Source organism: Blautia sp. Sow4_E7, assembly GCF_052116245.1.
Taxonomy (GTDB): domain Bacteria; phylum Bacillota; class Clostridia; order Lachnospirales; family Lachnospiraceae; genus Blautia_A.
This window is the reverse complement of record NZ_JBQKLL010000010.1, coordinates 56,847-103,787: the sequence shown is the minus strand read 5'-3', so window position 1 is coordinate 103,787 and position 46,941 is coordinate 56,847. Positions and strand designations below refer to the sequence as shown.

Here is a 46,941-nt window from a genome sequence, read left to right as displayed (position 1 = left end):
AACGAAAGAGATGACCGATGATCAGCTCGCAGAACTTGCACCCTGGAGTGAAAAACTCCAATCTATCAAAAATCGCATGTGAATTATAGTGAATTACTCCAACTCGCAAAGGGCTGGGGTAATTTTATATCTGACCGCATTATTATTTGGCGGTTACATATGATCCATATTCTTCTGGTTGAGGATGATAAAGATCTAAATAAGGCTGTCTGCCGATACTTAAATACCCACAAGTACCATACCGTCGGGGTCCTGCAAGCAGCAGATGCCTTTGAACAGCTTTATGTTCAGCATTTCGACATGATTATCTCTGATATTATGCTACCGGAAATTGATGGATTTGAGTTTGCCGAGATGCTGCGCAGACAGGATCGTGATATCCCTATTCTATTTATGACGGCGAGAGATGACTTTTCTGCCAAAGAGAAAGGATATCATTTGGGAATCGATGACTATATGGTCAAGCCAATCAATCTGGATGAACTGCTGTTGCATATTGAGGCTCTTTTCCGCAGAGCGAATATTGCCGCCCAGAAAAAACTGACCGTGGGCAGCCTGATTATGGACGAGGATGAAATAAGCGCTACGGTGGACGGAGAGCCGGTAGTGCTGACCTTGCGCGAATTTCAGATCTTATTTAAACTGCTATCTTATCCCAAGCGTACTTTTACCCGAAGCCAACTGATGGAGGAATTCAGCGGGATAGAAAACGAAAGCGGATTGCGGGCTGTGGATGTACATATTACAAATCTGCGCGCCAAGTTTGCTCACTGTGATGCTTTTCAGATCGTAACGGTGCGGGGACTGGGGTATAAGGCGGTGATTCAATGAAAAAGGATCCGAGAATCAATGCCAAGAGCATGACATTTAAAAACTATCTTACTATATTCGGCATTATGCTGTTTCTATGTGGAAGCTATGCCGGGTTGTATTTCCTGCAGGTTGATTATAACGGGCTGATTTATATTATTCTGTCTATGTTTGCATACATTCTCCTGCTCAGTGTTGCTGTCTGCGCTTTTTTTTGCTTTTTTCAGGCGCCGGCTGGTTATGAGACCGATTTACCGGATTTGCGAAGCGGCGAGGAGGGTTGCACAGGGTGACTTTACTGTCCGGCTGTCTCCCATGAGAAAAGACGGGAAAAAGGATGAGTTTGAAGTCTTGTTTGAAGATTTTAATACCATGACAGAAGAACTTGCGAGTACAGAGATGCTGAAAAATGATTTTATCTCTAATGTTTCCCATGAATTAAAAACACCGTTGGCTGTTATACAGAATTACGCAACCATTCTTCAGAGCGGTGTTTTGACACAAGCGGAAAGGATCGAATATTCTGGACGGATTGCGGAGGCGTCTCAGCGTCTGTCTGTTCTTGTGACAAACATCCTACAGGTAAATAGGTTGGAAAATCAGAAAATAAAGCCAACCATGCGACCGTTCAATTTAAGTGAAGCATTGAGTCGTTGCATTCTGAATTATGATACGCTGATGGAAGAAAAAGAGATTGAGCTCGATGTGCAAATGGATCAGAACCTGATTCTGGACAGTGATGAAAATTTGCTGGATATGGTTTGGAATAATCTCATTTCCAATGCAGTGAAGTTTACACCGGAAAAGGGACATATCCGGGTTAAAATTGTTCTGGATGGGGATTATGTCATTGTTACGGTGGCTGATGACGGGCTGGGTATGAATAAAGAGACAATCCGACATATTTTCGATAAATTTTATCAGGCGGATACTTCACGCGCTACACAGGGAAACGGATTGGGCCTTGCATTGGCAAAGCGAATTATCAATCTTCTGGACGGAGAAATCAGTGTAGAAAGTGCCCCTGGAAAAGGAAGCATATTTACCGTAAAATTGTAAAGTTTTTGGGTGCAGATTTCAGAGGCTTGATTAATTATGACAGCCGTATTAATATTACACTTACCCTGGAACTTGATGGAAACGGAAACTATGAATTAAGTAGTGACTGCTTTGTTATCGAAGCAGGAAAACGTCAGGAAGTTGGTGGAGACTCCGGACTCGGACAGACCTGGATCATGACAGCCGAGGGCACTTATACAGACAATGGCGATGGTACGATCACAACAAGTGATGCCACAACTGCAGCACTTACCGTGGCAACTGATACTTATTCTTCCCAGATGAAGGATTCAGTAAAATTCTCAATCGCAGGTTCCTCAGAGGATGGAGAATGGACCAGTGCAGATACACCGGAATTATTAAGCTATGTTCCGGAAACAATCTTTACCGTAAAGGGTGATGCAATTGTTTCTTATGAGAACCCAAATGCAGCAGCTGCAGAGGAAGCAACAGAAACAGCAGAGGAAACTGAAGCAGTAGCAGACGCAGCTCTTGTGATTCCAAGTGATGACCAGGAAACCGAATTTAAGCTTTATGCAGACGGAACTTACGCATTCTACTTTGAATCTTATGATATTACAGATGAAGGAACTTACACTTATGCAGATGGAGTTCTTACTATTACTGATAAGAATGGCACTGTGACAACATCAGAGACTGATGGCGATAACGTGAAATTCCATTATGCATATAGTGACAGTGATCAGCTGACAGGTGACTATACCGTAGCAAGTTCAGATCTTGATGCTGCATTAAACTAAAAGGTAAAAAGAACGGGCTCCTGTGGGTTTCCATACAGGAGCCTATTTTTGATAACAGAAAGGAAATGTCATGAAACAGATAATTGGTTCAAATTTGGGAAACTGGCTCGTTTTAGAAAAATGGATGCAGGAAGACATTTTTAAAGAAACAGATACGGAAGATGAAGTCTGGCTGAACAGAAAATCAGATCCTGAAAAACTTGCAAAGGTGATGAAACAACATAGGGACACCTATGTGACAGAAGAAGACTTTAAAATCATTGCTTCCCATGGAATCAATATGGTTCGCATACCGGTTCCTTATTTTATTTTTGGAGATGTTGCACCATTTTGTGGATGTATTGAGTATCTTGATAAAGCATTTGACTGGGCAGAAAAATATGGCCTGCAGATTTTAGTGGATCTTCATACAGTGCCAGACAGTCAGAATGGATATGACAATGGAGGGATCACCGGAGTATGTAAATGGTGTAAACAGCCAGAAAAAGTTGAATTTTGCCTTCAGATATTGGAGAGACTGGCTAAGAGGTATGGAAGCAGAAAAGGATTATTTGGAATAGAGGTTTTAAATGAACCAATCAGCTTCCCTGTCTATATGACATCGCCATCAAGAGGAAAAGCAGCGGATAAGGAAGAGGCCAAAGGTTCCGGTTATGTACCGATGAAATTTTTAAAATCCTTTTATCTGGAAGCATATGAAAGACTCAGAAAGATTCTTCTAGAGGAGAAAGTAATCTGTTTTCATGATGGATTCCGGCTTACAAAGTGGAATCGATTCTTTCAGAAAAATCAAATGAAAAATGTCCTTCTGGATACCCATATTTATATTTTTGCAATGGAAGGCTTTCTGCCATTTAAAGCAATGTGGCTGTATAAAATGTATCTGGCAGTCGAAAAAATGAAAATAAAGAAAGCACAGAAACAAATTCCGGTTGTCATAGGAGAATGGTGTATCTGTAACAAATATGCAGAAAAAATGGCAAAAAGCGTGATGTTAGAACAGGAGGTAGAAACTTGCAGAAGAGAGCGTTATCTGCAGGTCGCCGGACTGGAGCTTGATACATGGAAGGAGACAGCCGGATATTTTTACTGGAACTATCAGCTTGTTCGTGATATGGAAAATGAGATACCGGAATCCTGGAAAAACAGCTGGGATTTAAGAAGATGCTGGAAACATGGATGGATTCCGGATCGATTAGACAAATAGAAAGAGGAATACAATTGTGAGTGGATATAATTGTAAAAAGAAGAAAACAATATGGAATTTACCGATATTAAATTCCAGGACACAGAAAGAAAAAGTTGGATTTCCAGAGATGATCTTTGGCTACTTTTTAGGACCACTTGGTGTTTTAGCAATGACTTCTGTCATCAGTTCTTATTATCTGACTTTTTACAGAACGTATGATGATATTGTGGTTCAAAGAAGCTTTCTGACCTTGTTACCGCTGATTTCTATTATTCCAATGGCAATCTCTAACATTATTGTCGGAATTGTGGTAGGAAAAACGAAAACGAAGCAGGGAAAGGCCAGACCTTATATTTTAATGGCAGCTCCGCTTCTTTTGGTTTCCGGTATCCTGGTATTTTGTATTCCATATTTTAGTCTTGGATTTCGTATGCTCTGGATGGCAGTCAGTTACAACTTATTCGCTGCAATCGCAAATTCTATTTATGGAACTTCACACTATCTGATGGTATCACTTTCTACAAGAGATATTAAGCAGCGTGGAAAACTGTCAGTAGTTGCCAATATCCCTGCGGTAGCCGGAAATGGTCTTGTGAGCAGTATCCTGATGCCACTGGCCTTGGGATGGATCAACAGTGCAGAAAATACCGCCGGGGTACAGAACCGCTGGCAGACATTAATGACAGTGCTTTCAGTAGTTGCCTTTATAGGATGTATGATCGAATATTTCTATACGAGGGAACGTATTACCGAAGAGGATATTATAGCAGAGGATGCAGAAAAAACGGTTTCCCGGGAAGAAACAGATCAGACCGTGCCTGCACTTACCCAGTTAAAATGTGCTGTAAAAGACCGTTTCTGGTGGATTGTCATGATTTTTTATACCTTGTATCAGGCAGGAGTCATGTTTAAGGGAGGATATGTATTTAATATATACTGTCATACTTTCTTCACAGATGCGACACTGTTTGGAATGCAGCTTTCAGCTGATATGATCCAGTCCGTCCTGGCATTGATCAGCGGTATTCCGCTTGCTGTAGGAATGGTATTCATATGGCCTCTTGCAAATAAGTTTGGAAAGAAAAATATGATCATTGCAGGATGTGTCATTTCTATCATCGGAAGCCTGATCTGTATCAGCAATCCTTCAGATTTCACGGTGATGCTGATCGGCCAGATTTTTAAAGGATTTTCAAGTATCCCGGGCTCTTATCTTATGATGGCACTGTTTGCCGATGTATTGGATCATCTGGAAGCAAGGTTTGGATTCCGCGTAGATGGAGTCAGCATGTCAGTGTATACTACAATCCTTACGGTCGTGAATGGTCTTGCAGTGGCAGTTTTTAATTTCTTCTATGACAGTGTACAGTTTTCTGCCTCCGGTGTGGCTGAGTTTTTCTTTTTGGAATTTGAAGTGATTGCGCATGCAGTTTTGATCATTGTGATGCTTTTCCTTACGGTTGAGAAAAATATCGAGCAGGAGCAAGCTGTTATCAGAGAAAGAAAAAAGATGGACAGATAAGAGGGAAAAGATGGAAAACGTAAATACATATTGGTTTAAACCGGCGGAATATCAAAAAAATGAGACGGAACTCTTTTATTTCCGAAAAGAGATAGAAGGGGAAAAGAGCAGCTATGTAGTACATATAACTGCAGATTCACGTTATAAACTTTTTGTCAATGGTACTTTGGTAGAAAACGGGCCAGCAAAAGGAAATCATATGGTCTGGTATTATGATGAAATTGATCTTGCACCTTATCTAAACAGGAAAAGAAATGTGATCGCGATCGAAGTATTGCATTATCCGGCAGAACATTGGAAAGGAAACTGTGGGATATTCAGAACGGAAATGCCGGGACTTTATTTTCGTGAGCCGGAAACGGAATTGGGAGACTATGGCAATGCATCAGAGTGGATGTGTAAGAAGGTAAAAGAATTTCAGGTTGTGCAGGAAAATCCCTATTTTTCACCGCTTTTGATTTATGAAAAGAGAATGGGACAGAAGGAGGATGTTGTCTGGAAACTCCCTGAGGAAGCCTTAGAGGGCTGTGAAAGTTTAAATTGGCCGGAAATGGGCTGGAAAAAAGCAGTTTCCTGTAGTTTGGATGAACTTTCCGAACTGCTTCATCCTAAGAACCTTATCCTGCGAGGGATTCCCTTTCTAAAACGGACCGGAAGATGTTTTGAAAAATCTGATTTCCCTAAAAAGGTTCCGGCAAATGAAACAGCAGTCTTGGAATTTGATGCAGGAGAACTGACAACAGGATTTTTACGGCTTTTTTTTGCTGGCGGAAAAGATGCAAAAATCACCATCCTTCAATCAGAATGTTATGCAGGACCGGTACAGGAACATAAAAATCCATTTAAAGCAATGCCTGTGAAAGGAGACCGCGCAGACAAGACATTGCAATTATATGGATATTCCGATTGCTACGAGTTGATGGGAAATGGGACAAAAGACAGACCGGAAATTTATGAGCCATTTTGGTTTCGGACATTCCGTTATATCCGTGTCACGATAGAAACAGGGCGGGAGGAACTTTGTTTTTTAAATTTTGACTATGAGGAAGTGGGATATCCGCTTGAGATAAAAAGTCATGTGGAAACATCAGATCCATCCCTGTCAGCTATCTGGGATATCTGTGAACGGAGTTTGAGACGCTGCATGCACGAAACCTATGAAGACTGTCCTTTTTATGAGCAGCTGCAATATGCGATGGATGCAAGAAGCCAGATGCTTTATACGTATGCAATTTCCATGGATGACCGTCTTGCGAGAAACTGCATGGAGGATTTTAGGTATTCTGCATTATATATCCAGAAAATGGCGGAAGCATATGAAAAATGTCAGAAATCCGATACTGTGAGAAAAAATGCATTAAAAAGATTTGCGGGAAAAGCGGGATTGATCAACAGCTGTTATCCGAATTATGAAATGAATATCATTCCAGGATTTTCTATTTATTATATCGGTATGCTTTATGACCATATGATGTATTTTGGTGATAAGGACTTTTTAAGAAGACACATGGAGACGGTCGATGGCATTTTGCACTTTTTTGAACGGAATCTGGATGAGCGTGGGCTCGTTGGAAAAATCGGTGATATCAATCAGAATGGAAATGACTGGTCCTTTATTGACTGGGCACCGGAATGGGACGATACAGACGGAGTTCCTCCCTGCACGAAGCAGGGACCGGTCACAATGGAGAGCTTTCTGTATCTTCTTGGACTTCAGTATGCAGAAAAACTTGCAGAATATCTGTGCCAGAAGAAGAGGGAGCAGGAATATCGGGAGCATGCAGGAAAAATACAAGAGTCAATCAAACGTTACTGTACCGGCAGAAATGGGATGTATCAGGATGGTCCCGGAATAGAAAGCTACAGCCAGCATTGTCAGGTGTTTGCCATTCTGACCGATACCGTTTCTATTGAAACAGGAAAAAACCTGCTAAGGGAAACGCTAGAGCAGAAGGAAGATTATCCGCAGTGTACGATTGCAATGATGTTTTATTTGTTCCGTGCATTGGAAAAATGTGATCTGTATGATAAGACAGAGGAACTTTGGGATATCTGGAGAATGATGGTAAAAAATCACATGACAACCTGTGCGGAGGATCCGGTCCGAAGCAGAAGTGACTGCCATGCCTGGGGAGCTCTTGCTCTTTATGAACTGCCGGTGGTCGTGCTTGGAGTAAGACCGAAAAAACCAGGATTTACGGAATATGAGATCAGGCCACATGCCGGCAGATTGAAATGGGCAAGGGGAGAAGCCGCCACCAGGGAAGGAATGATTGGGGTATCATGGGAGAAAAATGCAGATGGAAAAATTACATTATTAACTCATAAGGAGTAAAGGAATACAGAGAATGTGCCAGAAACCGTCTTTTAGATCGGAATTCCAGAATAGACACAAGCCCGTCTTCCGAAAGCCAGCTTTAAGACCGGCTGCCTTTTGGGATAGCCGGTCCTTTTGCATGTTTCTAAGATAAATTAATCAAAGATGATCAGAGCCATAAATACAACCGGCTCATTGACAATTGGTTTTAAAGCGTGTCCGCATCCGTCTGGTGTATAAGTTACATCTCCGGCTTTTACAGTGCGTGTGGTTCTGTTATCGTTATATTCTGCGGTACCGGAAAGAATGTAATACGTCTCACTTTCGTTTTTATGTTCGTGATAACCAAGGGAAGATCCCGGCTGAATGGTTACCTGCGCATACAGACCACATTTTCCATTTAATTCTTTTTCTCCGAGGATGTGTTTGTAACCAACAAGAAACACAGAGGAGAATAATTCATGCTAAGGTTACGGGAAATGGTGTGCTAGAGGGATTTGGTACAGCCAATCCTTCAAGCGAAGAAGACTATTTGTTTTTCATAGAGTGACGGAAGAACTGAAGATGTAGGATCAGATGGCATGGGTTGGGAAAATGAATAATATCCGGGCTTGTGCGGAGGAGATTGTAGTGCATGACTGGTGAAGGCTCTGAATTTACAGTGACCCTTCCTTTTGAAATCGCAACCGAAGAAGCGGTGAAGCCGAAAAATGAAATTGATGTTCCCCAAGGGGAGGACGCCAGAACGATCCCGATCATTGCATTAACGGCCAATGCGTTTTTCGAAGATGTAGAGAAATGCCAGCAGGCTGGAATGAATGCGCATGTGGCGAAGCCTATTGATTTTGAAAAGTTGGCGAAGACCATAGATGGACTGCTGCGGCATAAGGAAAAATCATCTTTGTGATCGGCTCGCTTCGCAAAGATTTTTAACTGGATTTGGTTAATGGAAAGTGGACCGAATGATTTATTTGGGAAAACGTTCCTGAACTGTAAAAAAATTACCCGCTGATTATGATAGAAAGATATATCATAACCAACGGGTAATTTATTTACACAAGCAGCGAGCCAAACTCGCAGAGCGTGTTTTGTTTATCTTTGTATGTAGTGAGACCCAGCATTAATCCTCATCCATCCATACTTTGATGGTCTTCAGCAGCTTCTGCTTCTCTGGAATCTCCATTTTATGTACCTGCTCGGAAATCTCGCGGTCCAGGGCAGTTTCACGATATTCGGAATCAATTCTGCCGATCAGGGAATCCAGGGAGATGTTCAGCAGTCTTGCGTAATAGATCAGGATACGCAGGGACATTGCAGTACGGTTGTTCTCCACATTGCTGATGTAACCTGGAGTTACATTCAGAGCCTTGGCAACTTCAGCCTGGGTAAGTTTCATTTTGATTCTCAGTTCTTTCATTCGGGATCCTAAGTTTTCGTAATCAATCTGGTTCATATTCGTTCTCCAATCTTTTTAATAGGTGCCAGAGGGCTGTCCTGTAATTTTACACGCTTTTAAGATGCCGTCCGCAGTTGGAACAACAGCTTCTTTATCCATAATATTAAGTATATAGAAAATGTATGAAAAATGTAAGCCGTAAATTGTATGCTATTTATTTTATAGCTATATATCTGTTGGCGATAGTTGTTGATATTTTGACATTTATCTCGAATATCCATATAATAAAAACGAAGAGCGAAAATGAAACGGAAGTGCAACTGTTTGGCCGGCGGTCTTTGGGAAAATGGTGAAACAGTTTTGAGGGAATTACTTTATGCAGGATACATTTGAAATGTTGGAAGAACTACTGGAACAGGAGCAGTTTGAGCTGCTGTTTCCTAAGGAAGAGATAGAACAAGATGGATACAGTAGAGGCGAGCTTGCTTCAGGTAATGAAGAAGAGCAAGCGGAAAAGAAGAATTCAGCGAAAGCTGTGGGCAAACCAGGTTCGAGCGAGATCCGGCTGGTGTATTTGATGAACGACGCAGTAGAAAGCTTCCTAATTTTTCGAAATGCCAGGCTTACCGGTTCTTATATAAGTGATTATGAAGGCCCTTTGAAATCCTCCTTAAACCGGGAAGGGGACGAATATATCCTGGTAGTCTGGCAGGGGGAGAACGTAGTTACCCTGTTTTTCCAGAACCTGGATCTGGAAGTGCATCTCTATAATTATGGAGAGATCGGACACTTCTGGGTGCCGGAATACGAATATCTGCGCCAGCTGGAATACCGGATCGCCATTGCAAGGGACAAGCTGGAATATCTGGGGCAGGAGTTTTGCACCGAAGAAGAGCAGTCACTGGTACAGCTGGCAGATTTTCCACCGCTGAATTACTGCTGTTATCCGGCTGTACCCAGGCAGTACATTGTGCCAAAAGAGGATCCCTGGATCCCAAGTGCCCAGGCCTTTCAGGTGATGGAGGAGCTGATCGAAGAAGCGCAGGATTCCTCTCTGCTTGGCCTGCTGCATCTGTATGAGAAATTTCCAAAACCGTTTGTGGCAAGGATTTTTGCCAGAGCGCTGCACAAGACCAGACACGCGGCAGTGGTGGCCCTACTTACTTCGAAAATAAAAAAGGAGGCAGGAAATTATCCCAACCGGTCCTTTGGAGAAAAAGCAGATCAGCAGTTGAACAGCCTCCTGTCAAAAGCAAGGAAACTGCAGGAAAAATTAACCCAGGATGGAATCCAGGCAGAAGTATTAAGAGAAGAACCCTTCACCACAGCCAGAGACAGCCTGGACTTCCAGGTGTTCCTGATGGTGTGGGAAAAAGGGTGGCGAAATTGCAAGGTAGAGATAAGGAAACTGACGGAGGCGCCAAGAGGTGATAAACAAGTACTATAATATTTAGGATTCGTTGATAGAGTTAGAAGTCTGGTTAATATAAAATATATTATAAAAGCTGACCTTGAATTGTGAAAAAATTTACAATTCATAGTCAGCTTTTTCTAAGGATAAATGAATTCAATAAGAATGATGACGTAAGAGGGGCAAGTGCCTTATCTGCTCTTAACACTTCGTAAGAAGTAGCAGATCGCCCACGCAATACTCATTCCCGCCGCAATCCCAAAGGCGAAGAGGAAGGTATCCCGTCCATATTCCAGCGCCTGTATGGTATTTCCCTCCACAATGCTGCTCATGCAGTAATAGAGGGTGCTTCCGGGAATCAGCGGGATCACGGATGTAACGAAAAAGGAAGTGGAAGTTTCCTTGCAGACTCTTGCAAGGATTTCCGCATACACATCTACAATAAATCCAGCCAGCAGCGCCGGAAGAAAAACATTTCCCCACAGCCCCTTTCCGAAAAGAAAGACCAGCCAGCTAAGGAATCCGCCGGCAGCAGCCAGAGGCAGATATTTGGCTTTCATGTGAAAGAGAAGACCGAAAGCCACTGAACCAACGGCTCCGGTAATCAGCTGTATAACAGTTGTAGTTATCAAAGTCCCAGCCTCCCAAACAGAATAATAGCGCCCATAAATCCAAGGGCCAGCGCCGCAGCAAGGAGCAAAGCGGCGATCAGACGGATGATACCGGAAAGTGTATCACCAATAAGCACATCCCGGATGGCGTTTGTAGACATAAGCCCAGGGATCAGAAGCATAATATCGCCGATCATGATCTTGTCCATGTGAAGAAAAGGACAGAGCAAAGCGAATCCACAGATGGCGCAGCCGGTGAGAAAAGAGGCCACAAACTGAAAGGTCACTTCATTCATACACACTGGCCGTAGATATTTCTGCAAGCCCCAGATCAGGATTCCGGCAATCCCGGCGGCAATGGCGTCAGGAATGGTGCCTCCATAGAAAAGGGCGAAACTGCTGGCGGCGAGCACGCTTCCAAGCAGCTTCCAGAGAGGCTTCGGTTTCTCAGTGTTGATCCTTTCAAATTCTTTTCGCAGCTCCCCCACAGAAACCGGATGACTGCAGAAGCGGCGGCTCAGATCATTGAGCTGCTCCAGCTTGGTGAAATCATTTCCACCGCCTTCGTGAATACGCCGTGTCTGTGTCCGCGCCCCGTCCCCGGGAAATTCCATGGTAATCACAATACTGGACGTTATGACGAAAACATTCATATGGGTAGCGCCACAGGCATAGCCCATGCGGTTCAGGGTGTCCTCCACCCGGAAAATTTCCGCCCCGCTGTTTAACAGCGCGTCGCCCATATCAAGAAAAATGTGCAAATAATCTTTTGCGGTCTGCATAGGAAGTGCTCCTTTAACTGAGGAAAAAGCCCTGGGAAAAAATCAGGAACTTTTTCGTTGACATTATTTCAAGAATGATTTAAGTATAAGGCTTAATTGCAGGTAATACAACTGATAAAAATGGGATTTATGAGAATATTTTACCTATAACAGAATCCTATATTCCCTAAACTGCAAGTTTGTGCTAACATAGGCTACAGAGTGTATTTGCAACAATAACAGAAATTCAGGAGGAAATTCAAAATGGGTTGTACTACAATTTTAGTTGGAAAAAAGGCGTCCTACGATGGCTCCACCATGATCGCCAGAAACGATGATTCCGGTTCCGGACATTATATGCCGAAAAAATTCCTGGTGGTCCATCCAGAGGAACAGCCGCGAAAATATAAATCTGTGATCTCCCATGTGGAGATCGATCTCCCAGAGAATCCCATGCGTTACACTGCAGTTCCAAACGCGGTAGATGGCGAGGGCATCTGGGCTGCAAGCGGTGTCAATGAGGCAAATGTAGGAATGACCGCTACCGAGACTATCACCTCCAATCCCCGTGTACTTGGAGCAGATCCGCTGGTGGTATATCAGCCAGCAGCAGAGGGAAGAGAGGAAATCGCCGGCGGAATCGGAGAGGAAGATATTGTTTCCATCGTTCTTCCCTACATCCACAGCGCCCGTGAAGGCGTAACCCGCCTTGGAAGCATTCTGGAAAAATACGGAACCTACGAGATGAACGGAATCGCATTCCAGGACCAGGACGAGATCTGGTGGCTGGAGACCATCGGCGGACATCACTGGATGGCAAGAAAGGTTCCGGATGATGTGTATGTAGTAATGCCAAATCAGCTTGGAATCGACCAGTTTGATCTGGAAAAAGCCTTGAAAGATCAGGATAAATATCAGTGCACACGCCAGGAATATGAGGAACTGGAGTATATGTGCTCCGCCGACTTAAAAGAATTTATTAGCAAAAACCACCTGGATCTTTCCCTGGACGGCGTGCTGAATCCAAGAGATGCATTCGGAAGCCATGACGATTCCGATCATGTTTACAACACCCCTCGTGCATGGCATATGCTTCGCACCCTGAGTCCAAAGTCCAAAATATGGGACGGTGCCAATGCAGAATTTACCCCATATTCTGATGATCTGCCCTGGTGCATGGTTCCGGAAAAGAAGGTGACCGTGGAGGATGTGAAATATGTTCTGTCTGCCCATTACCAGGGAACTCCTTATGATCCATACGCTTCCTATGGGGAAAAGAGCCAGCGGGGCGCATTCCGTTCTATCGGTGTAAACCGTACCGATTTCCTGTCCGTGATCCAGATGAGACCAGGCATGGAAAAGGACTGCAATATTCTGGAGTGGGTAGCTTTTGCATCAAATGCCTTTAATGTTCTGGTGCCGTTCTATGCCACGGTCGATACCACACCAGACTATCTTTCCAGTACCACAAAGGAAGTAACCACTGACAACTTCTACTGGGTAAGCCGTATGATCGGAGCTATGGCAGATGCTTCTTACAAGAGCTCTATTTTCCATATCGAGCGCTATCAGGAAAGCGTGATGTCCAAAGGCCACCAGCTGATTAACCAGTATGATGCCTTTCTGGAAAAAGAGTCCGACGCAGCGAAGCGGATGGCTCTTCGCCAGGAAGCAAACCAGGCCATTGCCGATATGCTGAAAAAAGAGGCTTCCGACACCCTGGACAAGGTACTCTATGAGCTGAGCAACCAGATGAAAAATGCATATTCCAGATCGGATGCTTAAGGTGAGCCCTGTAATCCAACGTTCATGCGTCACCTAATGCCAGGCAACACATAACGACAAATCCCCTTTGATTTACTATAATAAAATGCATAAATGGAAATTTGTCCCTGTAAGACTTTGGCAATTTTGCCGATATAGAGGGAATCGGAGCAAAAGATTAAGGAGGCTGGAATGACAGTAAAAGAATGTTATGACAAAGTCGGCTCAGATTACGATGGAGTTCTGAAAAGACTTGGAAGCGAAGCGCTTGTGAAAAGATTTGCAGTGAAATTTCTCAATGATCCAAGTTTTCAGGATCTGACAGATGGTCTTGCCGCACAGGACGGAGAGAAAGCTTTCCGCGCAGCACATACACTGAAGGGCGTATGTCTGAACCTTGGCTTCACAGGCCTGTATAAAGTAAGCGCAGAGCTTACAGAGGTACTCAGAGGCAGAGAGACAGCAGAAAGTGACGCACTTTACCAGCAGGTAAAGGAGCAGTACACCATTCTGACAGACGCAATCAAGGAACTGGCACAGTAAAGTGAATGCTTGCTGTATTAGAGCTGAGGGGAAACCTTCAGCTCTTTGCTGTGGAAGGAAGCTGAAATGCTTCCTGCTCAGAGTTTGACTTATCAGAGGCTTTGACATGAAGAAAAAAGCATTTAAGGCAGCATTGCCCCATACTCTTCCCATCTGCGTGGGATTTTTATTTCTGGGAATGTCCTATGGATTTATGATGCGAAGCAAGGGCTTTTCCTTTGTTTACCCTTTATTTATGAGTATGTTTATTTTTGCAGGTTCCATGGAGTTTGTTACTGCGAACCTGCTTTTGTCTGCATTTAACCCGCTGTACGCATTTCTGCTGGCGCTGATGGTAAATGCCAGACATTTATTCTATGGAATTTCCATGCTGGAAAAGTACAAAAATACAGGTTTCAAGAAGTTTTACCTGATCTATGGAATGTGTGATGAAACCTTTTCCGTCAACTGTACGGTGGATCAGCCAGAAGGCGTTGACCGGGGCTGGTTTATGTTCTTTGTCACACTGCTGAACCAGATCTACTGGGTAGCAGGCGCCACAGCCGGAGCCCTTCTTGGATACGTCATTCACTTTGACACAACCGGCATTGAGTTTGTGATGACTGCACTTTTCGTAGTAATGTTCATAAATCAATGGGAAGAAGCCCAGGATCATCGCCCGGCTCTTGTAGGGCTTGGCTGTTCTGTGGTCTGCCTGCTCTTATTTGGCAGCAGCTATTTCATCATTCCAGCAATGGTATCTATTATCCTGTGTTTTGAACTTCAGAGAAGAATGGAAAAGAGAAAGGAGACCGTGAAATCATGACAATGACAACCACACAGAGCATTATCATCATCGTCTGCGTAGTTCTGGGAACTATGGTCACCCGTTTCCTCCCCTTTCTCATTTTCCCCGAAGGAAAAGAGCCCCCGGAGTTCATCCTCCATCTTGGAAAGGTGCTCCCCTACGCAGTGATCGGTCTCCTGATCATATACTGCCTGAAAGACATCCCCACCAGTGGAATCTACGGCCTCCCCGAAGCCATCGCGATTCTGTTTATCGTATTCTTACACAAATGGAAAAAACACACCCTCCTAAGCATCGGCGGCGGAACAGTGTTGTATATGCTTCTTGTACAGATGGTGTTCTAAATTTGCTATTTAGCGCACTGAAAGAATTTCTTTTGGTGCGCTAGCAGCCATAATTCAAATCTAACATATCTGATCAGATATAGCCATTTTCTATAACGAACTCAAGGTAAAATGAATTATACAAAATCTCCCCATCTTGTTATGATAAGACCAGACAAAAACGAGAGCGGTGTCTCTATGACCATATCATACGGACTTGGAGGAAAAATCATGGCAAGAGGAATCAATACAAAATGTTTACACTTAGAAGAAGAGGAAGGCTGTTGTAACAACTACGGAGCTATCAGCTTTCCAATCTATCAGACTGCAACCTACGAACACCCGGCAGTAGGCCATAGTACAGGCTTCGACTACAGCAGACTGCAGAATCCAACCAGAGAACACCTGGAAAAAATCGTAGCCAGTCTGGAAAATGGAATCGACGCACTGGCTTTTTCCACAGGAATGGCAGCTATCACCCTGGTAATGGAACTGTTTGGGCCAGGCGACCACCTGATCGTAGACGCTGACCTGTACGGCGGCAGCATCCGTCTCTTCGACAATGTTTCTTCGAAAAACGGAATTCAGTTTTCCCGCATCGACTGCTGGAAAGAAGATGTAGAAAGTTATGTAAACGAAAACACAAAAGCTATATATATTGAAACTCCTACCAATCCCATGATGAACGTCACAGACATTGCTGCACTTGCAGAAATTGCAAAGAGACACAATCTTTTTCTCATTGTAGATAATACCTTTTTATCCCCCTACTTCCAGAATCCCCTGGATCTGGGCGCTGACATTGTAGTACACAGTGGGACTAAATTCCTGGGTGGACACAATGACACATTGGCAGGTTTCCTGGTCACAAACCGGGAAGACATCAGCGAGAAGCTGCGTTTCCTGATCAAAACTACAGGCTCCGGCCTGGCGCCTTTTGACAGCTGGCTGATCCTCCGCGGCATCAAAACCCTCGGGATCCGCATGGAGCAGGCCCAGCGGAACGCCTTTAAGATCGCGGAATGGCTGAAGACCAAGAGCGCCGTAACCAGAGTGATCTACCCGGGACTTCCAGAGCACCCGGGCCATGAGATCATGAAAAAACAGGCCAGAGGCTTCGGCTCCATGCTGACCTTCCAGCTGGAAAGTAAAGAATTTGCCCTTTCCATCCTGGAAAAAGTGCGGATGATCAAATTTGCAGAAAGTCTTGGCGGTGTAGAGACTTTGATCACCTACCCAACCACCCAGACACATGCAGATGTTCCGAAAGAGATTCGGGAACGCAATGGAATCACAGAAGCAACCCTTCGTTTGTCCGTGGGAATTGAGGACCAAAAGGACCTCCTAAATGAATTTGAAAAAGTATTTGCAGAAACAGAGGAAGAATTACATGGCGGAAAGAAATCTTGATTTTGACAAAGTGATCAATAGAAAAAATACCAGATGTCTGAAATATGATTTTGCAGTAAAAAGAGGAAAACCAGCAGATGTGCTGCCACTCTGGGTTGCGGATATGGATTTCGAGACCTCTTCTTACGTGGAAGATGCACTGGTAGAGCGGGCGAAAGAGGGCATCTTCGGATACAGTGAGGTGCAGACGCCCTACTTTGAAATTGTGGCAAACTGGATGAAAACTCACCACAACTGGGAACCCCAGGAAGACTGGCTGATCAAAACACCAGGCGTTGTATTTGCCCTGGCTATGGCAGTAAAAGCATACACACAGCCAGGAGACAGCGTGCTGATCCAGCTCCCGGTTTATTATCCTTTCGCTGAGGTGATCCAGGACAATGGCAGAAAAGTGGTGAGCAATACCCTCTATCAGGGTGAGGACAACCGTTACCACATTGATTTCCAGGATTTTGAGAAGAAAATAGTAGAGGAAAATGTAAAGCTGTTTTTCCTGTGCAATCCTCACAATCCGGTGGGAAGAGTGTGGAGTGCAGAAGAACTGGAAAAATTAGGGGATATCTGCGTGAAACATGGTGTGACCGTGGTCAGCGATGAGATCCATGAGGACTTTGTTTTCAAAGGAAAACATCAGGTGTTTGCCGGGCTGAAAAAAGAGTTTCAGGAGATTTCCATTACCTGTACTTCTCCAAGCAAGACTTTTAACCTTGCAAGTATGATGATTTCCAATATTTTTATCCCAAATCCAGAGCTTCGCCGGAAATTCCAGAAACAGCTGGATGCAGCTGGAATCAGCCAGCTGGGTGTAATGGGACTGGTGGCTGTGGAGGCTGCTTATTCCAAAGGGGAAGAGTGGTATCAGGCAATGCATGCTTATGTGGAGGCGAATATCGCTTACACGAAAGAGTATGTGGAAGAGAACCTGCCTGGTGTGAAGATGACGGAACTGGAAGGTACTTATCTGGTATGGCTTGATTTCCGGGAGACGGGACTTGGCGTGGATGAGCTGGAGGACCTGATCATCAACAAGGCCGGGCTTTGGCTGGACAGCGGAAAAATCTTTGGAAAAGCAGGCGAGGGCTTCCAGAGGATTAATGTGGCATGCCCGAGGGCGACGCTGACGGAGGCGCTGGAGAGAATCAGAAAGGCGCTTTAGACTTTAGATTGCACAGACAAGATTTTTCAAGATACTGCTGCTTACAATCTGAGCAGTAACTGTACATTCAATGCAGAACGTCGTAAATCTTTCTTTTTAGTTGTGTGTAGCGTATAGGAATGGTAAAATATAAAAAATTACAGCTGCTGTACACGAAAGCGGACAGTAGTAAATTATGCATGCACAGGAGAATGCCATGACCAACAAGATCAACCGTGAAGATATGCTGGCACTGACCAGGAGGATGAACGTTGCACGAAGCTCTTTTACAAGGATTGCGGGATGTTATGTGGATAAAGATGGAGACTTTGACGGAAGCTTCAATGTGAATTTTCTCAAGCTGTCAGCAGGGGAAAAGAAGAAAAACATTGAGCTTGCCAAAGCAGTTCCCTTCGCGGCAACCAATGTGAATCTGAAACGCTATGAATTTTCAGATGAAAACAGAAGACCGGGAACGGTTTGGCAGCTTCTGATGGCTCTTCGGGAATGCGGACTGAAAAACGATGCCCTCATGGACAGCTTTTATGATCTTGTGATGGAGCATTACAAAAGCCGCCGGCCTTATGCCGTCTATGTGTTTCACGACAGATACGATATTCCTGCGAAAGCAGCGGATAAGGAAAGGCTGTGGGAGTCAGAATCTGTTTTTGAGTATCTGATCTGTGTGATCTGTCCCCTTGCAGACGAGTACGAGCCAGGTGCACCAGAGTGCGGTTTCCTTTTCCCGGCGTACACAGACGGAGGAGCAGACCTGAACCATGTGGCTGTGTTCCAGGCAGATGCGGACAGACCGCATCAGGAGATGGTGACAGAGATTTTGCGGGTAAAATAATAGAAATTTAACATAGGCTTTTGCAAAATATAAAAAAGGTACCTTAATATATTAGTAGCGAAAATGCTGATATAGTAAGGTACCTTTTTGAATTTACGCGAGCGACGAGCCAAAGCCCGTGCTTGCACAAGATCCTGGCGGCGGCTGCGAGAACGAGCAAAACTCGCAGAGCGTGTTTACGTGAGTAATGAGCCAATGTGTGGAGATTGTACTGACTTATTACTTATAAAATTTCCTCATATTCCCTTATGATTTCCTTCGCTGCCGCATATTTGGTACGCCAGTGTGCAAGCTGCGCCGGATCCGGCGTAACAGAAGAAAGCCTTGTCTCATCAGAATTATGGGCAAGATCCGCAATCTTCACCTTCCGCGCCAGGCGATTTTTGCAAAGCCGGCGCACATATTCCAGGTAGTCCTCGGAAGAATCATGGGTGAGCAGCTGAACGGCCTCTGTAATTTCTGCTGGAAATTCCGCTTCCAGCTCTGGAAGAGTCAGGGAAGTGTCCTCCAGCACATCATGAAGAAGGGCAATACAGGTGGTGACCTCGTCTGTCATCTGTTCTGCCAGATGGACCGGATGGAAAATATAAGGAACCCCACTCTGGTCGCATTGTCCCATATGTGCTTCATATGCTATTTTCATCGCCCTTATGGTTAAAGGAGTATAGACCATATTTTATTCTGCAGGTGCAGCCTCCGTGTCAGTATTTAATGGAGTAAAAGCTGCCAGGATTTCATCTGCTTCGGCTGTCGTATCTGTGGTGTAGGACAAAATAATGGAGACAAACTTTCCTCCCTGTTTGCGGGTACAGTATTTCTGAAGAACTTCATAATCATTAATCGTCACGCTTGTTTCCATAACCTGGAAATCCTGTCCGGCGATCTGCGTATCTGTAACATCTGAATAAGTGTAACCCATTCCGGTAGCATCCAGCATCTGCTGCGCAGCCAGGAAATACTGCTCCACAGTCATATTCTCCAGCACCGCGTCCTCCACGACTACCGAAACATTAGGAAAACCGGAGATAGAAGAAGCCATCATCTCATAAACCGTACCAGATAAAGCATCTTCTCCCAGCTCCACACCGGAAGATTCCTCAAGGGTGCTCTGTCCCTGCTGCATTACAGACTGAAGCTCTTCCTCTGTATTCATAACAACCGTCTCCGGCGGAGTAAATTTCAGATTCAGCCACTCGCTCTGGAAATCGGTATCTGTGATGGTGCCTTTTTCATAAGGGGTATCAGCGGTGCTTCCAGTGTCCGCTTCGGAAGCAGTATCTGCACTGTCCGCAGTCTGGCCATCGGCGGTAGTCTTCTCATCAGCAGTTTGCTCATCAGCTGTGTTTTCTGTATCGGCAGAAGAATCAGCCGCGTCCGCTGTCTGCTCCGTATTCTCAGCCAGTACCGGCAAAACAGAAATTCCACAAAGTGAAAATGCCAGCATAGCCGGTATCAATAAACATTTCTTTTTTCGCATGAATTCAGTATCCTCCTGGAAATTAATAAGCCAAAGAGAGAACTCTGACCTTTCGATGCACTCATTATAGCAAATTCCCATTTACTTTCCTAGTGATAAAAGGTAGAAAAAACAATGAAAAAATTGTGAAGCTGAGAATGATTTGCAATTCATTACCTTTATAGTACTAGTTGCGTTTCCCAGGTTATTTCGCTATAATAAGGAACAAAGACTCAAAAACCAATTTTTACGGATTTATACTTAGCATATAAGGAGATTTCCCATGAGCTTTTTACATACATTGAAACAAAAATTGCGCAGTCTGGTTCCGGTCAGCCGCACTTACATGGACAATAAGCTTAAGGAATTAGAAAAAGCAAATAAACGTCAGGAGAAGCTTCTTACCGAGCTGCAGAAGAACATCCTGCCAGCCCAGGAGATGAAGGACTATATTGCAAACGAATTCCGGCGCCGCGACGACTGGGCGAAACGCGCCATCCAGGTACAAAAGGAGGCTAGTGACCGCCAGATCTGGGTGATCAAATGCCCCGCCCCGGAAGGTGAGAAGAAGATCCGCTGGGGAGATTATGCCTATGCGGTCGCGCTGAAACGTTATCTTGACAGAATGGGGATGTACACCATAATTGACCTCCATGAAGACTGGGACTGCGAAGTGAATGCAGATGTTGTTCTGGTACTGAGAGGCCGCGAATTCTACCGCCCGGACCGCCGGAATACCAAATGTACCTATATTATGTGGAACATCAGCCATCCGGAAATGGTGACGGAAGAAGAATACAAGCTTTACGATATCATTTGTGTAGGCTCCCTTCATTATGCTAAGGAGCTTCAGCAGAAGCTGGATATCCCGGTTTATCCTCTGCTCCAGTGTACAGATACGGAACTGTTCTATCCGGATCCAGCAGCAGAGAAGAACCGTGGTGGCGACTATCTGTTTATAGGAAATTCCCGTGGCGTAGCCCGTCCCTGCGTATTATGGGCAGCCAGGGAGAAACTCCCTCTGAAAATCTGGGGCGCAGGATGGAAGGCCATGCTTGGCCCGGATAAAACCATGGTACAGGAAGTCTTTATCGAAAACAGCCAGATCCCAGCTCTATACCGCAGCGCCCGGGTTACCCTGAATGACCACTGGAAAGACATGCTGGACTATCAGTTTGTGAACAACCGTATTTTTGATGCTCTTGCATGCGGCCTGCCAGTGATCTCCGACTGCTGCGACGAACTGCGGGAAATTTTTCCGGACGCAGTGCTTTACTATAGTAATAAAGAGGAATTTGACCAGTGCGTGAAAGAGATTGAGACTCATTACGATGACGTAAAAGCCCGGGTAGATGCCCAGTGGCCGATGATTAAGGAGAAGTATTCCTTTGAGGCAAGAGCCAGAGAACTGGTGGAAATCGTAACGAGGGAAAAAGGATAAAATTATTTAGAAGAAGAGTGGACGATAAAGTGGAAAAAAAAAGAGATACGTTGATTGACCTGTTAAAAGGAATTGGTATTACGTCAATTGTTATAGGACATGCAAGCTGGGTATGGCAAAGAACCGGTTTTCCAATCGGTCCGTTTGTTTATACCTATCATTTGATGGTATTCTTTTTTGTGGCAGGAATGTGTTTTAAACCACGCAAAGATATAACGCCATACATGCAGATTGGAAAGAGGCTGGGTGGATTAATGCCCATATACATAAAATATAGTATTGTATTCATTTTACTGCATAATTTCCTTTTAGAAATGCATATACTTAAAAGTGGCACTGCATTGTACGAAACAAATGATATTATATACGAATTATTCGAAGCATGCGTTTTCAGAACGTCAGAGTCCATGTTGGGTGCTTTTTGGTTTATTCCAATGTTTTTTATTGGAGTAAGCATGTTTATTTTGTTGTTTTATCAGGCTGAGAAAATGAAACATCCAGCAATATGGCATGCCTTATTTTGTGTTTTAGCAGCTATTGTAGGAATTTATCTAAATTATAATGATATTGATTTGAAATATCACATGCAGACATCTGTATTGGCAATACCTGTTATTTATTTTGGCATTGTGGCTCAACATTATAGATCTTATATAGAAAAATATCTGCGTTGGTGGATGGCTCTTGTTTTGGGCTTTATACTTTGGAAGGTGTTGAGCCTGAATATTGGAATTGTAGAACTATCAGCGAATATGATCCTTCATCCGCTGCTGTTTTATCCAGTTACAATCGTCGGAATTGCCTTTTGTATCTGCCTGGCATTAGGAATGAGTAAATTCGGGAAAGTAACGAAATTGTTTTGTGCAGCAGGAAAAAACAGTTATCATATTATGGCACTTCATATAATTACTTTTAAAGGAATAGATTTTGCAATCTGCAAGATTTTAAACTTGGGAAATGATGTGTTAGAGCGCTATCCGCATTCCTTTAACAGATCATGGCCTATTTGCTACGTTGCCGGCGTAATAGTTCCATTAGCAGTAGTGTATGCAGGAAGATATGTATGGGGAAAAATAAAAACCATGATGAAAACAAGGAGCCAGCAAACAATCTAAGGTTTGCTGACTCCTTGTTTTTGCGACAGTTTTAAGATTCCAGATCTGTTACTTTGATATTAGGATAAAGGGCGTAGCCCATCACCTTGGCATCAGATTTATAATAGGGAATTTTGCAATTTCCGTCACTTGATCCGGAGATGGAAACAGTCTCCCCAAGCAGGGAAGTATAATCTGTAGTTTCGTAAGTTACACCATATATTTCGGATGAATTTTCTTTTTGGATCAGCAGAATTACCTTACCTGATGATAAATTGGTATTCTCATATACTATTTTTCCATTTATAGAGAATTTTTCACTTTTATAATAGTATGGATATTTACAAAGCTCTTCATAGCTGTCGGTAAGCTGCAGCGGGTTTATGTCAGTTTCATTAGTTTTCCAGTAAAAAGCTTTTAAAATAGGAATTTCTTTTTCCAGATCAGAATCTGCAACTTGACTATAATCCCGTACACTTGAAAGAAAATCATCATCAACTATTAGCTCATCTAAAAAAGTTTTGGAATTCATTTCCCATCCAAGCGAATGTTCAAAAAACGAAATCGGCTCTTCTTCATAATTATTTATGGAGTCGAAAAAACCATAAATTTCAATGGAATCATCAACTGAAACATTTTCAATATTGCTGGAAACAAATTGTTGAATTGATGCATTTGGATATTTAAAAAGATAAAGATTATCCGATTCATCTTTTATTTTCATATATCCAGTGGAAGCACTTTCATAAATACTAATTACTGTACCAGAAACTTTTATTGGTAATTCAGAGTAATCATAGGGGTTCGAAAACCACTCATCGTAATTGGGGGAGACTGCATTTTGAAGCAGGCTGCTTACTGGAGTACATCGATGAAACCAGTCCAGACTAATTAGTTCACCTTCAGAAGAATAAGTCTGGATCTTTTTGCAGGGTTTTCCCCGGCTGGTAGTAAATGTCTGATAGGTTCCATCAGGATAAGTGGTGGTTACTTTTTTTCGAATAAGCCCTTTTTTGTATGTTACATCTTGTGTAGTCCCGTCTTCATAAGAAATGGTACATTCACCATTGAATGCCTCTTGGGAATCAGACCAGCTGCCAGTGATGGAAAATGACGCTTCACTGTCTGGAAGGGTAGTAAAAGTACTTTCTTTACCATTTGCTTCCAGAGTTCCATAATATATATGGTTTAAAACATTGACAGAAACAATGTTATCCTGTTGAATTCCATTAACGGAATAGGGAAAGCATAAAAGGACTGCGGCAGCAGCTAAAGTATAAAACATATTTTTTTTCATAACAGAATCTCCTTATATGGTTATATTACTATCTATAAAGAAATACGTCAAATATAAATTGTTTTGAAAAGTCTGGAAGTGCGTTGGGGAAATAACGCTTGTCTTTGCGTATGTTTTTTGCTACAATTAAAAAATGTTAAGACTTTTAAATAAAATGGGGGCAAATATGAACAAAATATTAAAAAAGTTGCTGTTAATAGTAAATTTATTGCTATTTGTGGTGTTTATGCTTTCTATATTTGTTCCGTCACATAAAAAAAAGGTTATGTATTCAAATACGGATGTGAATGGAACTACTGATCGTAATAGTATTGATACCGTTGGATTAATTACAGATAAAAGAAATATAACACTTTCATTTGAATTGTATAACCAGGAATTTTATGGAATCTGTTTATATTTTGAGGCAGAAGGAGAAGATGAGAGCGGAGAAATTACCTGTACATTGCAGTTTGAGGATCAGGTAGTTGCTGAAGAACGTATTCAGGTAAAAGAATTGTTTGCCAGAATGAAATCATCTTCATTAAGTGCAACGGAAATTTTTGCTGGCAGCCGGGAAAACAAACCGGGAAAATACACTGTTTTATTAGAAGGTACTGGGATTTCACCTGAGACAAAGATTTCACTTTATGCAAATGATAATGCATGGAAATATGTGCGTCTTGAGAGTGATACATATCAGGAATATTACGGTCCTTTATATTTACTTGAAGTTATAGGTGAGGAACATCCACATATTTGGAGTACTGCATTTATATTAACACTAAGCCTTTTATTCAGTTATCTTATTTATGCAAACGATAAGGAGAAGAGAAGTGAAGCAATTCAAAATAATGAAGAAATATAAAAGAATAATTGCTGTTTTTGCAATTGTTCTCCTAGTTGCAGTAATTGAACTGGGATTCAATTATTCGGCATTGAAATGGCGATACGGTGAACTGGATTTAAGGGATAGTATTCAAGTTATAAAAACAGAGACAAATGAAAAATATGTTGTCGAATTTGCAAATAAAAAAGGTTTATACGTAAAACAACTTAAAATTATAGGTGATTTTAATCAGGAAGATGGTTATTGGATTGATGTAACCTGGATAAATGAATTTGGAAAGAAAGTTACATCTACAAGTACAGATGTAGTGAACGCATATTTTTCTGAATTCTATACAAATATAAATAAAAAAATTACTAATTTAAAAATAACAATGCCAAAACCGGAAGGCAGCAATTTAAAATCAGTTTGGGTTACCAATCATTTTGAGATTAATAAATATCGGGTTTCCTTTTTCTTTATTTTATTGCTGCTGTTATATTTAATCTTTTTTGAGAAAAATGTAGTTAAATGGATTGAAAGATATTTTGTAATATATTCATTGGCTTTTGGAATGCTGCTCATCGCATGTGTACAGCCCAGATACTGTTCCTGGGATGAACAGATCCATTTTAAAACGGCCTATAGCCTGGCCAGTGGTAAGAGTGTAGAGTGGACAGAAGCGGCACTGGATATTGTGAACAGAATTGTACTTTCCTGTAACACAAAGGCAGAATTTGCAGAATTGCGCAAACTGATGAATGAAAAAGGAAAAGAAATTTCCTATACAGAGAAGAAAGAAAATATAGGAATTTCTTATTCTACAATATCGTATATTCCCATGGCAGTATTCATGAAGATTGGTATGCTTTTGAAAGTACCATTTTCAGACTTATTTATGTTAGGAAAGTTGGGAAATCTCTTTTTTTATGTATTCATTATGTACGAAGCGCTTAGCAGGGCAAAAAGAAAAAAACTGTTTCTTGCTTTTATAGCAATGCTGCCAACACCATTATTTCTTGCAGCCTCTTATTCTTACGACCCGATTGTGTTTGCCTGTGTAACATTAGGCTGTGTGTTGTGGTATAATGAGATGACATCAGGAAGAAAAAGGTACCAGTTAGGAAACGTAATTGCAGCTACATTGCTTTTTTCAGTAGGATGTTTTTCAAAGGCAGTGTATGTTCCGATTATTTTAGTAATGCTTTTGCTTCCGCAGTTCCAGAAAAAGAGCAGAAAGCAGCAGTTAATTTGGTTTATTGGAATCCTGGCTGTTTGTGCATTTGTCATGATGACGTTTGTTTTACCAGCAATTACGAATACAATTTCCGGAAATATATCTTATGGTGGAGATAATCGTGGTGGGGATACCAGTTTGGTAAGGCAGTTGATGTCTATGATTAAATATCCGTTGAGCAGTATAAAATTGATGATAAATAGTATTTTCAGTTTCGACAATTTCCGTAACGTAGGAACTGCAGCTGGGGATAATTATTTTATAGGAAATCTGATGTTTTTAAATTTTGCAAGTCTTGGTATATTGCCCGAAAAATGGATGTTGATCCTGGTTCCAATGTTTGTATTGCTGCTGCTTTATGAAGAACGTAAAATGACGACAAATCAAGAATTGTGTTTGGGAAAAAGAGTATTTGTGGTTGTGATTTTAATAGCAGTTATAGTGTTGATCTGGCTCTCTATGTATTTAAGCTTTACTCCAGTTGGTCAGAATACAATTGCCGGAGTGCAGGCGAGATATTACCTTCCTCTTTTGTATTTGGGAGCGTTGGTATTGTCTGGAAAAAGAACTGTATTGCAGGCTGATTATTACAAAATGGCAAGGTTAACTCTGCTTTCAGTCAATGTTCTGCAAATTGCCATAATATATGAAATTGTATTAAAATACAGAATGTTTTAAGATATATTTTTGAGGTGAAAAAATGGTTAGTCATACATTTGCAATTTGTGCATATAAGCAAAGTCCATATTTGGAAGAATGTATTTGCTCTCTGACGACGCAGACAGTGAAAAGTAATATTATCATCGCTACATCAACACCAAATGATCACATAAAAGCACTTGCTGAAAAATATCATCTGACTTTATATATTAATCAGGGAGAGAGCGGCATTGCACAGGATTGGAATTTTGCTTACAGACAGGCAAAAACAGATTATGTTACAATTGCGCATCAGGATGATTACTATCAGCCAGAATATCTGGAAAATATTCTGAATGGGTTGAAATGTGCAAAAGATCCGATCATAGCGTTTTCTGATTATGGAGAATTAAGAAATGGACAAAAAGTAGACCGCAACCAGCTGCTCACAATTAAAAGAATTTTATTATTGCCGCTGCGGATAAAAGGACTTTGGAAGAGTGTAAGAGCCAGAAGGCTTTGCCTGAGTCTTGGAAATCCTGTTTGTTGTCCGTCTACTACCTATGTGAAAAAGAAATTTCCAGAAGAACCTTTTCAGGTAAAATATGCCAGCAATGTGGACTGGATGATGTTGGAAAGAGCAAGCAAATATAAAGGTGAGTTTTGCTATGTGACAAAAGTGAGCATGTATCACAGAATTCATGAAGAATCAACAACGTCAGAAATCATTGGAAATAATGCAAGAGGGCAGGAAGATTATGAAATGTTTTGCAGGTTTTGGCCAAAAGGGATTGCAAAAATAATTGCCCGGGTTTATGGTACCAGTGAGAAATCAAATAATATATAACGAAGGATACATACATGAAAGTTTTAGTTGTTATTCCTGCATATAATGAGGAATTAAATATTAAAAAAGTAGTTTCAAATTTGAGGGATCAATATCCTCAGTATGATTATGTTGTTGTAAACGATGGTTCAGCTGATAATACTTCCAGGATTTGCCACGAAGAAAAGTTTAATATTATTGATCTGCCGGTGAATCTGGGTCTTGCAGGCGCTTTTCAGACCGGTTTAAAATATGCAGATTTAAAAAATTATGACTGCGCGATCCAGTTTGATGCAGATGGACAGCATAGACCAGAGTATATTGCAGAGTTGGTAAAGGGGATTGAGGAAGGATACGATATTGTCATCGGATCACGTTTTGTAACACAAAAGAAACCATTGAGTATGAGAATGGTTGGAAGCCGCATGATCGGATGGGCGATCAAAGTATCTACAGGAAAACGGGTGGCAGATCCAACATCCGGCATGAGAATGTACAGCAAAAAAATGATTCATGAATTTGCGCGCAATATTAACTATGGACCGGAACCGGATACCATTTCTTTTCTGGTTAAGCAGGGCGCTGCAATAAAAGAAGTACAGGTAGAAATTGATGACCGAACAGCTGGGGAAAGCTATTTAAACTGGACAAAATCCATGATGTATATGCTGAGAATGATGATCTCTATTCTGTTCATTCAGAATTTTAGAAAACGAAGCAAAACAGATTAAAAGTCGGAAGAAGGTAAAAATATGTCAATCGCATTAAGAGTTTTATTAATTATTGTTTCTGTGATGAATACATTGAACATTTTAAGAAGAATTCGCAAATCAAAACTGCAGATAGACTACTCTATTTTTTGGCTTGTTTTCTCTATGATATTGATCGTGATCGCAGTTTTTCCACAGATTGTGATTAAGCTGGCACAGATAATTGGATTCCAGTCACCTGCAAATATGGTCTTTTTACTTGTAATATTTGCCCTGATGTTTAAGTCATTTCAATCAACCCTGGAAATTTCTCAATTGCAATATAAAATCGAAGAGTTGACTCAGAAGATTGCACTTGAAGAGCACAAGGAATAGAGCTGAGGTTTTTTATGGAAAAGGTTTCAATAATAGTTCCAATATATAATGTGGAAAAGTATATTAGAAGATGCCTGGAGAGTATTGTGAAGCAGGACTATGGCAGCTTTGAGATCATTTGTGTAGATGACTGCGGACAGGATAAAAGCATGGAAATCGTTACAGAATTTCAGAAAAAATATCCTGATAAGCTTGTGATAGTACATAATTCTGTGAATAAAGGACTGGGAGCTGCGCGGGATGCTGGAATGAAAGCGGCTTCAGGAGAATACATTGGATTTATTGACAGTGATGATTATATCAAACCAGATTTTATATCCAGATATATAGAGGCATTTAGAAGCTCGCTGAGCGATGTTGTAGCTGGCGGCTATATTAGGGATGAAAATGGAAAGTATACGGAACTACCATCAGATGTTGAGGATGCAGAAGCAATCTGGGTAAATGTAAGCGCCTGCCTGAAGATGTACAGACGGAGCTTTCTCGAAAAGCATCATCTTAATTTTAATGGCGTCAGAAGATATGAGGATGAAGGCTTTATGTACAGAATCCTTATGAAAAATCCTAAAGTCAAAGTTATTCCATATTCTGGATACTACTATTGGCTGAATACAGAATCCATTACGAGAAGTAAGAATAATGACCGGGCAGGAATTTTTCTGGAGTATGCTTCTAATGTAGAAGAGATGTCCAGGGAACTGCTTCGGGAGAGTACAATGGACAATCATGAGATACTTTGTTATTGTCTGGCTTCTGGTCTGATTGCCAACCTTTTGTATAATGGAAGAGGCTGTGGAATCCATAAGATGAAGGAATTGTATGAAGTTTACAATAAAGTTATGTTGGAAATTTCAGATCGTATCTGCATAAATAAATATATTAAATTAAAGTACCTTAAATCAGAACCAGTTTTAAAACGATATGCAGCATGGCTGGTGCTGAGATTTCGAAAGATAAAAGCAGATAAACTGCTGTTTCTTATTGATAGTCTGCTATAAACTGCTGGAGGCATAATGGGAAGACACGCATATTTGATTATGGCTCATAATCAGTTTGATCTATTATGTAAACTGATTCGGGAACTGGATTATGAACTAAATGATATTTATATTCATATAGATAAAAAAGCAGGTGAAATTGATGAAGAGAAATTTAGAACCTGTGTAAAAAAATCAAAATTATTTTTCACGGATCGAATTTCTGTTACCTGGGGCGGTGAAAGTCAGATTGAGTGTGAAATGCTCTTGTTTAGAATGGCTGCATCTAGAAAATATCAATATTATCATATATTGTCAGGGGTGGATTTCCCAATTAAAACGCAGAAGGAAATTCATGAATTTTTTGATGCAAATGATGGAAAAGAGTTTATTGAATATTGGAACCGAAATCAGAATGAATATTTATATCGGATAAAATACTATTATTTTCTTCAGGAGAAAATTGGTACTTATACATATGATGCCAAAACATTAATGTTGAGAATTAAGAGTAAATTGTCGCTTTTTAAACAAAGATTGATGGGAGTTGACCGTCTAAAAGGTATAAAAAGTGAGATAAAGATTGGTCCCAATTGGGTGAGCATAACAGATCAAATGGTTAGATACTTGCTGGAGAAAGAACCTGTTATTGATAAAATGTTTAAACAGGGTATCGCAGCAGACGAACTGTTTGTTCAGACATTTTGCTGGAATTCTGAATTTAAAGCTAATATTTACCAAGGAGGACCAAGCAGATTAATTGATTGGACCAGAGGAAAACCATATGTGTGGGCTGAAGAAGATTTTGACGAAATTAAAAATTCAAAATGTCTATTTGTGCGGAAAATTTCTAACAAAAATCATTTAGCAGATATGATCAGTGAACAGTTATTGAGGTAAAAATGAGCAAAGAAAAAATAGATTTTGTAATGATCTGGGTAGATGGAAATGATGAGGAGTGGAAGAAAGAAAAAAGAAAGTATACTCCTTCTGCAAATTCAGATAATGAGGATAACAGGTATCGGGAATGGGATAATTTGAGATATTGGTTCCGGGGCGTAGAGAAATTTGCTCCCTGGGTTCATAAAATCCACTTTGTGACATGTGGGCATTTACCAGAATGGTTAAATGTAAATCATCCCAAGTTAAATATTGTTTCCCATAAGGACTATATGAAAGAAGAATATCTTCCAACATTTAGTTCACATCCTATCGAATTAAATCTTCATCGCATTGAGGGCTTAAGCGAAAAGTTTGTTTATTTCAATGACGATACATTTATTACAAAACCAATGACAGAGGAAGATTTTTTTCGAAATGGTCTGCCCTGTTCAGCATGTGGTTTTGAAGTGATCAATATAAAATATGATCCTGTATATTATGATGTGATGGTTAATAATATGCGAATGATCAATAAGAATTTTGACTCGGCTCAATTCATTAAAAAAAATTTTTCAAAGATTTTTAACCTGCGTTATGATCTGAAGCATATTAAAAGCCTTTTGCTTCTCCCTTGGAGTATGGGCTTTATACCGGGGTTTATTAATCCGCATTTGCCAAATGCATATTTGAAATCTACTTTTGAAGAAGTTTGGGATAAAGAGTATGAATTGTTAGATGAAACCTCGAAGCATAAATTTCGTTGTTCACAGGATGTAAATCAGTATATTTTCAGATACTGGCAATATATGACGGGAAAATTCAGCCCGATCAATATGAAGAAACAAGGCGAATTTTATTATATTGGACAGCAATTTGAAGAATGTTGCAATGCATTAAGAAATCAAAAACATAAAATGATGTGCATTAATGATGACCTGACTCAAATTTCATTAGATGAATTTGAAAAATATAAGAATGGCTTGAATTCTGCATTTGAGGTCATATTAGGAGAAAAATCTCAGTTTGAAATCTGATAGATGAGAGGGGGACCTATATGGAGGCAAAACTTAATGCCTGCAAAGTAGGATTTATTATTCTTCACTATAATGATATAGAAACGACGAAAAAATGTATCGACTCAATTCAGTGTCTTGAACAGATTCAGGATTCCAAAATACTGATTGTAGATAATCATTCACCAAATAATTCTGGGGCTGAGCTGAAAAAGCAATATGCCGGAATTGAGAATATAGAAATTTTGCTATTAGAAGATAATTATGGATATTCCAGAGCGAATAATATTGGGTATGCATATTTAAAAAAATCAGAAAATTTCGATTATATTGTTGTTGCTAACAATGATATTATTTTTGAACAAAGAAATCTGATTTCCATACTTGAAGAGAAATATAGGGAAGCAGGGTTTTATGTAGCTGGTCCGAATGTATATGCGATCTACAAAAAGCAGCATCAAAATCCACTGGCACTGCGTCCTAGATCATTAGAAGAAACTGAAGCGTGGATTGAAGAGAATCGCAGATGCCTGAAAAATATGAAACGGGAATATTTGCTTCACTGTATCTGGCAGAAGGTAAATCGTACAAAAATATACAGCATATATAGAAAAAGAATGGACAGTAAAATACAGAAAACCGAAGACGATAAATGGAAACATAGTATGGAAAATATTGTTTTATCCGGATCCTGTCTGTTTTTCTCAGAGAGATTTATTAAGAATAATGAAAAGCTATTTGAGCCAGAAACATATTTCTATCATGAAGAAGATATTCTTACAACAAAATGCCTGAAAAATGGCTGGAAAACATTATATATTCCAGATATAGCTGTGCAGCATCTGGAGGGAGCGTCTACAAACACGAAGAATTATGATCAGAAGATGAAGTTCCGATATACTAATTTCATTAAAGCAGCAGAGATATATGCTGAATATTTGAAACATGTTAATTCGCATTAATACTGAAGCAATAGAGATGAGAGTAGACATGGAAAAAAAATCAATTAAAAAAAATGCAACGTTAAATATAATAAAAACAGTTTTTTCACTGGTATTTCCACTTATTACATATCCTTATGCGCTGAGAGTCCTGCAAATTGAAAAGATTGGAAAATTTGAGTTTTCGGCTTCAATAGTCAGCTATTTTTCTTTAATTGCGGCATTGGGAATTTCGGCGTATGCGGTCAGGGAAGGTTCTAAATACCGTAATGACCGGAAAAAGTGTTCTGAATTTGCCAGTGAAATTTTTTCGATTAATTTTTATTCCACCATTTTGGCATATATATTATTAATACTATGTCTTATTTTTGTTGGAAAATTCAGACCATATATTCCCGTTATTTTAATATTAAGTTCAGAAATTTTACTGGCAACTTTGGGGGTAAATTGGATTTATACTATATTCGAAGATTTTTCGTACATCACGAAAATTACGCTGATACTGCAAGTTATAGCTGTAATACTTTTATTTGTTTTTGTTCACAACAGTAATGATTTATATGTATATTCTGTTATAACTGTTATCTCCAGCAGCGGTGCCAGTATTTTTATGTTCTTGCGGTCTCACAAATATGTGGATCTTCATTTGGTTGCCAGACCAGATACTAAACATTTGAAACCTATATTAATTGTGTTTTCCATAACAATTGCGACCACAATATATATAAGCTCTGATACTACTATTTTGGGGTGGATTGCTGGTGACTATAGTGTTGGACTTTACAGCACTTCTGTTAAAATATATAAGATCGTGAAGCAGGTTTTAAGTGCTGCTGTCGCAGTAGTGATACCAAGATTTGCGTTTTATATTGGAACAAAGGATGATAAGGGCCTTGAAAAATTAGGAAATGACTTAATGAATTATATGATATTGGGCTGTGTTCCCTGTATGGTGGGGCTGTTTTTTCTGGCAAAGCCGATTGTGGAAGTCTTTGCTGGTACATCATACAGTGAGGCACATATCTCACTATCCCTCCTTAGCATTGCGCTGATCTTTGCTGTGTTTGCAAATATCTTTTGCAACGGGGTGCTTATTTCATTTAAAAAAGAAAAAATAGTAATGATCGCAACCATCATAAGTGCTGTAGGAAACATTGTCCTGAATTTTATCTTAATTCCTTATTTTAAGGAAAATGCGGCGGCATTTACCACTGTTCTGGCAGAAGCCTGCATTTGTTTTATCTCTTTTGCATATGCAAGAAGGTGTTTTAAAATCAGATGTAATATTAAGAATGTTTATCTGACTGTATTAGGTTCTGTTGTAATTGGCATTATTTGTGGCATTGTGAAAAGGTATTGTATGAATAATATTTTACAGTTAGTGCTGTGTGTTACAATTTCGGTGCTCTTTTATGCAGCAGTTCAAATTGTCTTTAAAAATCCTATTGTTTTTGAAATTTTACGGAGTTTACAGGAAAAAAGCAGGAAAGATTTTTAGAATGACAATTCTCTTGCCCGTTGTTTGTCCATGTAGTACAATAATAACTACATGAACTGGCAACGGGATTTTTTATTTGAACTCATATCATATAAATCATGGTGATATGCTTAGCTTTAACTTTAAGACGAAGGAAAAAATAATATGAAAAAAATACCAATTTTATACATCGTAATCCCCTGCGTCTGCTTTATGGGCGGAATCCAGTTGCTGTGTCTTGGCGTAATTGGAGAATATGTAGGGAAAATTTACCCGGAGACGAAGCACCGTCCAAGATATATAATCAGTGAACGTACCTGGGAAAAGAAGCAAAGATGCTGACTGATTTGGAAAGGATTATATCAGAATGGATAAAATAGCAGTATTAATACCATGCTACAATGAAAGCAAAACAATCGAAAAAGTTGTAAAAGATTTCAAAAAGGTGCTGCCAGAAGCGGTGATTTACGTTTATGATAACAATTCTACAGATCATACCGATGAGATTGCGCGCGCAGCTGGGGCTGTGGTTCGGTACGAATACCAGCAGGGAAAGGGCAATGTGATCCGCCGCATGTTCCGTGAGATTGATGCCCAGTGCTATATTATGGCAGATGGGGATGACACTTACCCGGCTGAGTTTGCACCAGCAATGGTAGAGAAGGTTTTGAATAAGAAAGTAGATATGGTGGTGGGAGATCGTTTATCTTCCACTTATTTTACAGAGAACAAAAGACCGTTTCATAATTTCGGAAACAGCCTGGTGCGGAAATGTATTAATGTTATGTTTAAAACCCAGATCAACGATATTATGACCGGATACAGAGCATTCAGCTATCAGTTTGTAAAATCCTTCCCGGTTTTGTCAAAAGGATTTGAAATTGAAACAGAAATGAGTATCCATGCAGTGGATAAAAACATGTACATTGAGAATGAAGTGATCGAATACAGAGATCGTCCGGATGGAAGTGAGTCTAAGCTGAACACGTACTCAGATGGCTTTAAAGTACTGAAAACCATTGCAAGACTGTACCGAAATTATAAGCCAATGGCCTTCTTTGGAATTTTGGCGGGCATTTTGCTGATACTTGGGCTAGGCTTCTTTTTCCCGGTTTTTGTAACATATCTTGAGACTGGACGGGTAGGAAAGATCCCGACTCTGATCGTAAGCGGATTCGCAGTACTTGGCGCAATCCAGGCCTTCTTTTCAGGCATGATTCTTCAAACTTTGGTACAGAAGAACCGTCAGGATTTCGAAATGGAACTTCAGAGAATCCAGGAACAGTATAATCATCTTAAGGATGTGGAAAAATGACTTTTACCAAACAATTTATCATAATGGACCAGCCCTTGGATGTGCAGGATTTTCAGCATGTAACATTAAGCTGTGGAAAAATCTTGTCTTATCATAAAAATCTGCATATTCAAATAGTACAGAACGAATCTGGAGCTTCTGAAATCTGTCTTTTGGGCTGGGCTTTTCAGGCAGAAGAGGGAAGAAATGATCCATTAGAACAGATCCGGGAAATAAAAGACCGGGCAGAACTGGAGCGGCAGCTGGAAACCTGGTCCGGGACCTGGCTGCTGATCTATGATAAATATATTTATCTGGATGCCTGCGGGTTATTAGGATGCTTTTATACAGACAGCGGGATCGTTTCCAGCAGCTTAAGCTGTATAAATGAGGCTATGCATAGAAAGAGCAGAAATCCCCGTCTGAGACATAATTTTGGACTGGATTATTATCCAGGATCAGGAACTGTTTATCCGGATACCTATCGCCTGATGCCTTCCCAGACCTATGATCTGATCGATCGAAAGTATGAAAGCCGAAGTTTATATCTTGGAAACAAAAACTATGAAACAGATGAGCAGCGGCTGGATTCAGTGATCCATTATTTTGAAACTATTTTGCACAATTTAGTGCGGACTTATAATGGCAGGATCATGCTGCCCCTTACAGGTGGGTATGATTCCCGGACGATGATGGCACTTCTGGAATATAGCGGAATTGATTATTCTGCATTTACCCTGGAGCATGAAAATATTTCGGAGTTAGACCGTGAAGCGCCTCCTGAGCTGGCGAAAATAATGAACCGGGGATATGAGTACCGGAAGAGAGCGGGAAAGAAAAGCAAAGAAAGACTGCTGGATTTCGATCGCCATTGTGATGGTATGGCAGCAGATGAAGACCGGAATTTTTATGCATATGACCAGTATCCTCATGATGATAAAATGACGGCGATCCTTCGATGCGGTGTGTGGGAGTGCAATTATTACACCATTTATAATTGGGTAGAAAAAGCAGATCTTAATTTAAAAAAGTATGCGAAAAAATATGTAAATATCCGTTGGCGAAAAGATATGCAGGATTCTCTTCAGCGTTATTTTGATTATGTGAAAACGGATGAGCAGCCGCTAAAATGGCCTGTACGGTTTTACAGAGAGCAGCGTATGGGCTGCTGGCTTTCTAGTATAGAGCAGACATTAACGCTGATCCCCAACATGGATTCCTTTCAGCTTTGTAATTGCAGCTGTATTCTGGAAATCCTGGGCGGAGTAGATCTGGAACTGTTAAAGGGAAAGAAATATCAGGTGAGGATTATTGAAAAAATATGTCCGCAGCTTCTTCAGGTTACCCTGCAGAATAAAGAAAATAAGTTCCTAAAAAAGAGGCTGTTTAAGAGTATCAAAAAAAATTTTCAGTATATAAAAAATTGCTGGTGTTGCCTGGACGGAAATGGAAGATGGAAAGAACCTTTGAAATTTGTTAAGAAAAAGCTATGGAGAAAAAAATAAATTGGGAAAAATGATTAGCAATAATATAAATGCAAAAACAGATAGAAGAAAGCAGGTAATTCATCTGGCTGTCGAAATCCTGGTTGCAGTTGCGGTTGCGTTATTGCTGGAGCTTGCTTTTAATTATCATGCACTTACAGAAGGATATAGTTCCATTACAATCATGGATATTGCACCTTCTACAGAGGAGAAGGCAATTTATCAAAGCGAGTTTGCAGAACCAATTTATATGAAAAAGCTGATATTGCATGGAACCGCAAAAAAGAAAAGTGCATATAATATCAGTTTGGTAATAATAAATGATTTTGGTGCAGAGGAAGTTCTGGAAATAAAGGACTATATGTTTAAAGAGTTGAAATCTGCATTTACAAATATTAATAAAAAAGTTAAGCAAATTCAGATAACTCTTACAGATCCATCTGAGATCCAATTTACTGGCATTTCCTGTTCAAATGAATTTTCTTTAAATAAATACCGCATTTTCTTTAATGTTTTAGTGGTATTTTTAATACTATTGATATTATTTGAGAAGAAATTGATCGTAGAAAAAACCTGGGTGTTTTATATGATCGCAGCGCTGGGATTTGGCAGTCTGATTTCTGTAATGGCTGGGCCATATGCGGTTACGTGGGACGAGGAAGCACATTATTCTGTCGTCCATAATGCCAGTTTTTCCTCTCAGGTTAGTGCTAATTCAGCTGTTAAAAAAAGCTTTTCACGTAAGGGCTGGTATGCTGTAAATACAGCAGAGGAAAGTTATCTGATTAAAAGATATCTGAATAAAAAAGCGGAAAGCGGTGACTATGTATATAATTCCACAGGATCATTGAAAAATTATATTTCCTATTTCCCAATGATCTTAGCATATCATTTTGGAGAAAAAATTGGTCTTTCCTATGCGAATGCTTATATTCTGGGAAGACTTGGAAATCTTGTTTTTTGTGTCCTGTTGAATATTTTAGCAATTATATTGGCACGGCGAAAAAAAGTTTTGATTGCAGTAATTGGCATGATGCCAACTGTCATATTTCAAAGCAGTATGTATACTTATGATGGGATCTGTTTTTCCTTTATCACATTAGGAACAGTGCTTTGTGTAAACGAAATAGAAAAGGAAAATCTTTTGAATATTCTTTTTTCGGCAGTGCTTTTTGGATGCGGCTGTATTATCAAACCCGTATATTTTCCCGTATTTTTGTTATTGCTTCCTGTAATCTGGAGAAGAATAAATGTGTGTCTAAATACAAAAATGAAAAAGCGCATAGGAACAGGTATTTTATGTTTTCTATGTCTTGTGATGGTCGGAATACTGGTAATGAAATTCCAGCCATTGGTAAGGAATATGATAGAAGGAAATCTGTCTTATGGCGGTGATACACGTGGTGGGAATACTGGTATGGCTGGACAGATTCTGAGCATGATCCATCATCCTATAGCTGCTTTAAAAATGTTTATTCGGGACATTTGCGCTTTAGATAATTTCCGGAATTTTGGAGATGGAGCAGAAAATACAATCTTGATCTGTAACCAGATGTTTTTAAATCTGTATGTACTTGGAACGCTAAAGGAAGTATGGGCATTGATCCTTTTGCCGCTTTTATTGCTTATCTTTTTGGTGAAACCACAAGGGGAACCGGAGTCCTTCCAGAACATTAAAATCTTTAGAAAAACATGTATAGCAGGTGTGGTTTTATCAGTTATTCTTATCTGGCTTGCTATGTATCTGGCGTTTACACCTATTGGCGCGGGCAGTATAAAGGGCGTTCAGACAAGGTATTATCTGCCCTTGGTTTTGCCATTTGCATATGCAGTATGGAACAATAAGATAAATGTCAGAATTTCAAAATTACGATATTATCAGATCGCTTTGGGAAGTGGACTTCTTTTATGCAGCGCATGTATTTATCAATATATAATTTTCGGAAAAGCACTATAAAAAGGGGTACTGCTAAATGAAAAAAATAAGTTACTTTGTTTCAATTGTATTTGCTGTTCTGGTGCTTGTTTTGGGATGCCCTGCATTGGTAATTGCGCAGGATATAACAGAAGACTCTGGCACTGTTACCTCCGGAGCCCTTGCATCCGCGGCCGGCGACACTGGCATCCGCCTGTTTTCCCTGGAAACCTACACGGACAGCTATGGCGCGCAGCTGGATGGGGATGCCAGGCAGCTTTATAATTTAATGGTCCAGAATTATGTGACAGAGTATAGCCAGCATTTGGATAATCTGACTATTTCTTTTGAACTTCCGGAAAGCATTTCCTTTGAGGCGGTAGTAGAAGATGGAGCTTTTCAGAAAACAGGGGAAGAGTACGAATCAGCGAAAAGCAAAGTAAGCGGTGCAATACAGGCGGCTTCGGACGCTTTTTCCTATGATTATCCACAGGCATTCTGGTTCAGAGGCGGAAGCTATGGATACCGAATCAGCTGTACTTCGGACGACACCTCTTCCACGGGATATCGGGCCACTTTTTACGGATATAGCTTTAACCCGGAGTCGCGGGAGATTGCTGAGGGAGCCCATTGGAAAATGAACGATTTTATGGCGTCTGTGCAGAAGACGGTCCAGGAATTAAATGCGCGTACTGCAGGGATGACCAGACAGCAGAAAGTGAAGGCCGTTCATGACTATATCTGCCAGAAAGTGTCGTACAGAAATAACAGTACTATGTGGGTTCACACCGCAGCCTCTCTTTTTCTGGACGAAGATCCTGCGTTTGTCTGCGAAGGCTATGCCAAGTCTATGAAGATTCTCTGCGATTATATGGGACTCAATTGTGCCTGCGTCAGCGGAACTGCAAAGGGAACTGCATATGGGACACCTGGTGCGCATATGTGGAATTACATCCAGATGGAGGACGGCAAGTGGTATTTAGTGGATGCCACCTGGGATGACATTGGCACGGAGGCGTCTACACGGTACCTGCTTGTAGGAAGGCAGTCTATGGGACAATCTATCCTCATTGGGGAAGAAAGGGTGGAATATAGAAGCTTTTCCACATCATCAAGCGGAGGAAGTTCCCCGATATTTATTTTGCCGGAACTGGCGGAAAGAGGGTATGGGGAAAAAGAGGAAGAGATGACACCAACGCCTACTGTGATGCCGATTCTAACCAATACACCGGTGCCGACTGCGACGCCGGTGCCGACTGCGACGCCAAAGCCGACTGCGACGCCAGCGCCGACTGCGACGCCAAAGCCAACTGCGACGCCAGCGCCGACTGCGACGCCAAAGCCGACTGCGACGCCAAAGCCAACTGCAGTGCCGAAACCAACGGCAACTCCAGTGCCAGTCAAGACACCGGCGCCCACTGCTGCTCCTGTTTCTCTTACGTTGCAGGTTGGACAGTCCTATAAACCCACTGGAAAAATAAAGAAGGTCAGAACCTCAAACAAGCGGATTGCGGCTGTATCTAAAAGAGGAAAAATCGTAGGAAAAAAAGCCGGAAAGACAACCGTTACGGTCACATACACCAATGGAAGCCGCACGGCTTTTTATGTAAAAGTCCAGAAGGGCATTGTAAAAACTACAGGTTTATCCTTGAATAAACGAAGCGTGGTTCTGGCCAAGAAGGGCAAAACCTTCCAGCTAAAGGTAACCATCAAGCCCGTCACCAGCCAGCAGAAGGTAACCTACAAGAGTTCCAATCCAAAGGTTGCAACCGTAAATTCCAAAGGAAAAATCGTTGCGAAAAAGAAAGGAACCACGGTCATTACAGTTAAGTCAGGAAGTAAAAAAGTGACCTGTAAGGTCCGGGTGAAGAAATAGTCTGGAGCTGAAGCCGCGCTTCCAGATATATAATGAAAAAGTGGAAATACTGTTTGAGTCAGAAAAGAATCTGATTCAGGCAGTATTTTTTTCTATTGACAAACAGAAAAAATATGATATACTTTGATAATCAAACTATTTTAAATCAAAAACAAATAAAGAAAGTACAACATACCTGGAGGTATTATGGTTGGAAAAATAAAAGGGACCGGTTCCTATAGACCGGTTCAGGTGTGGGACAATGCCAAGCTGTCCCACATGATGGAGACAAGTGATGAATGGATCCGGGGACGGACCGGAATTGGACAGCGGCACATTGCAAGCCGGGGAGAGACGGTTGCTTACATGGCAGCCAGAGCAGCTGGGGAAGCGCTGAGAGATGCAGAAGTGAGACCGGAAGAGATTGATCTGATCCTGGTATCAACAATGTCCGCCGAGAGGATCATGCCCTGTGCAGCCTGTGAAGTGCAGAAGCTGATCGGCGCAGTTAATGCTACCTGCTTTGATCTGAACAGTGCCTGTACCGGATTTCTCCTGGCTTTAAATACAGCTCAGGCATATCTTGGACAGCAGATTTACAAAAGGGCTCTGGTGATCGGGGCTGAAGTTCTTTCCCATCTGACCAACTGGCAGGACCGGAGCACCTGTGTATTGTTCGGGGATGGAGCCGGTGCTGTGGTGTTAGAAGCAGAAGAAGATGCGGTCTATGTTCAGGCCACGCATTCCATTGGAAAAGGTGGAGAAGCCCTTACCTGTACCAGCCGGAACCAGCCGGAATTTGCAGAAAAAGACGCCGATATTTCCGCTTCCTACATGCAGATGGATGGAAAAGAAGTGTTCAAATTTGCAGTTTCCAAAGTGCCGGAAGTGATCTTCGAGGTCCTGGAAAAAGCAGGAAAAACGAAAGATGAGATCCGCTTTTACATGCTTCATCAGGCAAATCAGAGAATCGTTTCTTCTGTGGCAAAGCACATGAAAGAACCTTTGGAAAAGTATCCCATGAACATAGAAAGACTGGGAAATACTTCATCTGCAAGTATTCCGCTTTTGCTGGATGAATGGAAAAAAAGAGGAAAATTGAATCCGGGAGACTGGATCGTTCTTGCGGGATTTGGAGGCGGACTTACCTATGGGGCAAGCCTGATGAGGTGGTAAAAAGCAGATTATAATTTGACTGGCTGAAATTCTGCCAGGCATAAAATTATATTTCGGCTGGAAATAATCAAGTAATTCAAGCTGAAAAAAGGCTTTGAATCATAAATAAATAGGAAAAAAACAAATTAAAAAATCGAAATAAGGAGAACAAAAAATGTTAGAAAAAATCAAAGAAATCGCAGCAGATTCATTAGGAGCAGATGTAAACACCATGACAGCAGAAACCTCTTTTAAAGAAGATTTGGGAGCAGATTCCCTGGACCTTTTTGAGATGGTAATGGCACTGGAAGAGGAATTCGAGGTAGAGATTCCCACAGAGGATCTTGAAAATATTAAGACTATCGGTGATGTAGAAAACTATCTTCAGAACCGTCAGTAATTACATTTGTGGATATACAGAATGGAGAATTTCATGAAAACAGAAGTGACAGAATTACTTGGAATTGAATACCCGATCATCCAGGGAGGAATGGCATGGGTGGCAGAATATCACCTTGCAGCAGCTGTTTCCGCTGCCGGTGGTCTGGGACTGATCGGAGCTGCAAGCGCTCCCGCAGACTGGGTACGCCAGCAGGTACGTGAGGTAAAAAAACTTACAGATAAGCCATTCGGCGTCAACATTATGCTGATGAGCCCATATGCAGATGAGATCGCACAGGTGATCGTAGAGGAAAAAGTTCCGGTGGTTACAACCGGTGCAGGAAATCCTGAAAAGTACATGAAAATGTGGAAAGAAGCAGGAGTTAAGATCATTCCGGTGATTGCTTCTGTGGCTCATGCAAAGCGAATGGAGCGCTGTGGTGCTGACGCTGTAGTGGCAGAGGGATGCGAATCCGGCGGTCATATCGGCGAAACAACCACCATGGTTCTGGTACCTCAGATCGTGGATGCCGTAAACATTCCAGTGATTGCAGCTGGCGGAATTGCAGATGGAAGAGGAATCGCAGCCGCCTTTATGCTGGGGGCAAAAGCAGTCCAGATGGGAACCCATTTTGTAGCTACCACAGAGTGCTGGGCACATCAGAATTACAAGGATATGATCCTGAAAGCAAAGGATATTGATACAAAAGTAACAGGTCGTTCCACAGGTCATCCGGTGCGTGCCCTTCGCAATCAGATGACAAAGGAATACCTGAAAAAAGAGGCAGAGGGAGTACCTTTTGAGGAACTGGAACAGATGACACTTGGCAGCCTACGCCGTGCAGTTGTGGACGGTGATGTAAAAATGGGAAGTGTGATGGCAGGCCAGAGTGCCGGTCTTGTGAAGGAACAGATGAGCTGTCACGACCTGATCCAGAAGCTTGTAAAAGAGACCGATGAGCTGTTGAAAGGAACAAAAATCTATGAGTAAAACAGCATTTCTTTTCCCTGGACAGGGAGCCCAGAAGACAGGAATGGGACAGGATTTTTATGAAAAATTCCCATCTGCCCGTGAGATTTTTGACCAGGCAAGCCAGTGGCTTTCCCTTGATATGAAAGCGCTTTGCTTTGAAAAAAATGACAGATTAAACCTTACAGAGTACACTCAGGCAGCACTGGTAACAACTTGTCTGGCTATGGAAAAAGTAGTAGAAGAATATGGCCTTTGTCCGGATGTGACAGCAGGATTAAGCCTTGGAGAGTATTGCGCCATCGCCGTTTCTGGGGGAATGAGTGTGCAGGATGCCATAACAACTGTTCGAAAAAGGGGAATTCTTATGGAGCAGGCAGTACCTGCCGGAGAGGGTTCCATGGCAGCTGTTATGGGACTGGATGCAGATAAGATCCAGGCAGTTCTTGGTGGGATGAAAGCAGAAATTGCCAACTATAACTGTCCTGGACAGATTGTGATCACTGGTCCAAAAGCTGCGGTAGAAGAGGCTTCTGTGAAGCTGAAGGAGGCAGGGGCAAGACGGGTTCTTCCTCTTACAGTAAGTGGACCGTTTCATTCATCCATGCTTCAGAATGCAGGAAAAGAACTGGAAAAAGAGCTGTCAAAAGTGGAATTTTCCAGTCTGAAAATCCCTTATGTAACCAATGTAACGGCACAGTATGTGACAGATTTCAAGGAGACAAAAGACCTTCTCGCAAAGCAGATTTCTTCCTCGGTTCGTTGGCAGCAAAGCGTGGAAAAGATGCTGGAAGATGGCGTGGATACCTTTGTGGAGATTGGTCCTGGAAAGACTTTAACTGGTTTTATGAAGAAAATTGCACCAGATGCAAAGACTTATAATATTCAGAAGGTGGAAGATCTGGAATTGCTTCCAGAGATTATGGATAACAGAGGATCTAGATAGAAAATAGATTGTTTGCTGCATATTTTTTGCAGTGGAGAAAGATAAAAAGTAAGTAGATTTATCTAAGTGACAGGAGTAAAAAGAGCATGAATGCAGAGAAAAAGATTGCAATTGTAACAGGGGCTTCTCGTGGGATTGGAAGAGCCATTGCCCTTGAACTTGCCGCAAAAGGTGCGTTCGTAATCATCAATTATAATGGCTCAAAAGAGAAAGCAGAAGCAGTAAAAGCTGAAATTATTTCCCAGGGTGGAGAGGCTGAAATCGGCCAGTGTAACGTGGCTGATTTTGATGCCTGTGCTGCTTTTATCAAAGAAACAGTAAAGACATATGGAAGAATCGACATCCTGATAAATAACGCTGGAATCACAAAAGACGGGCTTCTGATGGCAATGAATGAAGATGATTTCTGTAAGGTTGTGGACACAAATCTGAAAGGAACCTTTAACTGCATTCGTCATGTGGCAAGACAGATGCTGAAGCAGAGAAATGGCCGTATTGTGAATATGGCATCTGTAGTTGGTATTGGCGGAAACCCGGGACAAGCCAACTATGCAGCCTCAAAAGCCGGTGTGATCGGTCTTACAAAGACGGCTGCAAAGGAGCTTGCGTCAAGGGGAATTACCGTAAATGCCATTGCTCCTGGCTTTATCAGAACGGACATGACAGATGTACTTTCTGATAAGGTAAAAGAGGAAACGTTGAAAAATATCCCCATGGGAACCTTTGGCGAACCGGAGGATGTGGCGAAGGCTGTGGCATTCCTGGCATCTCCGGAAGCGAAGTATATTACAGGACAGGTTTTGTGTGTAGATGGAGGAATGTTATGAGCAAAAGACGTGTAGTAGTGACAGGACTTGGTGCAGTCACTCCTATTGGAAATAATGTGGAAACCTTCTGGAAAAATGTGAAAGTAGGCAAGGTTGGAATCGGTGAAATTACCAAATTTGACACCACTGATTTTAAGGTAAAGCTGGCTGCAGAGGTGAAGGATTTCAATCCAAAAGATTACATGGATTTCAAATCTGCAAAGCGAATGGAGCTTTTTTCCCAGTACGCAGTTGTGGCTTCTAAGGAAGCTATGGCAGATGCCGGAATCGAGATGGAAAAAGAAGATCCCTTCCGTGTGGGCGTGATCGTAGGTTCCGGAATCGGTAGTCTTCAGGCTATGGAAGCTGCAGATCAGAGGCTGATCCAGCGTGGCCCATCCAAGGTGGATCCTCTTCTTGTACCTAAAATGATTAGCAATATGGCTGCCGGAAACGTGTCCATTGCCACAGGCGCAAGAGGAAAATGTACCAATGTAGTGACAGCCTGTGCCTCAGGAACACATTGCATTGGAGACGCCTTTCGGGCTATCCAGTACGGGGATGCAGAGGTTATGATCGCAGGTGGAACAGAAGGTGCAATCACCCCGGTTGGTGTAGCAGGATTCACCAATCTTACCGCTCTTAGCACCAGCCAGGATCCATACCGCGCATCTATTCCTTTTGATAAAGAAAGAGGCGGTTTTGTGATTGGAGAAGGCGCCGGAGTAGTGGTTCTGGAGGAGCTTGAGCATGCAAAATCCCGCGGCGCAAAGATCTATGCAGAGATAGTTGGCTACGGTGCAACTGCGGATGCTTATCACATTACGTCTCCTATTGAAGACGGCAGCGGAGCTGCCAGAGCTATGACAGATGCCATGAAAGAAGCAGGGGTACAGCCGGAAGAAGTCGACTATATCAATGCACATGGAACTGGTACCCACCACAACGATCTTTTTGAAACAAGAGCCATTAAAGCAGCCCTTGGAGACGCTGCGAAAAAGGTGAAGATCAACTCCACAAAGTCGATGATTGGACACCTTTTAGGCGCTGCCGGAGGGGTAGAAGCAGTTGTCTGTGTCAAGTCAATTGAAGAAGGATTTATCCATCAGACAGTAGGCACCAGGGAGACAGAAGAGGAGCTGGATCTTGATTATTGCATTGCCGGACCAAGGGAGCAGGAAGTAAAATATGCCATGAGCAATTCCCTGGGATTTGGCGGACACAATGCAGTTCTTTTGATGAAAAAGTATGAGTAAATGCTAGAGACTGTCTGGCTTTTGAAAATATAAGATTTTGCAGCAGAAAAAGAGAGATAATCTGCTGGAAAAGGAGAAAATAGAATGGAATTTGAACAGATTTTGAAGCTTGTAGATCATGTCTCAGCTTCTCATTTGGAGTCTTTTTGCTATGAAGGTGATGGCTTAAAGCTCACTTTAAATAATAAAATTGCTCCGGTAATCGTACCTGGAATGATGCAAAACAGTGCCGTATTTGGTACTGAAACAGTCAAAAATAGTACTGTTTCCCCTACCTCGGAAACAGTTCCCAATAGTACCGTTCCATCATCTGCAAAAACAGTCCAGAACACAGCTGCTCCATCTTCTACTGAGGAACCAGAAGGAAATATTGTAAAATCCCCGCTTGTTGGAACCTTCTATGCAGCCCCGTCTGAAGACGCCCCAGCCTTTGTAAAAACAGGGGATAAAGTAAAAAAAGGACAGGTTCTGGCTATTGTAGAAGCCATGAAGCTGATGAATGAGATTGAGAGCGATTTTGACGGAGAAGTTGCAGAAATTCTGGTAGAAAACGGGCAGCCAGTGGAGTACGGACAGCCGTTATTTGTTGTTCGCTGAGAAACAAAAATAGGAGCAGATATGAATCATTTAAATATAAAACAGATCGAGGAAATCCTTCCTCACCGTCACCCATTTTTACTGGTGGATTACATCGAAGATTATGAACCGGGAGAGTTTGCAGTAGGCTACAAATGCGTCACCTTCCGTGAGGATTTTTTCAAAGGACATTTTCCCCAGGAACCGGTAATGCCAGGTGTGCTCATCGTAGAAGCATTGGCACAGACAGGAGCCGTAGCCATCCTTTCCAAGCCGGAAAACAAAGGCAAGATCGCTTATTTTGGAGGCATTGACAAGTGCCGTTTTAAAGGAAAAGTACAGCCTGGAGATAAAATGAAGCTGGAAATGCGGGTCATCAAACAGAAAGGCCCAATGGGCGTTGGCGAGGCTGTTGCGACGGTGGATGGAAAGGTTGTTGTGAAGGCAGAGCTTACATTTATGGTAGGCTAGGGTGTTT

At 41.5% G+C, this 46,941-nt stretch carries 47 protein-coding genes and 1 pseudogene; 41 read left to right on the top strand and 7 right to left on the bottom strand.

Going from position 1 to position 46,941, the window contains the following annotated elements:
• The first annotated feature begins 159 nt into the window (after positions 1-159).
• The 6 genes from ACTQ50_RS08385 (at position 160) to ACTQ50_RS08360 (ending at position 7,676) form a co-directional block, all read left to right on the top strand.
• Entirely contained in the window at positions 160-831 is a 672-nt protein-coding gene (locus ACTQ50_RS08385) for a response regulator transcription factor (protein WP_441483818.1), read from the top strand.
• A 219-nt stretch (positions 832-1,050) separates the two neighbouring features.
• Positions 1,051-1,869 (top strand): HAMP domain-containing sensor histidine kinase, encoded by an 819-nt coding sequence (locus ACTQ50_RS08380; RefSeq protein WP_441483817.1) that lies wholly within the window; start codon positions 1,051-1,053, stop codon positions 1,867-1,869.
• Positions 1,870-1,895: 26 nt separating this feature from the next.
• Positions 1,896-2,630 carry a hypothetical protein gene (locus ACTQ50_RS08375; RefSeq protein ID WP_441483816.1) on the top strand — a complete coding sequence of 245 codons (735 nt, stop codon included), beginning with the start codon at positions 1,896-1,898 and terminating at the stop codon, positions 2,628-2,630.
• A 70-nt stretch (positions 2,631-2,700) separates the two neighbouring features.
• The gene (locus ACTQ50_RS08370) at positions 2,701-3,837 is read left to right on the top strand and encodes a glycoside hydrolase family 5 protein (RefSeq protein ID WP_441483815.1); all 1,137 of its coding nucleotides are present in this window, start codon (positions 2,701-2,703) and stop codon (positions 3,835-3,837) included.
• A gap of 16 nt (positions 3,838-3,853) precedes the next feature.
• Positions 3,854-5,341, top strand: coding sequence for an MFS transporter (locus tag ACTQ50_RS08365; RefSeq protein ID WP_441483814.1), 1,488 nt, complete (start codon positions 3,854-3,856; stop codon positions 5,339-5,341).
• Positions 5,342-5,351: 10 nt separating this feature from the next.
• The gene (locus tag ACTQ50_RS08360; protein ID WP_441483813.1) at positions 5,352-7,676 is read left to right on the top strand and encodes an alpha-L-rhamnosidase-related protein; all 2,325 of its coding nucleotides are present in this window, start codon (positions 5,352-5,354) and stop codon (positions 7,674-7,676) included.
• A 137-nt stretch (positions 7,677-7,813) separates the two neighbouring features.
• Here the strand turns inward: ACTQ50_RS08360 and ACTQ50_RS08355 are convergent, their stop codons facing one another.
• Entirely contained in the window at positions 7,814-8,104 is a 291-nt protein-coding gene (locus tag ACTQ50_RS08355) for a cupin domain-containing protein (RefSeq protein ID WP_441483812.1), read from the bottom strand.
• 130 nt (positions 8,105-8,234) lie between these two features.
• Here ACTQ50_RS08355 and ACTQ50_RS08350 point away from each other — a divergent pair, with 130 nt between their 5' ends.
• Both ACTQ50_RS08350 and ACTQ50_RS08345 read left to right on the top strand, forming a co-directional pair.
• Positions 8,235-8,303 (top strand): hypothetical protein, encoded by a 69-nt coding sequence (locus ACTQ50_RS08350; RefSeq protein WP_441483823.1) that lies wholly within the window; start codon positions 8,235-8,237, stop codon positions 8,301-8,303.
• Complete coding sequence (locus ACTQ50_RS08345) at positions 8,293-8,565, top strand: response regulator (protein ID WP_441483811.1); 273 nt, start codon at positions 8,293-8,295, stop codon at positions 8,563-8,565. The genes ACTQ50_RS08350 and ACTQ50_RS08345 overlap by 11 nt, the downstream gene beginning before the upstream one ends.
• 213 nt (positions 8,566-8,778) lie before the next feature.
• Here ACTQ50_RS08345 and ACTQ50_RS08340 read toward each other — a convergent pair whose 3' ends face one another.
• Positions 8,779-9,111 (bottom strand): helix-turn-helix domain-containing protein, encoded by a 333-nt coding sequence (locus tag ACTQ50_RS08340; RefSeq protein ID WP_441483810.1) that lies wholly within the window; start codon positions 9,109-9,111, stop codon positions 8,779-8,781.
• A 319-nt stretch (positions 9,112-9,430) separates the two neighbouring features.
• Between ACTQ50_RS08340 and ACTQ50_RS08335 the strand changes: the two genes are divergently transcribed.
• Positions 9,431-10,501 carry a DUF3878 family protein gene (locus ACTQ50_RS08335; protein ID WP_441483809.1) on the top strand — a complete coding sequence of 357 codons (1,071 nt, stop codon included), beginning with the start codon at positions 9,431-9,433 and terminating at the stop codon, positions 10,499-10,501.
• A 155-nt stretch (positions 10,502-10,656) separates the two neighbouring features.
• On the opposite strand, the gene ACTQ50_RS08330 is transcribed toward ACTQ50_RS08335, so the two are convergent.
• Entirely contained in the window at positions 10,657-11,097 is a 441-nt protein-coding gene (locus ACTQ50_RS08330; RefSeq protein ID WP_441483808.1) for a threonine/serine exporter family protein, read from the bottom strand.
• Positions 11,094-11,858, bottom strand: coding sequence for a threonine/serine exporter family protein (locus tag ACTQ50_RS08325; RefSeq protein WP_441483807.1), 765 nt, complete (start codon positions 11,856-11,858; stop codon positions 11,094-11,096). Before ACTQ50_RS08325 ends, ACTQ50_RS08330 begins: the two co-directional genes overlap by 4 nt.
• 243 nt (positions 11,859-12,101) lie before the next feature.
• Between ACTQ50_RS08325 and ACTQ50_RS08320 the strand changes: the two genes are divergently transcribed.
• The 7 genes from ACTQ50_RS08320 to ACTQ50_RS08290 all read left to right on the top strand — a co-directional run bounded on the left by ACTQ50_RS08320 (position 12,102) and on the right by ACTQ50_RS08290 (position 18,652).
• Positions 12,102-13,622, top strand: a complete 1,521-nt coding sequence (locus tag ACTQ50_RS08320; RefSeq protein ID WP_441483806.1) for a C69 family dipeptidase — start codon at positions 12,102-12,104, stop codon at positions 13,620-13,622.
• 171 nt (positions 13,623-13,793) lie between these two features.
• Complete coding sequence (locus ACTQ50_RS08315) at positions 13,794-14,144, top strand: Hpt domain-containing protein (RefSeq protein WP_441483805.1); 351 nt, start codon at positions 13,794-13,796, stop codon at positions 14,142-14,144.
• A 106-nt stretch (positions 14,145-14,250) separates the two neighbouring features.
• Positions 14,251-14,949 carry an AzlC family ABC transporter permease gene (locus ACTQ50_RS08310; protein ID WP_441483804.1) on the top strand — a complete coding sequence of 233 codons (699 nt, stop codon included), beginning with the start codon at positions 14,251-14,253 and terminating at the stop codon, positions 14,947-14,949.
• Between the two features lie 2 nt (positions 14,950-14,951).
• A complete protein-coding gene (locus tag ACTQ50_RS08305) occupies positions 14,952-15,275 on the top strand; it encodes a branched-chain amino acid transporter permease (protein WP_441483822.1) in 324 nt (107 codons plus the stop codon).
• Between the two features lie 210 nt (positions 15,276-15,485).
• Positions 15,486-16,664: a trans-sulfuration enzyme family protein gene (locus ACTQ50_RS08300; protein ID WP_441483803.1), complete on the top strand. Its 1,179-nt coding sequence runs from the start codon at positions 15,486-15,488 to the stop codon at positions 16,662-16,664.
• Entirely contained in the window at positions 16,645-17,820 is a 1,176-nt protein-coding gene (locus tag ACTQ50_RS08295; RefSeq protein ID WP_441483802.1) for a MalY/PatB family protein, read from the top strand. The genes ACTQ50_RS08300 and ACTQ50_RS08295 overlap by 20 nt, the downstream gene beginning before the upstream one ends.
• Positions 17,821-18,043: 223 nt before the next feature.
• Positions 18,044-18,652 (top strand): DUF4317 family protein, encoded by a 609-nt coding sequence (locus ACTQ50_RS08290; protein WP_441483821.1) that lies wholly within the window; start codon positions 18,044-18,046, stop codon positions 18,650-18,652.
• Positions 18,653-18,875: 223 nt separating this feature from the next.
• Here ACTQ50_RS08290 and ACTQ50_RS08285 read toward each other — a convergent pair whose 3' ends face one another.
• Together ACTQ50_RS08285 and ACTQ50_RS08280 are read right to left on the bottom strand one after the other, a co-directional pair.
• On the bottom strand, positions 18,876-19,295 hold the full coding sequence (locus ACTQ50_RS08285; RefSeq protein WP_441483801.1) for an HD domain-containing protein: 420 nt from the start codon (positions 19,293-19,295) through the stop codon (positions 18,876-18,878).
• Between the two features lie 33 nt (positions 19,296-19,328).
• Positions 19,329-20,129: a hypothetical protein gene (locus ACTQ50_RS08280; RefSeq protein WP_441483800.1), complete on the bottom strand. Its 801-nt coding sequence runs from the start codon at positions 20,127-20,129 to the stop codon at positions 19,329-19,331.
• A gap of 262 nt (positions 20,130-20,391) precedes the next feature.
• Here ACTQ50_RS08280 and ACTQ50_RS08275 point away from each other — a divergent pair, with 262 nt between their 5' ends.
• Positions 20,392-21,549, top strand: coding sequence for a glycosyltransferase family protein (locus tag ACTQ50_RS08275; RefSeq protein ID WP_441483799.1), 1,158 nt, complete (start codon positions 20,392-20,394; stop codon positions 21,547-21,549).
• Between the two features lie 29 nt (positions 21,550-21,578).
• Positions 21,579-22,664 (top strand): acyltransferase family protein, encoded by a 1,086-nt coding sequence (locus ACTQ50_RS08270; RefSeq protein ID WP_441483798.1) that lies wholly within the window; start codon positions 21,579-21,581, stop codon positions 22,662-22,664.
• A gap of 31 nt (positions 22,665-22,695) precedes the next feature.
• Here ACTQ50_RS08270 and ACTQ50_RS08265 read toward each other — a convergent pair whose 3' ends face one another.
• The gene (locus ACTQ50_RS08265) at positions 22,696-23,940 is read right to left on the bottom strand and encodes a hypothetical protein (protein ID WP_441483797.1); all 1,245 of its coding nucleotides are present in this window, start codon (positions 23,938-23,940) and stop codon (positions 22,696-22,698) included.
• 166 nt (positions 23,941-24,106) lie between these two features.
• On the opposite strand from ACTQ50_RS08265, the gene ACTQ50_RS08260 reads away from it, so the two are divergent.
• From ACTQ50_RS08260 to fabZ, 23 genes and pseudogenes are all read left to right on the top strand, one after another.
• Positions 24,107-24,787, top strand: coding sequence for a hypothetical protein (locus ACTQ50_RS08260; RefSeq protein WP_441483796.1), 681 nt, complete (start codon positions 24,107-24,109; stop codon positions 24,785-24,787).
• Entirely contained in the window at positions 24,756-26,663 is a 1,908-nt protein-coding gene (locus tag ACTQ50_RS08255) for a DUF2142 domain-containing protein (RefSeq protein ID WP_441483795.1), read from the top strand. The genes ACTQ50_RS08260 and ACTQ50_RS08255 overlap by 32 nt, the downstream gene beginning before the upstream one ends.
• Before the next feature lie 22 nt (positions 26,664-26,685).
• Positions 26,686-27,471, top strand: coding sequence for a glycosyltransferase family A protein (locus ACTQ50_RS08250; protein ID WP_441483794.1), 786 nt, complete (start codon positions 26,686-26,688; stop codon positions 27,469-27,471).
• A gap of 14 nt (positions 27,472-27,485) precedes the next feature.
• Entirely contained in the window at positions 27,486-28,181 is a 696-nt protein-coding gene (locus tag ACTQ50_RS08245; protein ID WP_226819445.1) for a glycosyltransferase family 2 protein, read from the top strand.
• Positions 28,182-28,202: 21 nt separating this feature from the next.
• Positions 28,203-28,535, top strand: a complete 333-nt coding sequence (locus ACTQ50_RS08240) for a DUF2304 domain-containing protein (RefSeq protein ID WP_226819444.1) — start codon at positions 28,203-28,205, stop codon at positions 28,533-28,535.
• A gap of 14 nt (positions 28,536-28,549) precedes the next feature.
• Positions 28,550-29,533 (top strand): glycosyltransferase family 2 protein, encoded by a 984-nt coding sequence (locus ACTQ50_RS08235; RefSeq protein ID WP_441483793.1) that lies wholly within the window; start codon positions 28,550-28,552, stop codon positions 29,531-29,533.
• A gap of 15 nt (positions 29,534-29,548) precedes the next feature.
• A complete protein-coding gene (locus ACTQ50_RS08230; RefSeq protein ID WP_441483792.1) occupies positions 29,549-30,412 on the top strand; it encodes a beta-1,6-N-acetylglucosaminyltransferase in 864 nt (287 codons plus the stop codon).
• 2 nt (positions 30,413-30,414) lie between these two features.
• Positions 30,415-31,428: a Stealth CR1 domain-containing protein gene (locus ACTQ50_RS08225; protein ID WP_441483791.1), complete on the top strand. Its 1,014-nt coding sequence runs from the start codon at positions 30,415-30,417 to the stop codon at positions 31,426-31,428.
• Between the two features lie 20 nt (positions 31,429-31,448).
• The gene (locus tag ACTQ50_RS08220) at positions 31,449-32,369 is read left to right on the top strand and encodes a glycosyltransferase (RefSeq protein WP_441483790.1); all 921 of its coding nucleotides are present in this window, start codon (positions 31,449-31,451) and stop codon (positions 32,367-32,369) included.
• A gap of 28 nt (positions 32,370-32,397) precedes the next feature.
• Positions 32,398-33,846, top strand: coding sequence for a flippase (locus ACTQ50_RS08215; RefSeq protein WP_441483789.1), 1,449 nt, complete (start codon positions 32,398-32,400; stop codon positions 33,844-33,846).
• A 183-nt stretch (positions 33,847-34,029) separates the two neighbouring features.
• A pseudogene (locus tag ACTQ50_RS08210) lies at positions 34,030-34,167 on the top strand (glycosyltransferase); the annotation flags it as partial.
• A gap of 25 nt (positions 34,168-34,192) precedes the next feature.
• On the top strand, positions 34,193-35,140 hold the full coding sequence (locus tag ACTQ50_RS08205) for a glycosyltransferase family 2 protein (RefSeq protein WP_226819435.1): 948 nt from the start codon (positions 34,193-34,195) through the stop codon (positions 35,138-35,140).
• Positions 35,137-36,624: a hypothetical protein gene (locus tag ACTQ50_RS08200; protein ID WP_441483788.1), complete on the top strand. Its 1,488-nt coding sequence runs from the start codon at positions 35,137-35,139 to the stop codon at positions 36,622-36,624. Before ACTQ50_RS08205 ends, ACTQ50_RS08200 begins: the two co-directional genes overlap by 4 nt.
• A gap of 10 nt (positions 36,625-36,634) precedes the next feature.
• Positions 36,635-38,560 carry a DUF2142 domain-containing protein gene (locus ACTQ50_RS08195; RefSeq protein ID WP_441483820.1) on the top strand — a complete coding sequence of 642 codons (1,926 nt, stop codon included), beginning with the start codon at positions 36,635-36,637 and terminating at the stop codon, positions 38,558-38,560.
• Between the two features lie 16 nt (positions 38,561-38,576).
• Positions 38,577-40,394, top strand: coding sequence for an Ig-like domain-containing protein (locus ACTQ50_RS08190; protein ID WP_441483787.1), 1,818 nt, complete (start codon positions 38,577-38,579; stop codon positions 40,392-40,394).
• Positions 40,395-40,580: 186 nt separating this feature from the next.
• Positions 40,581-41,549 carry a beta-ketoacyl-ACP synthase III gene (locus tag ACTQ50_RS08185; protein ID WP_441483786.1) on the top strand — a complete coding sequence of 323 codons (969 nt, stop codon included), beginning with the start codon at positions 40,581-40,583 and terminating at the stop codon, positions 41,547-41,549.
• 154 nt (positions 41,550-41,703) lie between these two features.
• Positions 41,704-41,928 carry an acyl carrier protein gene (gene acpP / locus ACTQ50_RS08180; protein WP_441483785.1) on the top strand — a complete coding sequence of 75 codons (225 nt, stop codon included), beginning with the start codon at positions 41,704-41,706 and terminating at the stop codon, positions 41,926-41,928.
• Between the two features lie 33 nt (positions 41,929-41,961).
• Positions 41,962-42,900 (top strand): enoyl-[acyl-carrier-protein] reductase FabK, encoded by a 939-nt coding sequence (fabK, locus tag ACTQ50_RS08175; RefSeq protein WP_441483784.1) that lies wholly within the window; start codon positions 41,962-41,964, stop codon positions 42,898-42,900.
• Positions 42,893-43,825, top strand: a complete 933-nt coding sequence (gene fabD / locus ACTQ50_RS08170; RefSeq protein ID WP_441483783.1) for an ACP S-malonyltransferase — start codon at positions 42,893-42,895, stop codon at positions 43,823-43,825. The genes fabK and fabD overlap by 8 nt, the downstream gene beginning before the upstream one ends.
• Positions 43,826-43,911: 86 nt before the next feature.
• Positions 43,912-44,652, top strand: coding sequence for a 3-oxoacyl-[acyl-carrier-protein] reductase (gene fabG / locus ACTQ50_RS08165; protein WP_441483782.1), 741 nt, complete (start codon positions 43,912-43,914; stop codon positions 44,650-44,652).
• The gene (gene fabF, locus ACTQ50_RS08160) at positions 44,649-45,887 is read left to right on the top strand and encodes a beta-ketoacyl-ACP synthase II (protein ID WP_441483781.1); all 1,239 of its coding nucleotides are present in this window, start codon (positions 44,649-44,651) and stop codon (positions 45,885-45,887) included. Before fabG ends, fabF begins: the two co-directional genes overlap by 4 nt.
• A gap of 84 nt (positions 45,888-45,971) precedes the next feature.
• Positions 45,972-46,484 carry an acetyl-CoA carboxylase biotin carboxyl carrier protein gene (gene accB / locus ACTQ50_RS08155; RefSeq protein WP_441483780.1) on the top strand — a complete coding sequence of 171 codons (513 nt, stop codon included), beginning with the start codon at positions 45,972-45,974 and terminating at the stop codon, positions 46,482-46,484.
• Between the two features lie 21 nt (positions 46,485-46,505).
• Positions 46,506-46,934 (top strand): 3-hydroxyacyl-ACP dehydratase FabZ, encoded by a 429-nt coding sequence (gene fabZ, locus ACTQ50_RS08150; RefSeq protein ID WP_441483779.1) that lies wholly within the window; start codon positions 46,506-46,508, stop codon positions 46,932-46,934.
• The last annotated feature ends 7 nt before the right edge of the window (positions 46,935-46,941 follow it).

Bases quoted from the DNA above. Each gene is read 5' to 3' on its own strand.
- ACTQ50_RS08385 (WP_441483818.1), top strand. From the start codon at position 160: ATGATCCATATTCTTCTGGTTGAGGATGATAAAGATCTAAATAAGGCT.
- ACTQ50_RS08380 (WP_441483817.1), top strand. From the start codon at position 1,051: ATGAGACCGATTTACCGGATTTGCGAAGCGGCGAGGAGGGTTGCACAG.
- ACTQ50_RS08370 (WP_441483815.1), top strand. From the start codon at position 2,701: ATGAAACAGATAATTGGTTCAAATTTGGGAAACTGGCTCGTTTTAGAA.
- ACTQ50_RS08360 (WP_441483813.1), top strand. From the start codon at position 5,352: ATGGAAAACGTAAATACATATTGGTTTAAACCGGCGGAATATCAAAAA.
- ACTQ50_RS08345 (WP_441483811.1), top strand. From the start codon at position 8,293: ATGACTGGTGAAGGCTCTGAATTTACAGTGACCCTTCCTTTTGAAATC.
- ACTQ50_RS08340 (WP_441483810.1), bottom strand. From the start codon at position 9,111: ATGAACCAGATTGATTACGAAAACTTAGGATCCCGAATGAAAGAACTG.
- ACTQ50_RS08335 (WP_441483809.1), top strand. From the start codon at position 9,431: ATGCAGGATACATTTGAAATGTTGGAAGAACTACTGGAACAGGAGCAG.
- ACTQ50_RS08325 (WP_441483807.1), bottom strand. From the start codon at position 11,858: ATGCAGACCGCAAAAGATTATTTGCACATTTTTCTTGATATGGGCGAC.
- ACTQ50_RS08320 (WP_441483806.1), top strand. From the start codon at position 12,102: ATGGGTTGTACTACAATTTTAGTTGGAAAAAAGGCGTCCTACGATGGC.
- ACTQ50_RS08315 (WP_441483805.1), top strand. From the start codon at position 13,794: ATGACAGTAAAAGAATGTTATGACAAAGTCGGCTCAGATTACGATGGA.
- ACTQ50_RS08310 (WP_441483804.1), top strand. From the start codon at position 14,251: ATGAAGAAAAAAGCATTTAAGGCAGCATTGCCCCATACTCTTCCCATC.
- ACTQ50_RS08305 (WP_441483822.1), top strand. From the start codon at position 14,952: ATGACAACCACACAGAGCATTATCATCATCGTCTGCGTAGTTCTGGGA.
- ACTQ50_RS08300 (WP_441483803.1), top strand. From the start codon at position 15,486: ATGGCAAGAGGAATCAATACAAAATGTTTACACTTAGAAGAAGAGGAA.
- ACTQ50_RS08295 (WP_441483802.1), top strand. From the start codon at position 16,645: ATGGCGGAAAGAAATCTTGATTTTGACAAAGTGATCAATAGAAAAAAT.
- ACTQ50_RS08290 (WP_441483821.1), top strand. From the start codon at position 18,044: ATGCTGGCACTGACCAGGAGGATGAACGTTGCACGAAGCTCTTTTACA.
- ACTQ50_RS08285 (WP_441483801.1), bottom strand. From the start codon at position 19,295: ATGAAAATAGCATATGAAGCACATATGGGACAATGCGACCAGAGTGGG.
- ACTQ50_RS08280 (WP_441483800.1), bottom strand. From the start codon at position 20,129: ATGCGAAAAAAGAAATGTTTATTGATACCGGCTATGCTGGCATTTTCA.
- ACTQ50_RS08275 (WP_441483799.1), top strand. From the start codon at position 20,392: ATGAGCTTTTTACATACATTGAAACAAAAATTGCGCAGTCTGGTTCCG.
- ACTQ50_RS08265 (WP_441483797.1), bottom strand. From the start codon at position 23,940: ATGAAAAAAAATATGTTTTATACTTTAGCTGCTGCCGCAGTCCTTTTA.
- ACTQ50_RS08260 (WP_441483796.1), top strand. From the start codon at position 24,107: ATGAACAAAATATTAAAAAAGTTGCTGTTAATAGTAAATTTATTGCTA.
- ACTQ50_RS08250 (WP_441483794.1), top strand. From the start codon at position 26,686: ATGGTTAGTCATACATTTGCAATTTGTGCATATAAGCAAAGTCCATAT.
- ACTQ50_RS08245 (WP_226819445.1), top strand. From the start codon at position 27,486: ATGAAAGTTTTAGTTGTTATTCCTGCATATAATGAGGAATTAAATATT.
- ACTQ50_RS08240 (WP_226819444.1), top strand. From the start codon at position 28,203: ATGTCAATCGCATTAAGAGTTTTATTAATTATTGTTTCTGTGATGAAT.
- ACTQ50_RS08235 (WP_441483793.1), top strand. From the start codon at position 28,550: ATGGAAAAGGTTTCAATAATAGTTCCAATATATAATGTGGAAAAGTAT.
- ACTQ50_RS08230 (WP_441483792.1), top strand. From the start codon at position 29,549: ATGGGAAGACACGCATATTTGATTATGGCTCATAATCAGTTTGATCTA.
- ACTQ50_RS08225 (WP_441483791.1), top strand. From the start codon at position 30,415: ATGAGCAAAGAAAAAATAGATTTTGTAATGATCTGGGTAGATGGAAAT.
- ACTQ50_RS08220 (WP_441483790.1), top strand. From the start codon at position 31,449: ATGGAGGCAAAACTTAATGCCTGCAAAGTAGGATTTATTATTCTTCAC.
- ACTQ50_RS08215 (WP_441483789.1), top strand. From the start codon at position 32,398: ATGGAAAAAAAATCAATTAAAAAAAATGCAACGTTAAATATAATAAAA.
- ACTQ50_RS08205 (WP_226819435.1), top strand. From the start codon at position 34,193: ATGGATAAAATAGCAGTATTAATACCATGCTACAATGAAAGCAAAACA.
- ACTQ50_RS08200 (WP_441483788.1), top strand. From the start codon at position 35,137: ATGACTTTTACCAAACAATTTATCATAATGGACCAGCCCTTGGATGTG.
- ACTQ50_RS08195 (WP_441483820.1), top strand. From the start codon at position 36,635: ATGATTAGCAATAATATAAATGCAAAAACAGATAGAAGAAAGCAGGTA.
- ACTQ50_RS08190 (WP_441483787.1), top strand. From the start codon at position 38,577: ATGAAAAAAATAAGTTACTTTGTTTCAATTGTATTTGCTGTTCTGGTG.
- ACTQ50_RS08185 (WP_441483786.1), top strand. From the start codon at position 40,581: ATGGTTGGAAAAATAAAAGGGACCGGTTCCTATAGACCGGTTCAGGTG.
- acpP (WP_441483785.1), top strand. From the start codon at position 41,704: ATGTTAGAAAAAATCAAAGAAATCGCAGCAGATTCATTAGGAGCAGAT.
- fabK (WP_441483784.1), top strand. From the start codon at position 41,962: ATGAAAACAGAAGTGACAGAATTACTTGGAATTGAATACCCGATCATC.
- fabD (WP_441483783.1), top strand. From the start codon at position 42,893: ATGAGTAAAACAGCATTTCTTTTCCCTGGACAGGGAGCCCAGAAGACA.
- fabG (WP_441483782.1), top strand. From the start codon at position 43,912: ATGAATGCAGAGAAAAAGATTGCAATTGTAACAGGGGCTTCTCGTGGG.
- fabF (WP_441483781.1), top strand. From the start codon at position 44,649: ATGAGCAAAAGACGTGTAGTAGTGACAGGACTTGGTGCAGTCACTCCT.
- accB (WP_441483780.1), top strand. From the start codon at position 45,972: ATGGAATTTGAACAGATTTTGAAGCTTGTAGATCATGTCTCAGCTTCT.
- fabZ (WP_441483779.1), top strand. From the start codon at position 46,506: ATGAATCATTTAAATATAAAACAGATCGAGGAAATCCTTCCTCACCGT.